The organism is Krasilnikoviella flava (assembly GCF_900167525.1).
Taxonomy (GTDB): Bacteria; Actinomycetota; Actinomycetes; order Actinomycetales; family Cellulomonadaceae; genus Isoptericola; species Isoptericola flavus.
This window is the reverse complement of record NZ_FUZQ01000001.1, coordinates 857,120-912,136: the sequence shown is the minus strand read 5'-3', so window position 1 is coordinate 912,136 and position 55,017 is coordinate 857,120. Positions and strand designations below refer to the sequence as shown.

The following is a 55,017-nucleotide window of genomic DNA, read 5'->3' as shown; positions in this document are numbered from 1 at the left end:
GGCCGCCGTGATCGTCGCGCTCAACGTCGCGCTGCTCTGGCTGACCTTCACCGGCTGACGTCCGCCGACCGACACGGTCCGCACCGTGCCGAGGTAGTTCAGCCCTCCGCGAGGTAGTTCCGGGCTCCGTGAGGTAGTTCAGAACTCCGCGAGGTAGTTCCGGGGCTAGCGGCCGAGCGCGGCCTCGAGCCGGTCGACGAGCGCGGCCTGGGCGCTGACGACGAGGCGCCGCGCGTCGTCTGGCCCGAACCATGCGACGCGGTCGATCTCGGGGACCTCGATCCGGCGACCGGACCGCGGCGGCCACTCGATCTCGACGGTGTTGCTACGGGCGGTGTCCAGGTCGGGCCACGGGGACGGCCACTCGCGGGCCCAGGCGAGGACGCGCTTGCCCGACTTCTGCCGCACCTCGCCCAGGTCGACGTCGGGGGACGACGGCGCGGGGAGCGGGAGCCCGAGCTCCTCCGCCGCCTCGCGCAGCGCGGCCGCGCGCGGCTCCTCGCCCGTCTCGAGCTCGCCCTTGAGGACGGTCCACGCGCCCTCGTCCTTGCGTGCCCAGAACGGGCCGCCCATGTGCCCGATCAGCACCTCGATGCCGCCGTCGGTCGTGGAGCGGTACAGCAGGAGGCCTGCGCTGGTCGTCGCCATGGCCACAGTGTGGCCCGGGCCCGGACTACCTCGCGAGGATTTCGAACTACCTCGCCGAGGTCTGAACTACCTCGCGGCAGGCCGTGCTACCTCGGCAACATCGTTGAGACGGAGTATCGCTTGACGTGAGACGCCGTCGCGAGTGACGATGGGGGCAGATCGGCGTCGTCAATCCACCAGCCTTGGCGACGCCGATCATCCTTCTCACCGGGCCCGCACGGACCCCCGCGCAGAGAGAGGTCGTCGATGACCCGCCCCACCCCCGTCATGCCCGGCGTGACCGCCCCCGACTACGACCTGTCGCAGCCGCTCGACCTCGACTACGTCGGCGCCTTCGCCGACGTCGCCCCTGACGAGCGTGCGCACCAGCTCGCCGTCCGCGCCTTCGTCCAGGCCGAGGTGCTGCCCGTCATCGACGGCTACTGGGAGCGCGCCGAGGTCCCGTTCGACCTCGTCAAGAAGCTCGCCGAGCAGGACTTCCTGCGCGACGGCGTCGACGTGCCCGGCCGGCCGAAGATCTCCTTCATGGCCGAGGGCCTGGCCAGCATGGAGATGTCGCGGGGAGACGGCTCGGTCGCCACGATCTGCGGTGTCCAGGGCGGTCTCGCGCTGCGCTCGATCGTCATGCACGGCTCGCCGGAGCAGGTCGAGCGGTACGCCGGGCCGATGGCGCGCGGGGAGATCCTCGGCGCGTTCGCGCTCACCGAGCCCACCCACGGCTCGGACTCGGTCTCGCTCGAGACCACCGCCCGCAAGGAGACGCGCGACGGCGTCGAGGGCTACGTCATCGACGGCGAGAAGAAGTGGATCGGCTTCGGCTCCTGCGGCGACATCACCGTCGTGTGGGCGCGCCTCGTCGGCGAGGACGGCGACAACCAGGTGCACGGCTTCGTCGTCCCGCAGGACGCTCCCGGCTACACCGGCACGACGATCGAGGGCAAGCTCTCGCTGCGCGCGATCTGGCAGGCGCACATCGCGCTCGACGACGTGTTCGTGCCCGCCGACGCGGCGCTGCCCGGCGCCACGTCGTTCAAGGCGACCGCCGCCGTGCTGTTCGCGACACGCCTCGCCGTGGCCTGGTCCGCCGTCGGGCACGCGGTCGCCTGCTACGAGGCGGCCGTCGCGTACGCGAAGCAGCGCATCCAGTTCGGCAAGCCGCTCGCCGCCAAGCAGATGGTCCAGGAGCGGCTGACGCACATGCTGTCGCTGGTCACGCAGATGCAGCTGCTCGTCGCCCAGACGACGCGTCTCGCCGACGCCGGGCAGCTCTCCGGCGAGCAGGCGTCGCTCGCCAAGTACACGACGACGCGGCAGGCCCGCGAGGTGGCGTCGATCGCCCGCGACATGCTCGGCGGCAACGGCATCCTGCTCGGCAACCGCGTGGCCCGGCACTTCGCCGACATCGAGGCCCTGCACACCTACGAGGGCACCGAGTCCATGCAGGCGCTCATCGTCGGTCGCGACATCACCGGGGTCTCCGCCTTCGCCTGACACCCGGCTCTCGACGGGGCCCGCGCGGTGCGCGGGCCCCGTCGTCGTGTCCGGGGTCAGCGGTCGAGATCGACCGTGACGACGTCGGGGAGCCGCAGCCCGCCCCAGGACGCGCCGGCGGGCGCGCCCGGGGCGACGCGACCGACAGCGACGAGCCACGCCGTCAGCAGCATGCCGTGCGTGGCGCCGACCAGGTCATGGCCCGCGGCGTGCACCTAGGGTCGAGGCGTGACCGACGACCTCGCCCGCGCGGGCGCCCGCTGGGACGACGACCCGAGCGCGGGGGAGTGGATCCTGCCCCTCCTGGGCGGGTTCGGGCCCACCGTCGACGCCATCGTCCCGTCGGTCTACGACGCGTACGCCGTGGTGCCGTTTCCGGCCGACCAGGACGAGCCCGATGAGCGTGACATCGACCCCGCCGGTGCGGCCGAGCGCCTCGAGGCGCTGCTGGACCTGCTGGCGCCACCCACCGGCGACCAGCCGGTCCACGTGGGCCTGTGGGAAGGGTGGGGTGTCCTGTACGACCACGGGGACGACCCAGGCACCGCCCCCGGGATGGGCGTGCACCTGGCGGTCGAGGACCGGCCCCGCTGGTGGCAGCGAGGGCGTCGGGCGCGCGCCGCGCGAACGGAGCTGCGGCAGGCTCTGGCGGACGCGCGTGCCGAGCTGGCAGACCGACGCGCGGAGCGCCCCGCGGCTGCTCCGCTCGACTATCCCCACCGCGCTCGCTACCTGTGGACGGGGCCGCTGCACGCAGCCACGGCCCTGGCTCGCCTGGACCTGCTGCCGTCCGTCGTCTGGCCGCACGACCGGTCGTGGTTCGTCGGCATCCCCGAGTACACGCGCGAGGTAGTGATCGGCGGCCCACCGGGCCTGGTGGGTGCCGTGCTGGCGGACCCGGGCCTCGACGCTCGACCGGCGGCGCCGACGACCGTGCTCGACATCGACGACTGAACCGGCGTCAGGCCGCGACCGTCGACTCCGCGCCCGCCTGCTCACGACGGTGGATGCGCCACCAGACGAAGAACCCGGTCAGGGTGAAGACGCCGTAGAACACGTACATCAGCGCCGTGGCGTAGTACCCCGCCGACCAGAGCAGCGGGACGCCGACGACGTCCACCGCGACCCAGACCAGCCAGAACTCGACCCAGCCCTTGGCCATGCCGTACGTGGCGATGAGGGAGCCCATGAAGATCCACGCGTCCGACCACACGGGCTCGTAGGAGCCGAGGGCACGGAACAGCGGGGTGAGGAGCAGGGTGCCGGCGACCATCACCACGACGATGCCGACGCGCTGCCGCCACGACGCCCAGTGGGGGTGCACCGCGGAGCCGCCCTCGGCGGGGATCCTGCCGTCGGCGCGCACCTCGAGGTCCGCGCGCTGCGTCCGGCGCCACTGCACCCAGCCGTAGATCGACACGATCAGGAACATCACCTGACGGCCGGCCTGGCCGAGCATGTCGGAGCGGCTGGTGTCCCCGAACCAGGAGCCCATGAAGACGGTGAACAGGACGAGGTTGCCGACGATGCCGACGGGCCACGCCCACACCCTGCGGCGCATGCCGCCCAGCGCGGAGGCGAGGCCGAACAGGTTGCCGACGATCTCGCGCCAGAGCAGCGACTGGTCGCCGATGGTCAGCGTGGCGTTGAAGAACGCGTTGATCGCGTCCATCGTTCACTCTCCCGGTCCGTGGTGCGGCGTCCGGGGGTGAGGGTCGGCGCTCGCCGAGCGCGGCCGCGGGGGCCGTCGTCGGCGACACGACGCCCGGCGGCACCCGCCCCTGAGGGCGCGTGCCGCACGTGCTTCCTCCCATCCGGACTTTGACCGTCGGCCCTGGAGTTCCACCAGATCAACCGACCTCCCGAGGGAGGCCGGGTCGCGGGCTGTCACCGCCGGCTCGGAATTTCACCGACCCCGGAGCACGTACGTGCGTGTCGTTCCACCGCCGGAGGTCCCGGCGGCGTCCTGCACAACTCAGGATGCCACAGGCGCATTCCCTGCCGCCGGAGTCGGGCGTCAGGACAGCGCGTCGCGGACGGCGCGGGCGACGTCGTCGGGCCCCGCGCCGGGCTCCAGCACCGTGACGACGACGCGCTTCCCGTCGCCGCCCGACGTGACGGTCCTGCTCCCGTCGCCGTCGTCGATCGTGAGGGCCGACGAGGACGCGGGCTCGTCGTCGGTGTGCGCGAACGGGGCGACGGCGGCGCGGCGGAGATCGGCGAACGCCTCCTCCAGCTCGGGCCGCAGGTCGAGGTGGGGGTTGCGCAGCCAGCGGCGCAGGATCGCGTTGTGCACCGCGACGACGGACGCCGCGAACGCGATCGACATCGTGGTCGTGGAGCGGTCCGGCGGCAGGGTGTCGCGCAGGTACGCGGTGAAGGCGCGCTCGTACCGGTGCGTCGTGACGAGCTCGCGGTCGCGCAGCGCCGGCACCTGCTGCAGCAGCTGGTGCCGGGCGATCGACGTCTCGCGCTGTCCCACGTGATGGTCGAAGACCAGCCGTGCGGCGCGGCACACCTCGAGGTACGGGTCGGTGGCCGGGTCCCACGCCCGCTCGGGCGCGCGGCCGGACTCCTCGCTGGCGCGCGCCTCGGGCCGCGTCTCGGCGAGCATCACCACGACCTCCTCGAGCAACAGCTCGTGGTCGGCGAAGACCACGTCATCCTTGGAGCGGAAGCGGCGGAAGAACGTGGCCCGGCTGACGCGTGCCGCGTCGGCGATCTCCTCGACGGTGGTCTGCTCGTAGCCCTGCCGGGAGAAGAGGTCGATCGCGGCGTCGACGGCCTGGGCGTGGGTGTGCGTCCGGACGGCAGTCATGCCTGGGAGATTACTCCGGCAACCCGTCCTCACCCGCCATCGTCCGCCCGCCCTCGGGTCCGAGGAGGAGGCGGTAGAAGCGGAAGAAGCCGAAGTCGTCCACGGGCAGCACCTCGACCCCGGTGAAGCCCGCCTCGAGGGCGTACCGGCGGAGGGTGGCGGGGCGCATCACCGTGCCCGTCGCGGCGGACGGCCACGACGACAGGCTGTCCGGCAGGCACACGAAGAGGCTGTAGCCGTACATGATCCGATCGACGTCGTCGGCCGGGGCCTGGAACTCGTCGGCCACGGCCTCGTCCATGACCACGACGACGCCGTCGGGTCGCATCGACTTCCGGATCGCCTCCAGCACGGCGACCGGTCGGGGCATGTCGTGCAGGCACTCGAACGCGAACGCCGCGTCGAAGGGCTCGGCCGTGCGCAGCTCCGCGGCGTCTGACAGGTGGAAGGTGACCCGTTCCTCGAGCCCGCGCTGAGCGGCGGCCACCCGCGCGGCCTCCACCGACGGCCGGTCGAGGTCGACGCCGTGCAGCTCCGCGGTGGGGAACGCCCGCGCGAGCGCGAGCGTGGACCAGCCGAACCCGCAGCCGATGTCGACCACCCGGGCGCCCGGACGGCTCAGCACCGCCCGCACGGGCTCGATGGCCGCGAGCACCGATGCGAGCCGGTGGTCGAACCACGGTCGGTTCACGTCGGCCTGAGCGTGTCGGGCGTCGTCGCCGAGCTGGTCCCACGACACCCCGCCGCCTGTCCGGTACGAGTGGAGCAGACGGGGGAGCTGTGGCCCGACAGCGCCGACGAACCGTGCCAGCGGCGCGAGGTAGCTGAGCGACTCCGGGTCGGCCAGGACCTCCGCGTGCGCCTCGGGCAGCTCGAACCTCCGGGCTGCGGATCGGGCCGCCGGGCTCCCGTCGGTCGACGGGTCGGGCTCGTGGGCCAGGAGGATCCCCGCCGCGGCCTGCTGCTCGAGCCACTCGCGCGCGTAGCGCTCCGCGGTGCCCGTGGCCGCGGCCAGCTCCGCGGCGGTCACGGGTCCGTACTCGTCCAGCGCGCGGTACCAGCCGAGCGCGTCCCCGACGTAGACCGCCAGCGTGTCGATCGCGCCGAGCGTCGCGCCCAGCAGCCGGTCGGCGAAGTCCTCCGCGGACGCCGGGGGAGGGCCGGTCTCCCCGGGTCCCGTGATCCTGGTGGTGGTACCGGTGGACCGGTTCACGTCACTCATACGCCGCCTCCGTCTGGGCCCGCGGCCCCGCGCGGGCACCCCGTGGGCGTCGGTCGGGAGCGGCGCCTCCCACGACGCTAGCCTCGGGACTCCGCCCGCGTCGATGCCCGGAGCGGGTGACTCCTCGGAGGGTCAGGTGCCCGGGTCAGCGGCGCCGGCGCCCGCGGCCGTCGTCCGGCTCGCCGCGGCGGCGCTCGTCGAACCCGGCGTCGGCGGGCCGTCTGTCGCGCTGCAGGTACCGGATCTCGCGCACCGCGACGCCGGCGGCGAGGAAGAACGGGATCCACGCCCACACCTTGCCGCGCAGCACGACCCCCAGCATCGCGAGCGCGACGACGCACGCCCCGAGGACCGTCCACACGCTCGCCCACCGCACCTTGCGCACGAGCCGAGGCTACCGGTGCCTCGTCGCGCCGAACACGTGCCCGCGGCATGGGTAGGGTGGCGGGCGTGACTTCCGGGACCACCACCGCGCCTGAGACCACGCCCGCCACCGCCTCCGCCGTCGTGCCCGAGGTCGACGTCTACGTCGACCCGCTGTGTCCGTTCGCCTGGATCACGTCGCGCTGGGCGCTCGAGGTCGCGCAGCACCGGGACGTCCGGCTCACGTTCCGCCTGATGAGCCTGTACCTGCTCAACTCCGGCCGGGACATCCCGGCGGACTACCGGGCGCGGATCGAGGCGTCGCGCGGCATCGGCCGCGTCGCCGCCGCGGTGCAGACCGAGCACGGCCCCGAGGCGTTCAGCGCCTTCTACACCGCCGCCGGCACGCGCATCCACCCCGGCGGCCGCCGTGACGACCTCGAGGCCGTCGCCGTCGAGGCGCTCGCGGAGGCCGGCCTGCCCGCCTCGCTGGCCGACGTCGCGACGTCCGACGCCTACGACGCCGCCCTCGCCGTCTCCCACGAGGAGGGCATGAAGCCCGTGGGCGAGGACGTCGGCACGCCGACGATCCACGTCGACGGCGTCGCGTTCTTCGGCCCGGTCCTCACGCGGATCCCGCGTGGCGAGGACGCGGTGCGGATCTTCGACGGCGCCGTCGCGCTCGCGTCGTTCCCGGACTTCTTCGAGCTCAAGCGGTCACGTACCAGCTCGCCCACCTTCGACTGACCGTCGTCGCCCCCTGCCGTCACCTCCCGCGCCCCGGCGCGGGCGCCCCACCCGAGAGGCGAACCCCATGACCCTGGACCTGCGCGTCTTCACCGAGCCCCAGCAGGGCGCGTCGTACGACGACCTGCTCGCCGTCGCGAAGGCGACCGAGGACCTCGGCTACAGCGCCTTCTTCCGCTCCGACCACTACCTGACGATGGGCGGCGACGGCCTGCCCGGCCCCACCGACGCCTGGACGACGCTGGCCGGCCTGGCCCGCGACACGTCCACGGTCCGCCTCGGCACCCTCGTCACCTCGGCCACGTTCCGCCACCCCGGCGTGCTCGCGATCCAGGTGGCGCAGGTGGACCAGATGTCCGGCGGCCGCGTCGAGATCGGCCTCGGTGCCGGCTGGTTCGCGCGCGAGCACGAGGCGTACGGCATCCCGTTCCCGGCCAAGCGATTCGGCCTGCTGGAGGAGCAGCTCGAGATCCTCACCGGCCTGTGGGGCACGCCCGTCGGCGGGTCGTACTCGTTCGACGGCGAGCACTACACGCTCACCGACTCGCCGGCGCTGCCCAAGCCTGCGCAGGCCAAGATCCCCGTCATCGTCGGCGGCGGCGGCCCGAAGCGCACCCCGGCGCTCGCCGCGCGATTCGGCGACGAGTACAACCAGGCGTTCCCCGAGCTGGACACGGTCGCGCCGCGCATCGGCGTGATCAACGAGGCGCTGGCAGAGGCGGGCCGCACCCCCGACTCGATCGTGCAGTCCGTCGCGCTGGTGCTCGCCGTCGGCAAGGACGAGGCAGAGTTCGCGCGCCGCGCCGCCGCGATCGGTCGGGAGCCCGCCGAGCTGCGCGAGCACGGCGTCGCCGGCACCGTGTCGGAGGCCGTCGACCTGCTCGGCTCCCTGCGCGACCGGGGCGTGCGGCGCGTGTACCTGCAGGTCCTCGACCTGCACGACCTCGACCACCTCGACCTGGTGGCGCGCGAGGTCGCGACGCAGCTCTGACGACCCGACCCGCCGAGGTAGTTCAGCTCTCCGCGAGGTAGTTCGCACGGCCGCGAGGTAGTTCGCACGGCCGCGAGGTAGTTCGCACGGCCGCGAGGTAGTTCGCGCCCCGCGACCCCAGGACTGATGGCGCTCTCTTCGAACTACCTCGCGAGGATCTGGACTACCTCACGGCCGTCCGAACTACCTCGCGAGGATCTGGACTACCTCACGGCCGTCCGAACTACCTCGCGAGGATCTGGACTACCTCGGCGCGACCTGGACTACCTCGGCGAGGTGGTCTCCCTGCCGTGACCACAACGTTGCAGACAGCCTGTTGACGGGTGAAGTGCTGACCTCTACGGTGAATCCATTCAACGCAGGGAAACGCTTTCCTCTGCCGGGTCGACGGTGTCGTCGTCCCGGAGGCTGACCGGGCCGACGACGTGTCCGGACATCGACGGAGATGGGACCTGGCCATGGCGCACGAGGGCACCGCACGGGCGGACGTCTCCGCCGCGGCACGTCCCGACGGCGGTGCCCGGCTCGAGCGCTGGTTCGGGTGGGTCGACACGCTGGCCTTCCTCGGCCTGGTCAACCTCTTGATCCTCGCGGGCACCCTCGCCGGGGGAGCGGTGCTCGGCGTCGCGCCCGCACTGGCCGCGGCGACCACCGTCAGCCGCGCCCGGCTGCGCGGCGACGCCCAGCGCACGGTGCAGGTGTTCGCCCGCACCTGGGCGTCCGGGTTCGGCCGCGCCAACCTCGTCGCGGCGCCCGGTCTGGGCGCGGCGGCCCTCACGGGCATCAGCCTCCTCGCGCTCGACGACGCCCCGACGGCGCTGCGTGTCGCGCTCGCCGTCGTCGCGGGCCTCGGCCTCGTGCACCTGTTGCTCGCGCTGACGATGGACGCCCACTACGACCTGTGCCGGCGCGACGTCCCGCGCCTGGCCTGGGCGTTCCTGCTGCGCTTCCCCGGCGCGCCCCTCCTGCTCGCGGCGACGACGGCGTTGGTCGGCGTCGTCACCGCGTTCGTGCCCGGACTCCTGCCCGTCGTCTCGATCGGCGCGTGGGCGTACCTGTGCACGGCCCTCTGTCTGTCCTTCTACGCCGCCAACGACCGCCACCTCGGCGACCACCCGGCGGCCACCGACCCCCTCGACGAGTGAACGACGACGTGCACTCCGACGAAAGGAAGACCATGCGCACACGACGGCTGGCCCCCTTGGCCCTGCTCGCGGTGGGGAGCCTCGCGCTCGCGGCCTGCGGCAGCGGCGGCTCCGGCGACGGCGACGGCGGCGGTGGCGGTGAGGCGCTCGACTCGCTGTCGATCATGGCGCCGTACTTCTCGACGACGCCGCCGGAGGACGACGACCCGGTGGGCGCCAAGCTCGAGGAGGTCGCGGGCCTGGGCCTGGACATGCAGTGGGTGCCGAACGCCGAGTACGGCGACCGCACCAACGTGGTGCTCGCCGGCGATGACATCCCCGACGTGATGGTGATCCAGCAGAAGAGCCAGGGCTTCGTGCAGACGGCGGAGGCGGGCGGCTTCTGGGACCTCACGGAGTACCTGGCCTCGGGTGACTACCCGAACCTCGTCACGGAGAACCCGGAGGTGCAGGAGGCGTCGAGCGTCAACGGCACCGTCTACGGCGTCTACCGCGCCCGCGACGTCGTGCGCACCTCCCTCACGATCCGCAAGGACTGGCTGAAGAACCTCGGCCTCGAGGAGCCCACGAACACCGACGAGCTGATGGCGCTCGCCAAGGCGTTCACGGAGGACGACCCCGACGGCAACGGCAAGGACGACACCTACGGGATGATCATCCCCGCCTGGGGCGCGTCGATCGGCACGGGGAGCCCCTACGACGCCATCGAGGCGTGGTTCGGCGCGGGGAACGTCTGGAAGGACGACGGCGGTCAGCTGATCCCGTCGTTCACGACGCCGGAGTGGAAGCAGGCCCTCGACTACGAGAAGCAGCTCATCGCGAACGGCTACGTCAACAAGGACTACGCCACGATGGACGGCTCCACGCAGTGGAACGAGCCGTTCCTCAACGGCAAGGGCGGCATCATCATCGACGTCCAGTCGCGGGCGACCCAGCTGGCGGGCCTGTTCAAGGACAAGGACCCCAAGACGTACGACCAGTACGTCGCGCTCCAGGGCAACATCGCCGGCCCGAACGGCGACTTCGCCCTCCCGACGCCGGGCTACAGCGGCTTCCTCGCCGTGCCGAAGGCGTCGGTGCAGACCGAGGACCAGCTGAAGCAGGTGCTGACCGCGCTCGACAAGCTGAGCTCCAAGGACGCGCAGATCCTGGAGAACAACGGCATCGAGGGCGACAACTTCACCGTCGACGGCGGCTTCGCCGACTTTGACGAGTCGAAGCAGGAGTACACGGACCTCGTCTCGGGCTCGTGGGCGCAGATCGGCACCAACGTCGCCGGCTACGAAGCGTACAAGCCCAAGCCGGACACGGAGTACGACGCCGAGCTCGAGCAGGAGCGCGTGGACCTGCAGGCGACGGACCTGGAGAAGGCCGTGTTCAACCCGGGCGCGGCTCTCGTCTCCGAGACGTACATGTCCAACGGCGTGCAGCTCGACCAGGTCATCGCCGACGCCCGTATCCAGTACATCAGCGGGCAGATCGACGAGGCGGGCCTCGACGCCGCGATCAAGCAGTGGGGAGCGAGCGGCGGCGACGCCGTGACGGCCGAGATGAACGAGCTCTACGGCCAGCTCGGCTGACGTCCTTCCGGCGTGGGGCCGGTCCTGACGGCCCTGTCCGCACGGGCCACCGGCCCGGCCCCGCGCCCCGTCCGAGATGGAGGCTGCGATGACCGCTGTCGTCGACGTCGAGCAGGCCGGCGCTCCCGCGCCGGCCGCCCCGCCCGCGCCCCGGCGCCCCCACCGAAGGTGGGCGCGAGTGGTGCGGTTCCGGTGGCTGCTGGTGATGCTGCTGCCGGGCATCGCGTACTTCGTGCTGTTCCGCATCTGGCCGATGTGGGGCGCACAGATCGCGTTCAAGAACTATGTGCCGTTCCTGGGTATCCAGGGCAGCGAGTGGGTGGGCTGGGAGCACTTCGCCGACTTCTTCTCCAACCCGGACTTCCCGCGCCTGCTGGGCAACACCCTGATCCTGGCCGCGCTGAGCCTGTTCGTCGCGTTCCCGCTGACGATCGTCCTGGCGCTGCTGCTCAACGAGGTCCGCCTGTCGGTGCTCAAGCGCACGGTGCAGACGCTGGTGTACATCCCGCACTTCCTGTCGTGGACCGTGGTGGTGTCGCTGACCGCGCTGCTGTTCGCGATCGGCACGGGTCCGCTGTCGTCCTTCCTGGACGGGCTGACCGGGACCGAGACGAACTACCTGGCCGACCCGGACTGGTTCAGGCCCCTGATCCTGCTGCAGACGGTCTGGAAGTCCACCGGGTGGGGCACGATCATCTTCCTGGCGGCGCTGGCCAGCGTGGACCAGGAGCAGTACGAGGCCGCCGTGATCGACGGAGCGGGCCGCTGGCAGCGCACCTGGCACATCACGCTGCCCGCGATCCGGCCCACGATCATCGTGATGCTGATCCTGCAGACCGGGGAGATCCTCAACACCGGGTTCGAGCAGATCTACCTGATGTCCAACGCGCTGAACCGCACCGTCGCGGACGTGTTCGACACGTACGTGTACTTCACCGGGATCCAGCAGGGCGCGTACTCGTACTCCACCGCGGTGGGCCTGTCGAAGGCGATCGTCGGGCTGGTGCTCATCTTCGGCACCAACTGGCTCGCCAAGCGCTTCAACCAGCAGGGGATCTTCTGATGGCCACGACCGAGACCGTTGTCCCGACGCCCGCGCTGCGGCGCGCCTCCAAGCCGTCCACGCAGCACCAGCGGTTCAACACGCGCGCCGGGCGGGCGTTCGATGTCGTGAACGTCGTGCTGCTCGTCGCGGTCGGGCTGCTCGCGCTGCTGCCGTTCCTCTACGTGCTGGCGGGGTCGTTCGCGACCGAGCTCGAGATCACCACGCGCCCGTTCTTCCTGTGGCCGCGGGAGTTCACGACCGACTCCTACGCGTCGATCCTGTCCTCCGAGGCGTTCGTGCGGGCGTTCGTCACGACGATCGTCGTCACCCTGGTCGGCACCCTGGTCCAGCTCGCCCTGACCGCGCTGATGGCCTATCCGTTGTCGAAGGTCGAGCTGCCCGGGCGGCGGACGATCATGACGGTCGTCGTGTTCACGATGGTGTTCTCCGCGGGCATGATCCCCACGTTCCTCGTGGTCAAGCAGCTCGGCCTGCTGGACTCGTACTGGGCGCTGATCCTGCCGATGGCGATCAACCCGTTCAGCCTGATCATCATCAAGAACTTCTTCCAGCAGCTGCCGCAGGAGCTGGAGGAGTCCGCGAAGATCGACGGCGCGCACGAGCTGCAGATCCTGCGCCACGTCGTGGTGCCGCTGTCCAAGCCGGTGCTGGCGACGTTCGCGCTGTTCTACGCCGTCGGCATCTGGAACGACTACATGTCCCCGCTGCTCTACCTCAACGACCAGGACATGTGGACGCTGCAGATGTTCCTGCGCCAGGTCACCGCGTCGGCCTCGATGTCCGCGCAGGACATGGGCACCGACCTGCCGCCGCCCGCGCAGGGCATCAAGTTCGCGGTGGTCATCGTGGCCACCATCCCCGTGCTGCTGGCCTACCCGTTCCTCCAGAAGCACTTCGCCAAGGGCATGCTGATCGGGAGCGTGAAGGGCTGACATGACCATCCACCTCGCGGGTGACTCGACGGTCGCCCCCACCGACTCCGGCGCCACGTCGGGGCACGCCGCGATCCCCCTCCTGGGCTGGGGCGACGAGCTCGCAGCCTGGACCGAGGAGGCCGTGCGCAACCACGCGATCGGCGGCGCCACCACCGCGTCGTTCCGCGCGGAGGGTCGCTGGGACGCGCTGCTCGCCGAGCTGCGCCCCGGCGACACGGTGGTGATCCAGTTCGGGCACAACGACCAGAAGGAGCCCGACGAGCTCGCCGCCGAGGGCGGGTACACCGAGCGGCTCGCGCGCTTCGTGGGCGAGGCGCGCACGAACGGGGCGCGTCCCGTGCTGGCCACGAGCGTCGAGCGGCGCCTGTTCGACGACGGCAGGCTGCGGTGGTCGCACGGCCCCTACCCGGCGGCGGTCCGGGCGCTGGGGCACGAGCTCGACGTGCCCGTCCTCGAGCTGACGGTCTTCACGCGCTGGCTGTACACGTGGCTCGGGGAGCCGGCGTCGGCCGCGCTGTTCCCCCACGGCGCGGCCGCGGAGGCCGGGCTGCCCGTGGACGGCGCGCTCGTCAAGGACAACACGCACTTCACGACGGCGGGCGCCCGCGCGGTCGCGCGGTACGTCGCGGAGGCGCTGGCGTCGCTCGACGGCGTCCACGACGCGCAGGCGCCGCTGGGGGCGTGGGTGATGCAGCCGTGACGGCGGCCCCCACCGTGACGGCCGTCTACCGCAACCCGCTGGCCTCGCCCGCGGCCCTCGACGGCTGGGTCGCCGAGGGCCCGGTCGGCATCGAGCACACGGACGACGGCGTCGTGCTGCGCAGCGCGGCCGACGAGGCCGCGCTCGTGGCCGACGGCCACGGCGACCACGCGCACTTCACGTTCTGGTGCCCCGAGGTCTTCGGTGCGGACGTGGAGATCGCGTGGGACTTCCGGCCGCTGGCCGGCGACGGCCTGGCGATGCTGTTCCTCGCCGCGACGGGCACCGACGGGCGGGACCTGTTCGACCCGTCGCTCGCGCCGCGCTCGGGCTACTACCCGCAGTACCACTCGGGCGACGTGTCGACGCTCCACGTGTCCTACCTGCGCCGCAAGTGGGCGACCGAGAAGCGCTTCCGCACCTGCAACCTGCGCAAGAGCCCCGGCTTCCGCCTCGTCGCTCAGGGCGCCGACCCGCTGCCCGGCCCCGACGACGCCGACGGCCACTACCGGGTGCGCGTCACCAAGCGCGGCGCGGACGTCGCCTTCGCGATCGACGACCTCACCCTGTTCACGTTCCACGACGACGCGCCGCTGGGCGCCGGCCGGATCGGGTTCCGGCAGATGGCCCCGCTCGTCGCCCACTACCGCAACCTCGAGGTGACCCCCCTGTCATGACGCACACCACGCCGGTCTCGCCGGTCGAGCTTGTCGAGACCACGCCCGCCCAACCCGCACCCGCCGCCGTCGACGTCCCGCTGCGCTGGCTCGACGACGTCGCTCCCGACCTCACGGTCGGCGGCGTCACCTGCGGCGTCCCGTTCCGCCCGGGGGCGGTGCGTGACGCCGCGTCGCTCGCCGTCGTCGACGCCTGGGGCCGCGCCGTCCCGGCACAGACCTGGCCGCTGGCGACCTGGCCCGACGGCAGCGTGAAGTGGTCCGGCGTCGCGCTGGGCGCGGCGACGCCGCCCAGCGCGTCGTACCGCGTGGTCGCCGCTCCGTCGGTTGAGCTCGTCGAAACCAAGGACGTGGTCTCGACAGGCTCGAACGACGGGGTCGTGACAGTCGTCGAGCGGGACGACGAGGTGGTCGTGGACACCGGGGCGTGCGTCGTCGTGGTGGGCCGGTCCGGGCCGGACGTCGTGAGGTCCGTCCGGGTGGGCGACGTCGAGGTGGCGCGCTCCGGCCGGCTGATGTCCAGCCGGCAGGACCGCCCGGAGCCCGATCACCGGTCGCGCCGCGAGTCGGTGGGCGTGGTGCGCGACGTCGTCGTCGAGCAGGCGGGCCCGGTGCGGGCGGTGGTCCGGGTATCGGGCCTGCACCGCGACGTCGACCGGGCCTACGAGGACGGCGCCACGGGCTGGCTGCCGTTCACGCTGCGCCTGGTGCTCGCCGCCGGGGCGCCCACGTTCCGGCTGGTGCACTCCTTCGTGTGGGACGGCGACCCCGAGCGGGACTTCCTGTCGTCGCTCGGCCTGCGCTTCGACGTCCCGCTGCGCGCCGCCCCCTTCGACCGGCACGTGCGCCTGGCCGGGGCGGACGGCGGGCTGGTGCGCGAGGCGGTGCAGGGCGTCACCGGGCTGCGTCGCGACCCGGGCGCCGAGGTGCGGGCCGCGCAGGTCGAGGGCCGGCCGACGCCCTCGCTCGACCGGTGGGACGCGAGCGTGTCGGGCCGGCTGCGGTGGGTGCCGACCTGGGAGGCCTGGTCGCTGCGCCAGCCGACCGCCCACGGCTTCACCGTGCACAAGCGCACCGCGCCCGACCGGCCGTGGATCGACGTCGCGCAGGGGACCAGGTCCGACGGCCTGGGCTACCTGGGCGACACGGGCGGCGGGCTCGCCGTGGGGCTCACCGGGTTCTGGCAGTCGCACCCCACGGGGATCGACGTCGAGCGCGCGTCGTCGGACGTCGGCTCCCTCACGATGTGGCTCTGGTCGCCGGAGGCCGCGCCGATGGACCTGCGCTTCTACCACGACGGCCTGGGACAGGACACGTACGACGACCAGCTCGACGCCCTCGAGATCACCTACGAGGACTACGAGCCGGGCTTCGGGGACGCGCACGGCATCGGCCGCACGCACGAGCTCACCGTGACCGCGTTCGCGGCGACGCCCGACGCCCCCGCGCTGGCCCGCCTCGCCGCGGGCACCGCCGTCCGGCCCCAGCTCGTGCCCACCCCGGAGGCGCTGCACGACGCGCGGGTGCTCGGCGACTGGGACCTCGTGGACCGCGGCACCCCCGAGCGGGCCGCGCTCGAGGACCGCCTCGCCACGATGCTCGACTTCTACGTGGGCCAGGTCGACCAGCGGTCCTGGTACGGCTTCTGGAACTTCGGCGACGTCATGCACGCCTACGACCCCGACCGGCACGTGTGGCGCTACGACGTGGGCGGCTACGCCTGGGACAACTCCGAGCTGTCGCCGGACCTGTGGCTGTGGACGTCGTTCCTGCGCACCGGACGGGCCGACGTCTTCCGTCTCGCCGAGCGGATGACGCGGCACACGGGCGACGTCGACGTCTATCACGCCGGCCCCTGGCAGGGGCTGGGCAGCCGGCACAACGTGCAGCACTGGGGGTGCAGCGCCAAGCAGGTGCGCATCTCGACGCCCGCGTACCGGCGGCCGCACTACTTCCTCACCGGCGACGAGCACACGCGCGACCTCATGCTCGAGCTGCGCGACTCCGACCGGAACTTCCTCGGGCTCGACCCGACGCGCAAGGTGCGGCCCGACGCCGCCACCTACGAGCCGCGCCGCGACGCCCTCGCCGTCGGGCTCGGCACCGACTGGAGCGCCCTGGCCGCCACCTGGCTCGCGGACTGGGAGACCACCGGGAACGAGCGCTCGCGCGACCGCCTGGTCGGCACGATGACGGACATCGGCGCGCTGCGGCACGGCTTCTTCACCGGCGAGGCGCTCTACGACCTGGACACCGGCCGGTTCGCCACCGACCGCGACCGGGTGACCGTCTCGCACCTGTCCGCCGTCTTCGGGCTGGTGGAGATCTGCTCGGAGCTCGTGTCCCTGGTCGATGCAGGCCTGGTCGACGCCCCAGGGTTCGCCGACGCCTGGTCGCAGTACTGCCGCCTGTACCTCGCCACGCCCGCCGAGCAGGAGGCCGAGCTCGGCGTCGCGCCGTCGGGCACGAACCTCGAGCAGGCGCACTCCCGCCTCGCCGCGTACGCGGCCCGGCGGCTCGGCGACGACGGCCTGGCTGACGTCGCGTGGCGCGCCTACTTCCGGGGCGGCGAGTTCATGGGGGAGGAGGCCTTCCACCCCGTGCCGGTGCTGCCGCCGGAGACGCTGGTGCCGATCGACGAGGCCCGCACGCTCTCGACCAACGACGCCGCCCAGTGCAGCCTCGCCACGATCCAGAACCTCGCGCTCGTGGGGCACCGTCTCCCGCCGAGGTAGTTCCCCCCGCGCCGAGGTAGTTCGATCTGCGCCGAGGTAGTTCGTGACGCGATGTCATGAACTACCTCGGCGCGATTCGAACTACCTCGGCGCCGGGCCAGTACGCTGTGCGGCGGCAATCTTCACCGGACGTTCACGGGCGAGCGGCAGCGGTGAGCACGGCGGCCCGTTCGCGGGCCCGACGGACGGAGCACCATGACCCTCGGCTGGACCACGCACGGCGACGGCAGGCACGTCGCCCCGGGCGACGTCGTCGCCCCCGACGAGCGGCTGAGCTGGCCGCGCACCATCGGCATCGGCATGCAGCACGTGGTGGCGATGTTCGGCTCCACGTTCATCGTGCCGCTGATCACGGGGTTCTCGCCCGCGACGACGCTGTTCTTCTCCGCGATCGGCACGGTGCTGTTCCTGCTGATCACGCGGAACCGGCTGCCCAGCTACCTGGGGTCCAGCTTCGCGTTCATCGCGCCCATCACGGCGGCGACGGCGTCCCACGGGGAGTCGGTGGCGGTGGGCGGCATCCTCGTCACGGGCCTCGTGCTCGCGGCGATCGGCGCGCTCGTGCACTTCGCCGGCGCCCGGTGGATCGACGTGGTGATGCCGCCCGTCGTGACCGGCACGATCGTGGCGCTCATCGGCCTCAACCTCGCGCCGGCGGCCTGGGGCACGTGCACCGAGTCCGTCGTCGACGGCGAGATCGTGCAGGCCTGCGACAGCGGGTTCCGCGCCGCGCCGCTCACGGCGACGATCACCCTGGTCGCGATCATCCTCGTGACGGTGCTGTTCAAGGGCATCCTCGGGCGCCTGTCGATCCTGGTCGGCGTGCTGATCGGCTATGTCGCCGCCATGATCCAGGGCGAGGTGAGCTTCGCCGAGGTCGCCAAGGCCGACTGGTTCGGCTTCCCGCACTTCGTCACGCCGTCGTTCGACCCGGCGGTGCTGGGCCTCTTCGTCCCGGTCGTGCTGGTGCTCGTCGCGGAGAACGTGGGCCACGTGAAGTCGGTGGCGGCGATGACCGGCAAGAACCTGGACGACGTCGCGGGCCGGGCGCTGTTCGCCGACGGCATCGCGACCACGTTCGCGGGCGTCGGCGGAGGCTCCGGCACCACGACGTACGCGGAGAACATCGGCGTCATGGCCGCCACCCGCGTGTACTCCACGGCGGCGTACTGGGTGGCCGCGGCGACGGCCCTGGTGCTGTCGATGTCGCCCAAGTTCGGCGAGCTCGTCGCGACCATCCCCGCGGGCGTGCTCGGCGGGGCGACGACGATGCTCTACGGCATGATCGGCATCCTCGGCGCGCGCATCTGGGTGCAGGGCAAGGTGGACTTCGGCAACCCCGTGAACCTCACGACGGCCGCCGTCCCGCTGATCATCGGCATCGCGAACTTCACGTTCTCCGCCGGCGACCTCACCTTCGAGGGCATCGCGCTCGGCACCGCGTCCGCGCTGGTGATCTACCACGGCATGCGGGCGATCGCGCGGTGGCGCGGCACCAGCCAGGAGCCGGCGTCCCCGGCGTCGGCGCCCGCGGCGGCCGAGTCCGCCGACTGACGCGGCGGCCCGGGTGGCTCAGCCCTTCTTCTGGGGCAGGGTCACCTGGGCGATCGGCGTGATCTCGTCGGCGGGCATGCAGCCCTCGGCGTCCTTCATCGGGGTCTCGGCGTCGAGCAGCACGCGGTCCGTGCTCAGCGGCGGGCTGTACTGCTCGCCGACGAGGAGGTCGACCTTGCTGCCCTTGCGGTCGTCGAGGACGAGGCGGACGTCGGGGTACTGGGCCGCGAGGGTGTAGGCGCGGGTGATGCCCTTGGCGCCGAACCGCACCTCGGACTGCCCGAGCTTCTCCACCCAGTTCCCGGTGTCGACGACGTCGAAGCCGCGCTCGGCGAGCACGTCCTCGTTGGCACTCGCGAGGGGCTCGCTGCCGTCGGCGGCGTTGTAGACCCGCACCTGGACGTCGGGGTACGGCACCGGCAGGGCGCCGTCGGGCTGGCCCTCGACCTGCGGCAGGCACGGCTCGGGCTGCGGCGCCTCGGCGACGGGCGTGTAGATGGGTCGGGAGAACGGCGAGCTGAACGCGCCCGTGTACATCGCGGCGGCCGCCAGACCGACGATCAGCAGGAACGCGATGATGAGCCCGAAGACGACGGCCTGCCGCTCGTGCTCGCGCTTGCGGCGCGTCTCGCGGACCGGGTCAGGGGCAGGTGATGTCACGCGAAGAAACTACCTGAGTTCGCGGGATCGTTCGCGGGCGCGCCATGGGTCACGACGCGCGTCACAGAGGCGTTCACCGCAGCACGAGGACCCGGGCGTGCAGCACCGGCCGCTGCTGGAGCGCGGCGCGCACGGCACGGTGCAGCCCGTCCTCCAGGTACAGCACGCTCTGGTACTCCACGACGTGGGCGAAGAGGTCGCCGAAGAACGTCGAGTCCTCGGCGAGCAGGTGGTCGAGGTCGAGCGTGCGCTTGGTGGTGACGAGCTCGTCGAGGCGCACCTGGCGCGGCGGCACGTCCACCCAGTCCTTGGCGGTGACGTGCCCGTGGTCGGGGTAGGGACGGCCGTCCCCCACGGCCTTGAAGATCATGGCTGCCATCGTAGGGGCGGGTCCGCGGCCGGCCGTCTCGTTGCCTCGCGATACGGACACGATGTCGTCACGATCCCGTCACCGACGGGTGGCGGAGGTCGTGCGGACCACCCGCTGCCCGCCCTGGGGCGAGCTACCGGCGCAGCTCGACCAGGTGGCGCGCCGAGTGGGCGACGAACGGGCCGTCCGCGCGGATGCGCTCGTCGAGCTCCCGCAGCTCGCCGCGGTACGCGTCGGACGTGAAGCCCGGCACCATCCACACGACCTTGCGCAGGAACCACACCACGGCGCCGACGTCGTGGAACTCGATCCGCAGGCGCTCCGCGCGCAGGTCGACCAGCTCGAGCCCGGCCTCCCGCGCGGCGGCCACCTCGTCCTCCGGGTCGCGGCCCCGCCGGCCCTCCTCGGGCTGGGGCCCGAGGAAGTACTCGACGAGCTCGAAGACGCTCGCGGGGCCCACGTGCTGCGCCAGGTAGGTGCCGCCCGGTCGCAGCACGCGCGCGATCTCCGCCCAGCGGGGGACGACGGGATGCCGGCTCGTGACGAGGTCGAACGCGGCGTCGGCGAAGGGCAGCGGGACGGCGGCGCCGTCGTCGTGCGCGACGACGGCGACCCCGCGCGGGTGCAGGCGGGCCGACGCGGCGGCCACGTTCGGCGGCCACCCCTCGGTGGCGACCAGCAGCGGGGGGAGCGACGGCGCGGCGGCGAGCACCTCGCCGCCGCCGGTCTGCAGGTCGAGCGCCGCGTCGACCGTGCCGAGCCGGTCGTGCAGCAGCCGCGAGTAGCGCCAGCTCGGGCGCTCCTCCGTGGCGCGGCCCTCGAGCCAGGAGAAGTCCCAGCCGGCCATCGGTGCGGCGTCGGCCTCGGCGACGAGCTCGTCGAACGTGCGGTGCATGCCGCCCATCCTGCCCACCCGCGACCGGCCGGTGCACGGGCATTTGCCGTGCCGTCGCCGAGGTCAGGCCCGGGCGGCCACCGATGCCGGCAGGTCGTCGGTCTCGGCCTGTCGGTCGTACCGCGTACGGGCCACCGCGATCTCGCGCTGGTGCTCCTCCGTCCAGGTGACGAGCGCCTTGATCGTGGAGTGCAGGCTGGCTCCCAGCGGGGTCAGGTCGTAGTCCACGCGGGGCGGCACGACGGGGTACACGGTGCGCCGCACGAGCCCGTCCCGCTCCAGGTGCCGCAGCGTCTGGGTGAGCATGCGCTGGCTGATGCCGTCGATCTCCCGCTTGAGCTCGGTGAACCGCAGGGTGCGGCGCTCGAGCAGCGCGATCACGAGCAGCGACCACTTGTCGGCGACCCGGTCGAGGATCTGCCGCACCTCGCAGTCCTCCCGCGAGTCCCAGTTCATGACGTCGAACTCGTCGTCGGTTCCCTCGCAGGAACCGGGTGCGGGAAAAGTGCCTTCTTCCATGCCTGGCGATGCTGCCGCAAGGTGGGGCCAGTTACAAGAGGGAACCGACAGGTCGAACGGGAACCGAACCCTCGAAGAGAACGGAGCCGCCCATGTCACGACCCGCCACGGCCGCCGCCGCGAGCCGCCCGGCGTCAGCCGCGGCCGCCCGCCCCCCGGGCCGACCCGCCCCCCGCGAGCTCGCGGTGCTGGTGGTCGTCAGCGGCGCGATCTTCCTCGAGGGGTCCGACATCGGCATGCTCAACGTGGCCCTGCCGGCGATCCGCGCGGACCTCGGCCTGTCCACGGCGGCCCTCAGCGGCATCGTCAGCGCGTACGTGCTCGGCTACGGCGGGTTCATGCTCCTCGGCGGGCGCGCGGCGGACCTGCTGGGCCGACGACGGATGTTCCTCGCGTGGCTCGCCGTCTTCCTCGTGTTCTCCGGGCTGGGCGGGTTCGCGGACGACGGCGGCGTGCTGCTGCTGGCCCGGTTCGTCACCGGCGTCGCGGCGGCGTTCCTCACCCCCGCCGGGCTGTCGATCCTCACGACCACCTTCCCCGAGGGGCCCCGCCGCGACCGGGCGGTGCTCGTCTACTCCGGGATCGCGGCGGGCGGGTTCTCGCTCGGGGTCGTGGCCGGCGGGCTGCTCGCGGCCGTCGGGTGGCGGTGGGTGTTCTTCGCCCCCGTCGTGCTCGCGGCCTTGCTGCTCGTCGCGGCCGTCCGGGTCCTTCCCCGCGACGCCGCGCGCACCGCGACCCGCTCCGGCTTCGACCTGACCGGCGCCGTGACGATCACGGCAGGCATGCTCCTGGTCGTCTACGGCGTCGTCCGCCTGGAGCACCCGCGCGACGGCGTCCTCACGACCGTCGGCGTCCTCGCGGGCGGCGCCGCGCTGCTCGCGGTCTTCGTCGCCGTCGAGCGCCGGTCGACGGCGCCGCTGGTGCGGCTCGGGATCCTGCGCTCGTCGGCCCTGGTCCGGGCGAACCTGGGCGCGGCGCTGCTGACGGCGGCGTTCTTCGGCTTCCAGTTCGTCGTGACGCTCTACCTGCAGGAGCTGCGCGGCTGGAGCAGCCTGGAGACCGGCCTCGCCCTCCTGGTGCTCGGGGCGGACGTCGTCCTGGCGCCCTTGCTCACCCCGGTGCTGGTGCGGCGGTTCGGCAACGTGCGGGTCGTGGCGGGAGGGTTCGTCATCGCCGCGGTGGCCTACGTGATCTTCCTGGGTGTCGGGGCCGACTGGCCGTACGCGGCCATGCTCCCGAGCTTCGCGCTGGTCGCGCTGGCCATCGGGCTCACCTACGGCCCGCTGGTCAGCGCGGCGACGGACGGCGTCCGCGCCGAGGAGCAAGGGCTGGCGGGAGGGCTCGTGAACACGTCGTTCCAGCTCGGGGCGGCGCTCGGCATCTCCGGCGTGACGGCGGTGCAGGTGGCCGCGCTCGGCTCGGCCACGTCGTCTGATGCGCTCCTGGAGTCCTACCGTGCCGCGCTCGTCGTGCCAGCGGCGGCCGCGGCGCTCGGCGTCGTCGTCGCCGTGGTGGGGGTCCGGGCGGCGAGGGCCCGGTGACGACGACCGCGGTCGAGGCGGAGGGTGCGTGAACGACGACGGGGCCCGCACCGTGTGGTGCGGGCCCCGTCGGTCGGCGGAGGATGGGGGATTCGAACCCCCGAGGGCGTGAACCCAACACGCTTTCCAAGCGTGCGCCATAGGCCGCTAGGCGAATCCTCCTGGCTGCCGACCTGCGTCCTGCGCAGGCAGCCCCAGAAGGATAGCCGACACCCCGGGGTGGCTCCGAATCCGGCAAGGGTGACGACGGTCTCGGTCGCTCCCGACCCGCGGCGGGCGCCGTCGCCGTCGCCGGTTTCGGGACCGGGCCGGGTCTCGGTTAGGCTGTCTGCAGACCCCTCGTGCGGCACCATCTCGCCGAACTCCCCCAGGGCCGGAAGGCAGCAAGGGTAAGTGAGCTCTGGTGGGTGTGCGAGGGGTCCTTCATGTCCCGGCCGCGACGCGGCCCGACCCGCCCTCGCAGCGCGGCGAGAGTGCCCCGGGTCACAGAATCCATGATGCGGACACATATTCGTCCGCTTCTTGAGATTTTCTCCGGATCGGCTTGGTGAACGGCCCGGTGGGTGGTCACGCTGATGTCATGTCCCGCATCGCTCCCGCAGCACCCTCGACCGCGCGCACCTGCCGTCGCGGCGAGATGTGCCGCCGCGCGACGACGACGGATCGCACGACCACATGCCGAATGTGCGAGCTCGACTGACGCCCCACCGGCATCGCGACTGACGACGTCCGCCGTCGTCGCCCCTCCCCGGCCCGCCGGGGACCCGCTCCTCGCCGCCTCGAGCTGATGGCCGTGGCCGCCGCACCCACCCCGCCTCCTCGGCGCCGCACCCGGCGCCCGCCCGGAAGGACCACCATGTCCCGGACCACCCGCACCCGTCTCGTCACCGTCACCGCGATCGCCGCGGCCGCCACGTTCACCCTGACCGCCTGCGGCGGCGGGTCCGGCAACGCCGAGGGCGACGGCACGCTCCGCATCGGCGTCGTCGGTGCCTCCGACGACAAGTGGGCCGTCTTCCAGGAGCAGGCCGAGGCCGAGGGCCTCACGATCGAGCTCGTCGACCTGCAGGACTACACGCAGGCCAACCCCTCCCTCTCGCAGGGCGAGCTGGACGCGAACCAGTTCCAGCACCTGCAGTTCCTCGCCGGCTACAACGTCGACGCCGACGACGACCTGACGCCGATCGGCGCCACCGCCGTCTACCCGCTGGGGCTGTACTCGGAGAAGCACGACTCCCTCGAGCAGATCCCCGCCGGCGGCGAGGTCGCCGTCCCGAACGACCCGACCAACCTGGCCCGCGCGCTCCTCGTGCTCCAGGACGCCGGCCTCATCGAGCTCAAGGACGGCGGCAGCGCCGTCTCCACCGAGGCCGACGTGCTGCCCAGCTCCAAGGTCACCGTGACCCCGGTCGCGGCGGAGCAGACGCCGATCCAGCTGAAGTCGGTGGACGCGTCCATCGTCAACAACGACTTCCTCGCCGACTCCGGGCTCGACCCCGACTCGGCCCTGTTCCAGGACGACCCCGACTCCAAGGCCGCCGAGCCGTACATCAACGTGTGGGTGGCGCGGGCCGAGGACTCCGACGACCCGGACCTGAAGAAGCTCGTCGAGATCTCGCACTCCGACGAGGTCGTGGCTGCCGAGAAGAAGCAGTCCGGCGGCACCGCCGTCATCAAGGACAACTCGCCCGAGGAGCTCCAGGAGATCCTCTCCGGGCTCGAGGACGACATCCGCTCGGCCTCCTGACCCCCGACGGCGGCCGGGGACCGCGGGCCAGCCCGCGCGCCCCGGCCGCCGTGCTGCGCAGGATGGACACGGGCACGGAGAGGACGGACAGGTGAGTGAGACCGTGAGCGAGAGCACGGCCGGGGCCACGGCAGGGACGCCCGCGATCGAGCTGCGCGGGGTGTCGAAGACGTTCGGCGACGGTGACCGCGCGGTGCGGGCCGTCGACGACGTGTCGCTCACGGTCCGCGCAGGCGAGATCTTCGGCGTCATCGGCTACTCCGGCGCGGGCAAGTCCACGCTGGTGCGCCTCGTCAACGCGCTGGAGACCGTCACCGCGGGGTCCGTGGTCGTCGAGGGCACCGACCTCACCGGGCTGCCGGAGCGCAAGATCCGCGGGATCCGCGCGCGCATCGGCATGATCTTCCAGCAGTTCAACCTGCTGAACTCGCGCACCGTCGCGGGCAACGTCGCCTACCCGCTGAAGGTGGCGCGCTGGCCCAAGGAGGAGCGCGCGGCCCGCGTCGCCGAGCTGCTCGACTTCGTCGGGCTCGCCGACAAGGCGAGGGCGTACCCGCGGCAGCTCTCCGGCGGGCAGAAGCAGCGCGTCGGCATCGCCCGCGCCCTCGCGACGTCGCCCACCATCCTGCTCGCCGACGAGGCGACGTCCGCCCTCGACCCCGAGACCACGCGCGACGTGCTGGCGCTGCTGCGCCGCGTCAACGCCGAGCTCGGCCTCACCATCGTCGTCATCACGCACGAGATGGACGTCGTGCGCTCGCTGTGCGACCGGGTGGCGGTCATGGAGCACGGCAAGGTCGTGGAGGTCGGCGACGTGTACGACGTCTTCTCCGCGCCGAGTGCCGACGCCGCCCAGCGCTTCGTCGGCACGTCCATGCACGACCGGCCCTCGCCCGACGCGCTCGCCCGGCTGCGCGAGCGCCACCCCGGCCGCCTCGTCACCGTCGGCGTGCGGGAGGGCGCGAGCTCCGGCACCGAGCTCTTCCGCCTGCTGCGCGAGCACGAGGTGGACGGCTCGGTCGTCTTCGGCGGCATCAGCGAGGTGGGGGAGCGGCCGTTCGGGTCGATCACGGTGGAGCTCGTCGCCCCCGACGAGCGCATCGCGGCCTTCCTCGCGGCGCTGCGCACCCGCGCCGACGTCGTCGACCTCGGCACCGCCGAGCGCCCGGTCGACGACCCGCGATCCCTGCTCACCGAGGGAGGCGACCGATGAACCGCGACTGGTCCACCCTGTGGCCGCTGCTGTGGGAGGCGTTCGGCCAGACCCTGCAGATGGTCACGATCGCCCTGCTCACCGGTGGCATCGCCGGCCTGGCGCTGGGGCTCGCGCTCTACGTCACCCGGCCGGGCAACCTGCTGGCGAACAAGGCGGTGTTCGGCGTCCTCAACGTGGTCGTCAACATCGTGCGCCCGATCCCGTTCATCATCTTCGTGACCCTGCTCGGGCCGGTGACGCTGCAGGTCGTCGGCACGACGCTCGGCACGGAGGCGTTCATCTTCCCGCTGTCGGTCATGACGGCGTTCGGCACCTCGCGCATCGTGGAGCAGAACCTCGTCGGGATCGACCCGGGCGTGGTGGAGGCGGCCCGCGCGATGGGGGCGTCGTCGTGGCGCATCATCACGACCGTCCTCGTGCCCGAGGCCCTCGCCCCGCTGATCCTCGGCTACACGTTCCTGTTCATCGCCGTGCTCGACATGTCCGCGATCGCCGGCCTCATCGGCGGCGGCGGGCTCGGTGACTTCGCCCTGCGGTACGGCTACCAGCGCTACAACTGGATGGTCGTGCTGGTCACCGTCGCCGTGATCATCGTGATCGTGCAGGTCGTGCAGTGGCTGGGGAACCTCCTGGCCCGCAGGGTGCTGCACCGCTGAGCCCTCGATGTCGGGGGCAGATGGCACCGTCACACGTCGGTGAGGCGCCGCCACTGGACGACGACGAGGGCCGCGCCGACCGGCGCGACGGCCGCGGTGATCGCCACCGCGGCCCCGCCGACATCGGCCGCGGCGTCCGGCCCGCCCGTGCCGGTCCACAGCGACGGGACGGCGTAGGGGAACCACGCGCCGGCGCCGACCAGCACCACGACCTGGGTCAGTCCGACGACGCCGATCAGTGCCCCGACGGTGGCGAGCGGGCTGCGGGTGGCCGTGGCGACGGCGGCGAACGGCAGCGCGAGGCCCGCGGCGAGCAGGCCTGCCGCGAGGGCGCGGCCCGCCGCGGCCCACGCGGCCGGGCCGAACGGTGCGTCGGTCGTCGCGGCGACGGCCGCCGACGCCCCGACCGTCACGGCTACGGCACCCGCGACGCACGCCGCGGCCCAGCCGAGCACGACGAGCCCGCGCGCGAACGCGAGCGTGCCGCGGGGCGTCGTGAGGCCGAAGTACGCGCCCGCGCGGCCGTCCGCGAGCGGCTGGCCGAACGTCGCGGCGACGGCGAAGCCGCCCGCCATGAGGACGGCGACGGAGAGGATCTGGCCCGCCGCGACGAGGTGCGTGGTCGCGGGGTCGCCCGCGGCGTAGTCGGCGAGCTTGGCGGCGCCGGCCCCGCCGACGGCGCCCGACCGGGCGAGCGTCGTCAACCCGATCGATGCGACCGGGACCAGCGCGATCAGCAGCGGCGTCGCCAGCCGCTGCACGGTCGAGCGGCGCCAGGCGATCGCCTCGACGCGCAGAGCGGTGCGCAGGACGGTCATGCGGACCTCCGGCTTCCCGCAGGGAGTGCCGCCGTGTCGGCGGCCAGGACGAGGTCGAAGAACCGGCGCTCGAGCTCCGCCTCGTCCGGAGTCAGCGACCCGACCACCCGGCCGCCGTGCACGGCCAGCACGCGGTCGGCGACGCGCGCCACCTCGTCGAGGTGATGGCTCGAGACCAGCACGGCCGCGCCGGCGGCCGCGCGCTCCCGCACGAGCTCGCGCACGAGGACGACGCCGCGCGGGTCGAGCGCGGACGTGGGCTCGTCGAGGACGAACGCTGCGGGGGAGTGCACGACCGCGCACGCGACCCCGAGCCGCTGGGCGTTGCCGAGGGACAGCGCGCGGGCGCGCGCGTGCGCCCAGGGGACGAGGTCGAGGCGCTCGGCGACGGCGGAGGCCGCGGCTCCCGCACCGGCATGCGCCACGCCGTGCAGCTCGGCCGCGACGCGCAGGTTCTCGGTCACCGTGAGCGCCGGGTCGACCAGGGCGGCCCCGACCACGTGCCCGAAGCGGAGGGCGGCGCCGGCCGGGAGCCGTGCCGGGTCGTGGCCCAGCACGCGCGCGGTGCCCGAGGTCGGGCGCAGGCGTCCGGTGAGCACGCGCAGTGCCGTCGTCTTGCCCGCGCCGTTGAGGCCGATCATCGCGACCACCTCGCCGGGCGCCACGGCCAGGGACATCCCGGACAGCGCCGGGCGGGCATCCGGTCGGTGGCCGCCGAAGGCGTGGTGGACGTCGTCGAGCAGCAGGGCGCTATCCACGGAGCACCTCCAGGGCGCGGGTGACGGTGTCGGCGAGCGACGTCGCTGCGTCGGTGCGCGCCAGGAGGGCGGCGGTGCAGGCGCCGAGGCAAGCGGCGGCAGCGACGGTCGCGTCGAAGCGCGCCACGCCGTCGGCGACCAGACGGTCCGCGATCGCGCGCTCGGTCGCGGCGGTCGCGGTGACGACGGCGGCGCGCAGCCGCGGGTTCGCGGCGACGAGGGCGACCCGGCGGTGGGCCGTGGTGTCCTCCGTGGGCGTGACGTCGGCCAGCGCGGCGAGCATTCCGCGCCGGACGCGCTCCAGGGGCGCGAGGTCGCGGGCCTGCGTGCCGACGGCGTCCGCGATCAGCGGGTCGTACGGGTCGCTGACGAGCACGGCGTCCTTGGTGGGGAAGTGGCGGAAGAACGTCATCTGCGTGATGCCGGCGGCGGCGGCCACCTGCGCGACCGTCGTCGCGTCGTAGCCGCGCGTCTCGAAGAGGTCGAGCGCCGCGTCGAGGATGCGGGCCCGGGTGCGGAGCGCGCGGGGCGAGGTGAGGGTGGCCACGCCGCCAGCGTAGACCGAATGTGAGTCACTCACTTTTCTGGAGGTGGCCGGGCTCTGGCAGATCGTCCTCTGGCACGGAATGATCCGTGCGTGCTCTTCGACGAGGAGAAGGACGGTGGCGCGCGCGCCGAGCGGCGCCCCAGCAGCGTGGCGGCTCGCGTCGCATGGGGAGCTCTGTGGACCGTGCTGGCCCTCGTCGCCCTGGTGGTCGTGGTGGTGGCGTGGTGGGCCCACGACGTGACCACGCCCGACGGCGGCGACGGGTACGCGGACGAGCTCGCCGAGCGCACGGCGATCGGGATCGCCGACGACGTCGAGGGGCACTACGCAGAGCCCCTCGACGCGGAGACCCTCGCGCAGTCAGCAGTGACGGACCCGCGGCTGGCCGGAGGGGACGACGCGGAGTACGAGTTCCAGGTGCTCGGCTGGCAGGGGTCTTCGGGCGATGCTGACGGAGCCCGGATCGACCTGGCCATCTCCGTCGACGTGGCTGCCTGGTCGAGCGGCGCGATCTTCGGCGACAGCCGCACGGCCGGTCGGACGACGTCGTGCTGGCACCTGGTCGTCCGTGCCTACGAGTACGACGACGCGGCGGACCTCGAGTGGTTCCGTTGTCCTGACGACGTCGTCGGGGCGACGCCCCACCCCACGGCGCCGCCTTCGCTGGGGCCCGACGCGGAGGCGACGGTGCTGGACGTCATGGACCGGCTGCCCGTCGCCGTCGATCCTGCGTCGGCGGAGTCCGCCCTGCGGTACGAGTTCCCGTCGTCCGTCGACGTGTCCGTCGTGTGGGACGGCCGGGAGCTGGTGGCGGCCGTGGGCGTGGCCGAGGCACGAGACTGCATCGTTGCCGTGCGCCGCGACCGCTCCACCTCGCGGTACACGGACTTCGACCGGATCCTGCTCGAACCGGGCGAGCTCGGCTGCGTGCCCAGCCTCTACACCAGCCCCGTCACGACGCACTGACGCGCGTCGTCCACCGCCTGAGCAGCGGCCTCGTCGGTGTCGGCCGCGGCGTCTAGGGTTGGCGGGGTGACCACCGCTCTGTACCGCCGCTACCGGCCCGAGACGTTCGCCGAGGTGATCGGCCAGGAGCACGTCACCGCACCGCTCATGCAGGCCCTGCGCAGCGGGCGCGTCAACCACGCCTACCTCTTCTCCGGTCCGCGCGGCTGCGGCAAGACGACGTCCGCCCGCATCCTCGCGCGGACGCTCAACTGCGCGCGCAACACGCCGGAGACCCCGATCGACACGCCCTGCGGGGAGTGCGACTCGTGCGTCGAGCTGGCCCGCGGCGGCCCCGGCTCGCTCGACGTCGTCGAGATCGACGCGGCCAGCCACAACGGCGTCGACGACGCGCGCGACCTGCGCGAGCGCGCCACGTTCGCGCCCGCCCGCGACCGGTACAAGATCTTCATCCTCGACGAGGCGCACATGGTGACGCCGCAGGGCTTCAACGCGCTGCTCAAGATCGTCGAGGAGCCGCCGCCGCACGTGAAGTTCGTCTTCGCGACGACAGAGCCGGACAAGGTGATCGGCACCATCCGGTCGCGCACCCACCACTACCCGTTCCGGCTCGTGCCGCCGGACGTGCTGGGCCCGTACCTCGAGCAGCTCACCGCGGCCGAGGGGATCGAGCTCGGCGGGGGCGTGGTGCCGCTGGTGACCCGCGCGGGCGGCGGGTCCGTGCGCGACAGCCTCTCCGTGCTCGACCAGCTCATCGCGGGCGCGACCGGCGGGGTCGTCGAGTACGACACCGCCGTCGGCCTGCTCGGCTTCACCCACGCCACCCTGCTCGACGACGTCGTCGACGCCCTCGCGGCGCGCGACGGGGCCTCGATCTTCCGCGTCGTGGACCAGGTGATCGCCACCGGTCACGAGCCGCGACGGTTCGTCGAGGACGTCCTGGAGCGCCTGCGCGACCTCATCGTCATCGCGGTCTCCGGCGACGCGGCGGAGGCCGTGCTGCGCGGCCTGCCCGCCGACCAGCTCGAGCGCATGCGCACCCAGGCGGGGCGCCTCGGTGTGTCGGAGCTGTCGCGGGCGGCCGACCTCGTCAACGCCGCGCTCACCGAGATGACCGGCGCCACCTCGCCCCGGCTGCACCTCGAGCTGCTCTGCGCGCGCCTGCTGCTCCCCGGCGCCGACGATGGCACGGAGGGCCTCGCCGCGCGCATCGACCGCCTCGAGCGCGGCGTCATCACCGGGGGTGGCGCGCCCGCGCAGGCCGCCGCACCCGTCGACGGCGCTCCCGTGCCGGCGAGCGCTCCTGTGTCATCGAGCGCTGCCGCACCGTCGGGCGGCCCGTCCGGCGGGTTGAGCGGCGCGGCCGTCGCCCGTGCAGCCCTGCAGGCGAGCCGGCGCCCGGCGTCCGAGCCTGTGGGGTCGACGGAGCCCGCGGTGTCCGAGCCTGTGGGGTCGACGGAGCCCGCAGTGTCCGAGCCCGCTCCCGCGCCTCCGGCTCCGGAGCCCGTGGCCGAGCCGACCGCTGCTGCCGACCCGACGGCGGGGCCCTCGGCGCCCGTGCCCGACGTCGAGACGGTCGTCAGCCAGCCCGCCCTGACTGTGCGCCCCGAGCCCGAGCCCGGGCCCGAGTCCTCGGAGCCCGAATCCGCCGAGCCCGAGCCCGAGCCCGAGCCTGCCGAGCCCGAGCCCGAGGACGACGGGCCGGTGGACGACTTCCCGGTCGACGGACCGGACGACGCGGAGCCGGCGGACCTCGGGCCCGCGGGCGCGTCGGACATCGACAGCACTCCGCTCGAGACGGCACCCGCGCCGCCCGCACCCGCGCCGGTGGCAGCGCCGGCGGCCGGCGGAGGTGCGGAAGCGACGGCGGAGATGGTTCGTCGCCGCTGGGACGAGGTGGTCGCGAACATCGGCAGCCCCGTGACGCGCGCGCTGGTCGGCCCGAACGCGCAGGTCGTCTCCCTCGAGGGCGGGCTGCTGCGCCTCGGCTTCGCCGCGGCCGGCATGGCCCGCACGTTCTCGCAGCCGCGGCACGTGGACGCCGTGAGCGAGTCGGTCTACCAGACCCTCGGCGTGCAGGTGCGGGTCGAAGCCACCCTCGACGAGGGGCGGTCCGGCGGCGGCACCTCCCCCTCCGGCAGCACCCCGCCCTCCGGTGGCGACCAGGGCGGCCCGCCGAGCCCGACGCCGTCGAACGGGGCCTCGCCCACCGCGCCGCAGACCACGACGCCCCTGGACAGGGCAGCGCCGTCGGCCCCGTCCGACGACCGCCCTGCCGGCGGCACCGGTGCCGGGCCCACCCCGCCGCCCGGGCCGGCGGCCGGCTCGTCCGCGCCGACCCCGGTCGCGACGGTCTCCGCCGCCACCGCGCCGCCCGCAGGCCCCCGGGCGTCGGCCGCCGTCTCCCGCCCGTCGGGCGGCGTCGCGCTCGCCGAGCGGCCGCCCGCCCCCGAGCGCTCCGCGGCGGAGGACGCCGACGCGGCCTGGCTCGCCGGAGCGTCTACCGCGGCGGCGCCGCCCGAGCCCGCCAGGCCCGACCCGGCGTCCGTCGGCGGGCCCACCCGTGCACCTGCCGGCCCGCAGGCCGACGTCCCGCCCCCGTGGGCGCAGGAGCCCGAGCCCGCCGCGCCACCCGGCGAGCCCGCGACGCCACCGAGCACACCGGGTCCCACTGCCGGCCCGAGCGTTCCGGTCGCGGGCGCCCCGGCCGGACCGGCCGTCCGCGAGACACCGCGCCAGGCGGCGGAGCGACGGGTGCGCGAGGCGGAGCAGACGAAGGACCGGTCGTCCTGGGCGTCGTCGGGCCCGGGCGCGGTCGACGACGAGCCGTCCGCCGACGACCCCGACATCACGTCGGCCGGGCTGGTCGGCGTGCAGCTGGTGGTCCAGGTGCTCGACGGCAAGGTCATCGAGGAGATCGCGGAGCAGCCCTGACATGACCCGCGACACCACGGCACGGACCGTGACCACGCTCCACATCGTCGCGGCCGTCATCGTGCGCGACGACGGCCGCGCGCTGCTCGTGCGCAAGCGCGGCACCACCGCGTTCATGCAGGTGGGCGGCAAGATCGAACCGGGGGAGGATCCGGTGGCCGCGCTCGTGCGCGAGTGCGCCGAGGAGATCGGGCTCGTCGTCGACCCGGCCGCCGTCCGCCCGCTCGGGCGCCGCAGCGCCGTCGCAGCCAACGAGCCGGACCACCACGTGGACGCGCACGTCTTCGAGGTCGCCCTGCCCGCCCGGTTCGACGTCGAGACGCGCGCCGAGCTCGAAGAACATGTCTGGGTCGACCCCGGCGCGCCGGTCGCGCCGCATCCGCTGGCACCGTTGTCCGCCGACCTCATGGCGGACGTCGCCGCCGGACGATGACGAACCTCCCGCCCCGGGGCGCGGTCCACCACGTCGAGCTGTGGGTGCCGGATCTCCAGCGTTCCGAGCGTTCGTGGGGCTGGCTGCTCGGCGAGCTCGGCTACCGGCCGCACCAGTCGTGGGACCACGGTCGGTCGTGGCTGCTCGGCGATGCCTACGTCGTGGTCGAGCAGAGCCCGGCCCTGAGCGCCGTCACCCACGATCGCCGTCGTCCCGGGCTCAATCACCTCGCCCTGCACGCCGGCACCCGCAAGCAGCTCGACACGCTCGTCGACGCCGCGCCTGCGCACGGCTGGGTGCTCCTCTTCACCGACCGGCACCCGTTCGCCGGCGGCCCGGAACACTATGCCGCCTACCTCGAGGACGCAGACGGCTTCGAGGCCGAGCTCGTCGCCGTCTGACGACCTGGCTCGAACTACCTCGGCGCGGCTCGAACTACCTCGGCGCGGCTTGAACTACCTCGGCGGCGAGGCGCGCAGGTCGTCGAGCCAGCCGGCGAGGTTGGCCACGCTGTCGGGCATGAACGGCAGCTCGTCGATCATCGCGAGCAGGCGCGCGGGCGAGACCCAGGCGCCCCAGGCGACCTCCTCGGGCTGCCAGGTCACGGGGCCGTCGTAGGTGCACTCGTAGAGGAACTCGCGCATGCGGGTGCGGGAGTCGGCGTAGTCGGCCGCCCCGAGGGGCACCAGGTCCACCCCGGTGACGCCGAGCTCCTCGGCCAGCTCCCGGCGCGCGGACTCGAGCGGGTCCTCGCCGGCGCGCAGCACGCCGCCCGCGCAGAAGTCGTAGCGGCCCGGGTACAGGTCCTTCGACTCCGTGCGGCGGTGCACGTAGACGTCTCCGGCGCCGTTGCGCACCACGACGGCGGTGGCCGCGTGCCGCAGGTTCTCCGCGCGCACCCGCGCCCGCGACGCCGTGCCGCAGGGCCGCCCCGCGTCGTCGTACAGCGCCACGACCTCGGACCCGGGCGTCTCGTCCATCAGAGCATCCTGCCGCAGCCGGGCCCGGCATGACGGATGTCACGGGAGTCCCGTGCACCCGTCACGAAAGCCGGTGAGAGGCGGCACTACCTGCGCCGATGTCCCGCGGCGAGGGTGGAGGCATGACTGCGGAACCCATCGTCCACGTCCGCGGGGCACGCCGCCGGTACGGCACGTTCGAAGCCGTGCGCGGCGTCGACCTCGACGTCCACCGCGGAGAGCTCGTCGCCCTGCTCGGCACCAACGGGGCGGGCAAGACGTCGTTCGTGGAGCTCGTCGAGGGGCTCGCGCCCGCCGACGGCGGCACGGTCCGGGTGCTCGGTCGTGACCCGTACCGCGAGCGGCGGCAGGTCGTCGGCTCCCTCGGGATCATGCTGCAGAGCGCCGGGTTCTCCGGCGACCTCACCGTCGCCGAGACGGCCCGCACCTGGGCGGGCACGCTGACCCGCGCGCGCCCGCCGGCCGACGTGCTCGGTGCCGTCGGGCTCGACCACCGCGCCGACGTGCGCGTGGCCAGCCTGTCGGGCGGGGAGAAGCGGCGCCTCGACCTCGCGCTCGCCACGATGGGCGACCCCGAGGTGCTCTTCCTCGACGAGCCCACGACCGGGCTCGACCCGGAGAGCCGGCGCGCCACCTGGGGGCTCGTGCAGGGGATGCTCGACGCCGGCACCACGGTGCTGCTCACCACCCATTACCTGGAGGAGGCGGAGCAGCTCGCCGACCGCATCGCGATCATGAAGGCGGGCAGGGTCGTGCGCTCGGGGTCGGTCGCGGACGTCGTCGCCACCGAGCCGGCCGTCGTCGAGCTCGTCGTGCGCAACGACGGCGGCCGCCAGGTGACGCCCACGGCCGCGGACCTGCCCGCCCTGGCCGGCGTGGTCGGCACCCCCGACGTCGACCGCACCGGCCGGGTGCGGTTGCGCACCACCCGGCTGCAGGACGACCTGTTCACCCTGCTGCAGTGGGCCGACGCCCGGCACCTGCGGCTCGACGACCTGGACGCCCGGTCGGCGTCGCTCGAGCAGGCGTTCCTCGCCCTCGACGCCGCCCCCGGCGACACCGACGACGGCACCCGCACCCGCGCCGAGGAGGCCGCAGCATGAGCACCGTCCCCACCTCCGCGACCCCGGTCGCCCGGCGTCGTCCGGCCCCCGCCGCGGGCGGGCGCGGCAGCGTGCGGCGCGTCTCGGCGCTGGCGCGCGCCGAGCTGCAGCTGCTCGTGCGCAACCGCACCGCCCTGTTCAACGCCCTTGCCCTGCCGCCGATGACGGTCGGGCTGTTCGCCACGATCGGCGGCATCGGCGACGAGGCCGCCGCCACGACGGGCGCCGTGCTGCTGAACCTGCTGACGTTCATGGCGCTCGCGTTCGTCGTCTACTACAACCTGACCGTCGCGTTCGTGGCGCGGCGCGAGGAGCTGGTGCTGAAGCGGTACCTCGTGGGGGAGTGCTCCCGGGCGGAGATCCTCACGGGCACCGCCGTCCCGGCGGTCGCGGTCGCGCTGGCGCAGACGGTGCTCGGCATCGTCGCGGTGTCGGTGTTCCTCGAACCGCCCGCCTTCGTCAACCCGCTGCTGATGGTGGTCGCGGTGCTCGGCGGTGCCCTCATGCTCACCGTGCTTGCGGGCGCCACGTCGGGGCTGTCCCGCACGGTCGAGTCGGCGCAGCTCACGACGTTGCCGCTGCTGATCGTCGCGATCCCGTTCGCCGGGCTGTTCGGCGGTCCGGGCGCGACGACGGGCGTGCTCGGCACGATCGGCACGTTCACGCCGTTGCGCCCGATCACGGACCTCATGCTGCTCGGCGCGGGCGGGCTCGACGGCGAGGGCCAGGTCCTGTCGTTCGCCGAGACGTTCGGCGCCGCCGTGGTGCCGGTGGCCGTGCTCGCGGCATGGACGGCGCTCGGCGTGCTCGCCTGCCGGCGCTGGATGCGGTGGGAGCCGCGTCGGTGACCCACCCGGACGCCCCCGCCCGTGCGGGCCGTGGCAGGCTGGCACCCGTGACGCCCGACCTGTCGCCCGCCACGGCCCGCATCGGGGGTGCGCGCGGGGTCGAGCTGTACACCCGCGTGAGCCTCTACCTCTTCGTGCTCTTCGAGCCGTTCTTCTACCTCTACGCGGTGGCGGCGCTCTCCCGGCTCGAGGTGGCTCCGTCCGGCGCTGGCGGGACGCTGCTCGTCGTCGCCGCGCTGGTGCACACGAGCCTCTGCCTGGCCACCGTGCACGCCGGGTTCGACGGCCCGCTGTGGTCCGGGTGGCGGCCCCGCCCCGTGGTGCTCGCCCTGCTGGTCGCGACGGCGGCCCTCGTGGTGGTGACGGTGGCGACGCTGCCGGTGTCCGCGGACGGAGGCATGCTCGACGACCCGCGCAGCGTGATGGTCGCCGTCGGCGGCGCGGCGACGTGCGGCGCCCTCGCCGTCGCCTCCCCGCCCTGGCGGGTCGCCGGGTGCGGGGTCGTCGTCGCCGTCACGGTCGCGACCCTGCGCGCGACCGCCGGCATCGAGCCGACCGCAGCCGCCGTGCTCGCCGGGCTCCTGGCCCTCGTGTTCACGCTCTTCTGGGCCGGGACCGTGCGGATGTCGATGTGGATGGTCGAGGTGGTCCGCCGGCTCGACGACGCCCGCGGGGTGGCCGCGCGCCTCGCCGTCGCCGAGGAGCGGCTGCGCATCGCCCGCGACATGCACGACGTCGTCGGGCGCGCTCTGTCGGCGGTGGCCGTGAAGTCCGAGCTCGCCGCGGCGCTGGCCCGCCGGGGCGACCTGCGCGGCGCCGACCAGATGGACGAGGTGCGCACCCTGGCGCAGGAGTCGTTGCGCGAGGTGCGCGGCGTGGTCGCGGGCTACCGCGCCGCCGACCTGGCCACCGAGCTCGACGGCGCCCGGTCGGTGCTGCGCGCCGCCGGCGTGACCGTGCGGGTCGTCGGCGACGTGCCGCACCTCGCCGCCCCGCAGGTCGAGGCACTGGCGTGGGTGGTGCGCGAGGGCGTCACCAACATCGTGCGCCACTCGGACGCCCGCGAGTGCCGGATCGACCTCACCGAGAGCGCGGGCGACGACGCCCGGGTCCTGGCGCTCACCGTGACCAACGACGGGGTCCGCGGCCGTACAGGTTCGCCGGGCGGGGGCGCGGGGCTGGTCGGTCTGCGCGAGCGGCTCGCCGCCGTCGGCGGGTCGCTCGACACGGCGACCCGTGGCGACCGTTTCGTCCTCACCGCCTGCGTGCCCGCCCCCGGGACCCACGACCTGACGAAGGAGGCCGCCGCATGATCCGTGTCGTGCTCGCCGATGACGAGACCCTGATCCGCGACGCCGTCGCCCAGCTCCTCGACCTCGAGGACGACCTGGAGGTCGTGGCGGTGGCGGGCACGGGCCCGGAGGCCGTCGCCGCGATCGAGCGGCACCGGCCCGACGTCGCGGTGCTCGACCTGCAGATGCCCGGCGCCGACGGCATCGAGGTCGCCGAGCGGGTGCGCTCCGCCGTCCCCGGGTGCGCGGTCGCGATCGTCACCAGCCACGGTCGCCCCGGCTACCTCAAGAAGGCGCTCGCCGTCGGGGTGCGGGCGTTCCTGCCCAAGTCGGCGTCCGCCGCGGTGCTGGCCGCCGCGGTGCGGCAGGTGGCCGCCGGCGGCCGGTACGTGGACCCGGAGCTCGCCGCCGACGCCATCTCCGCGGGCGACTCGCCGCTGACCGCCCGGGAGGCGGACGTGCTCGAGCTGGCGGCCGACGGCGCGCCCGTCGAGGAGATCGCCGAGCGCGCGGCGCTCGCGCCGGGCACCGTGCGCAACTACCTCTCGTCGGCGGTCGCGAAGCTGGGCGTCGCGAACCGGCACGAGGCGGCTCGCCTGGCGCGGGCGAACGGCTGGGTCTGATCGGTCCGCTACGGTGCAGTGTCGGAAATGGCACGAGAAGGTGGGACGACGTGGAGACCTGGGCACCGATCATCCTCGGTGGCGTGTTCCTGATCGCGGCCGCGGTCATGCTCACCGTCGCGAGCAGGCAGCGTGCGCGACGGCGCGAGGAGACGCAGCAGCGGCAGACGCGCGGCGAGGTGGTGACCGGCACGGTGGCCGGCAGCATCCGCAACCGCCGCTCGGAGAGCAACGCGTCCTTCACGTCGGTGTCGTTCCGCGACCGGGACGGGCAGGAGCGCAAGGCCCGCTCGAGCGTCAAGACGATCTTCCCGCCGCGCAAGGGCAGCCCGATGCAGGTCTGGTACGACCCCGCCGACGACACCGCGACGCCTGTCCTCGTCGGCGACTGGCGCGACGGGCTCACGTCCGGCGTGCTCCTCGGGGTCGGGATCCTCTTCGGGCTGGTCGGCCTGGGCGTCCTGATCGGCGGGCTCGCGGGCTGACCCGCCCGGGCGGCCCCGGCGGGTTCCGCCCGGCCCGGTGGGCCCCGGCTGTGGGCGGCGGGTCGTAGGCTGGACCCTCGTGTACGAGGGCGCAGTCCAGGACCTGATCGACGAGCTCGGCCGCCTCCCCGGCGTCGGGCCCAAGAGCGCGCAGCGCATCGCGTTCCACCTGCTCGCGGCGGACGCCGCCGACGTGCGCCGGCTCGCCGACGCGCTCACCGAGGTGAAGGCGCGCGTGCAGTTCTGCGAGACGTGCGGCAACGTCGCGGAATCCCCGACGTGCCGCATCTGCACCGACCCGCGCCGTTCCGACGACGTGATCTGCGTGGTCGAGGAGCCGAAGGACGTCGTCGCGATCGAGCGCACCCGCGAGTTCCGCGGCAAGTACCACGTGCTCGGCGGCGCCATCAACCCGATCGAGAACGTCGGCCCCGACGACCTGCGCATCAGCCAGCTCATGACGCGCCTGGCCGACCGCACGGTCACCGAGGTCATCCTCGCCACCGACCCGAACATCGAGGGCGAGGCCACGGCCACCTACCTGTCGCGGCTCATCGCCCCGATGGGCGTCACCGTGTCCCGCCTCGCGTCGGGGCTGCCCGTCGGGGGAGACTTGGAGTACGCGGACGAGGTGACCCTGGGACGCGCGTTCGAGGGCCGGCGGGTGGTCGGCGGCTGACCGGCCGCCGTCCGGCACGGTAGGAGGGAGCAGGTCGTGGGGGAGATCGAGGCTGGATCCGAGTTCCGGGACGTCGCCGAGCAGATGTCGGCGCAGGCACGCGTGTTCCTGTCGACGACGACGCAGGTCGCGTCCGGCGCGGCGCCGGGAGCCGAGCTCTCGCTGCTCATCCTCGCCACGTCGGACCTGCTGGCCGCCGGCGCGCGGCTCGCCGCGATCGTCGACGTCGTCCCCGCCGAGCGGTGGGAGCCCGACGCCGGCCCGGAGACGGACGTCGACCCGCTGCGCGACGCGCTCGCGAAGATGTTCGACGGTTTCGACGACTACGTCGAGGTGTCCGACCCGGCGCTGAGCGCCGACGTCGCGCCCGCCACCCTGTCCGGCGACCTGGCGTGCGTCGCCGAGGAGATCGCGAAGGGCCTGCAGCATTTCGACGACGGGCACGAGCTCGAGGGGCTGTGGTGGTGGCAGTTCAGCTACCTGTCCTCGTGGGGCGAGCGTGCGTCGTCGGCGCTGCGCGTGCTGCAGGGCGTGCTCGCGCACCTGCGCCTCGACGTCGAGGACGATGTCGCCGCCGAGGCGGAGTACGACGCGCTGCACTCCTGAGCGGTCACGCCCCGGCGCCCGCCGCCCGGGCGTAGTGCTCGCGCTGTGCCGGGTAGTACGACTCCCACTCCACCGTGTCCGCCGGACGCCCTGAGCGCACCGCGACGAGCCGGTCGAGGTAGTACTCCCAGCCGGGCCCGATCGAGGCGGCGTCGTCGTCCGGGCCGAGCAGGTGCCGGAACGTCAGGGTCGTCGCCCCGCCGGACTCCGCGAGCTCGACCGCCAAGTGCCAGACCCCGACCGCCGTCGCCGTCTCGACCGTGTACCCGTGCGGCGGCTCGCACCGCAGGATGGTGCAGTCTCCCGGCTCGGCGTCCGCGCTCTCCGCGGTCATGAAGAACTGGACCCGGCCCGTCGCCGGGTCGCCCTCCCACCGGCCGATCCACCGTTCGAGCGGGGCCGGCTCGGTGAGGCTCGCCCACACGTCCGGCGCGGCGGCACCGAACACCCGGGTGAGCACGAGCTCCGGCCCGCCCGCCCCGTGCTCGACCGTGCCGGTCGCCGCGACGCCGGGGCGGTCCTGGTCGGTCCTGCTTCCCAGGGTGGCACGGCACCGCCGGCGACGGGAGGTGGGGCGGGCAGGGGCCGCGGTCGGCATGACAAGATCTCCGGCGTGCCCGACCTCGACACCCTCACCATCGTGCTGCTCGTCCTCGCCGGGCTCACCGCCGGCTGGGTCGACGCCGTCGTGGGCGGCGGTGGGCTGATCCAGCTCCCCGCGCTGCTGCTGGTGCCGGGCATCTCGCCGGTGCAGGCGCTGGCCACCAACAAGCTGGGCTCGATCATGGGCACGTCGACCAGCGCGATCACCTACTACCGGCGGGTGGGCCCGGACCTCACGACGGCCGGCCCCATGGCGGTCGCGGCGCTGGTCGGGGCGTTCGGCGGCGCCGCGCTCGCGAGCCGCATCCCCGCCGAGCTGTTCAAACCGATCATCCTCGTGGTGCTCATCGGCGTGGCGACCTACACCGTCCTGAAGCCCAAGCTCGGCGCGCACGACAACCTGCGCTGGGAGGGCAACCGGCACCGCTGGACGGCCGCCGGCATCGGCCTCGTCATCGGCGCCTACGACGGCCTGCTCGGCCCGGGCACGGGCACGTTCCTCGTCATCGCGCTGGTGAGCGTGCTGGGCTACGCGTTCCTGCCGGCGTCGGCGCTGGCGAAGATCACGAACTTCGCCACCAACCTCGGCGCGCTGCTGTTCTTCGTGCCGCACGGCGCCGTGCTGTGGGGCCTGGGGCTCATGATCGGCGCGGCCAACCTCGTGGGCGCCTACATCGGTGCGCGGATGGCGGTCGCCAAGGGCAGCGCCTTCGTGCGGGTCATCTTCGTCGTCGTGGTGGGCGCCCTCATCGTCAAGCTCGGCTACGACGTCTGGCACGACTGGCGGTCCTGAGCCGCCGCCCGCGGCGAAGGCCGCCGGGGCGACGGCGGGGGGGGTCAGCGCGCGAGCAGGTCGCGCAGCGCGGCCAGGATCTCCTCGGGCGCGCTCTCGGCCATGAAGTGGCCGGCGGCGGTCGAGCGGTGGTCGAGGTCGGGGGCCCACGCGCGCCACAGGCCGGCGGCGTCGTAGCCGAGCATCGAGCCCCAGTCCTGCTGCACGACGGTCACCGGCATGGCCAGGCGTCGTCCCGCGTCGCGGTCGGCGCGGTCGTGCCCGACGTCGATCCCGGCCGACGCGCGATAGTCGGCGACGATCGATCGACGGCACCGCCTCCCCCGACCGGCGCACCGGAACGCACCCGGTCGCGCCTGCTGGCCGTGCTCGCCACGGAGCTGCGCGGCTCGCCGGGGAGCGCCGGGCCCGCGGCGGCCGACGAGTCGGTGGCGCTGGCGCGCCGCACGGGCGACCCGGCGACGCTCGCGCGCGCCCTCGGCGCGGCGACCCTGCACGCCTGCGGGCGCGCCGGGCTCGCGCCGATGCGGGACGCCGTCGGCGCCGAGCTCGTCGACGTGGCCGCGAGGGCCGGGCTGGCCACGGACGAGATCCTCGGCCACCTGGTGCGGGTGCAGGCCCGGTCGGCGCTCGGGGACACGGCCGGGGCGGCCGGGCACGCCGGGTCCGCACGGCGGCTCGCGGCCGACCACGAGCGCCCCCTGGTCGAGGTGCTCACGTCGTGGTCCGACACGGTGGGCGCCGCGGTCGAGGGGGCGCCCGACGCCGAGGTCGAGGCCGCCGTACGCGCGGCGACGGCCGGGCTGGAGGGCACCGGCATGGCCGGCCTCGAGACCGGGTTGGAGACACTGGCGCTGCTGTGCCTGCGGGTGGGTCGGGGGCGCGCGGACGCGGGCGCGGGGCTGGCGCCGGGCGACGCGGGGTCGTACGCCTCCTGGGCCGCCCCATGGACGCTGCTCGCCGCCGGTCGGGACGACGCCGCCGCCCGACGGGCGCTCGCCCGCGTGCCGGACCCGCCGCCGGGGCTGCTGATCGAGGCGCTGTGGGTGCTGGCGGGACGGGCCGCGGTCCACCTGGGCGACAGGCGGGTCGCGGAGCGGGCGCGCGCGGCGCTGGCTCCTGCCGCGGGCGAGCTCGCCGCGGGCAGCGGGCTCGTCGCCGCCGGCCCCGTCTCCGACCACCTGGAGGTGCTGGACGCGTTCCTCGCCCAGGGCCGGGGCGCCACGACCTGAGACGGCCCTCGTCCGAGCCGCGGACGCCGACTACCATCGACGGGCAAGCACCAGCCCCGGCGGACCGTTGAGAGAGACGGAGGCCGGCCAGCAGAAGGTTGTGACATGGCACTTGTCGTGCAGAAGTACGGCGGATCATCCGTCTCCGACGCCCACAGCATCAAGCGTGTGGCGAAGCGGATCGCAGCGGCCAAGCGAGCGGGGAACGACGTCGTCGTCGTGGTGAGCGCCATGGGCGACACCACGGACGAGCTCCTCGACCTGGCCGGGCAGATCACCCCGCTGCCCCCGCAGCGCGAGCTCGACATCCTCCTCACCTCCGGTGAGCGCATCTCGATGTCCCTGCTCGCGATGGCGATCACCAACCTCGGGGTCAAGGCGAAGTCCTTCACCGGTCAGCAGGCCGGCCTCATCACCGACGCGGTGCACGGCCGCGCGCGCCTCGTGGACGTGGTGCCGCACCGCATCCGCGAGACGGTGGAGAAGGGGCAGGTCGCGATCGTCGCAGGCTTCCAGGGCGTGAGCTCCAGCAACGACGTCACGACGCTCGGTCGTGGCGGCTCGGACACGACGGCGGTCGCGCTCGCGGCCGGCCTCGACGCCGACGTCTGCGAGATCTACACCGACGTCGACGGCGTGTTCACCGCCGACCCGCGCATCGTCCCGAGCGCCCGCAAGATCGACCGCGTCACCTACGAGGAGATGCTCGAGCTCGCCGCGTCGGGCGCGAAGGTCCTGGCCCTGCGCGCGGTGGAGTACGCGCGCCGCTACGACGTGCCCGTGCACGTGCGCAGCTCGTTCAGCAACACCACCGGCACCCTCGTCACCGGCACGCACGGCGACGCGATCGACCCGAACGCCCCCGCGGGCGACCAGGAGGAAGCAGAGATGGAAGCCCCGATCATCTCCGGCGTCGCGCACGACCGCAGCGAGGCCAAGATCACCGTCGTCGGCGTGCCGGACAAGCCCGGCACCGCCGCCCGCATCTTCGAGGTCGTGGCCGGCACCGGCGCGAACATCGACATGATCGTGCAGAACGTCTCGGCCGCGCACACCGGGCTCACGGACATCTCGTTCACGCTGCCGCACGCCGACAGCCCCAGCACCCTGGCCGCGCTCAACGCGCTGCAGGAGGAGCTCGGCTTCGCGTCGCTGCAGTACGACGACCAGATCGGGAAGCTGTCCCTGGTCGGCGCCGGCATGAAGTCGCACCCCGGCGTGTCCGCGCGGCTGTTCGGCGCGCTGCGGGACGCCGGCATCAACATCGAGATGATCTCCACCTCCGAGATCCGCATCTCGGTGGTCACCCGGGAGGACGCCCTGGACGACGCCGTGCGCGCCATCCACACCGCGTTCGACCTGGACTCCGCCGACGGCGAGGCCGTCGTCTACGCCGGCTCGGGGCGGTGACGCGCTGATGGCTCAGATCAACGACTCCGGCGTGAACGTCGCCGTCGTCGGCGCCACCGGCCAGGTCGGCGGCGTCCTACGGCGCCTGCTGGCGGAGCGCGCCTTCCCGGTGAAGGAGCTGCGGTTCTTCGCCTCCGCCCGCTCGGCGGGCAGCACGCTGCCGTTCGAGGGCGTGGACGTCGTCGTGGAGGACGTCGCGGCCACGGCCACCGATGACCTCGCGGACGTGGACGTCGCCATCTTCTCGGCCGGCGGCGGTACGTCACGCGAGCACGCCCCGCGGTTCGCCGAGGCGGGCGCCGTCGTCATCGACAACTCGTCCGCCTGGCGGCTCGACCCGGAGGTGCCGCTGGTCGTCTCCGAGGTGAACCCCGAGGCGATCGGCGACGCCGTCAAGGGCATCGTCGCGAACCCGAACTGCACCACGATGGCCGCGATGCCGGTGCTCAAGCCGCTGGCCGACGAGGCCGGGCTGGAACGCCTGCGCGTCGCGACCTACCAGGCGGTGTCCGGCTCCGGCGTCGGCGGGGTCAAGGAGCTCGCCGACCAGGCGCGCGCCGCCGTGGCCGGCGACCTCGAAGGGCTGGCGCACTCCGGTGCGGCGGTCGACTTCCCCCAGCCGGAGAAGTACGTCGCGCCGATCGCGTTCGACGTGCTGCCGCTGGCGGGCAACCTCGTGGACGACGGGTCGGGCGAGACCGACGAGGAGCAGAAGCTCCGCAACGAGTCGCGCAAGATCCTCGGCCTGCCCGACCTCGCCGTGGCCGGCACCTGCGTGCGCGTGCCGGTGTTCACCGGGCACTCGCTGGCCATCCACGCCGAGTTCGGCGCCGCGATCACCCCGGAGCGGGCGCGGGAGCTGCTGGCCTCCGCGCCGGGGGTCGAGCTCGCGGACGTCCCGACCCCGCTGCGCGCGGCCGGCGCGGACCCGTCCTTCGTGGGGCGGATCCGTACCGACCAGTCCGTGCCCGGCGGACGCGGGCTCGTGCTGTTCGTGTCGAACGACAACCTGCGCAAGGGCGCGGCGCTCAACGCCGTGCAGATCGCCGAGATCGTCGCCGCCGACCTGGCCGAGCTGGCCGCGCTCGACGACGTCGATGCGGCTGCCGCTGGTTGAGCCTGTCGAAACCCGCAACGCACGACGGACCACGGGGCACGGCGACGAGCGATCGTCGCCGTGCCCCGTGCTTTCCGGCCCGCGCTGTCCCGCCTGTGCTGTCCGGGCCGTGCCGGCGGAGGCGCCGCGGGGGAGCCGGCCTCAGGCGGCGCCGTCGAGGACCAGCCGGGTGGCGCCCTGCGGGTCCTCGAGCATGGCCACGTGCCCGACCCCGGCCAGGTACGCGACCCTGGCGCCGGGCACGGCCTCGTACCGGTGCGCCGACGCCGGGTCCCAGCGCGGGTCCGCGTCACCGAAGACCACCAGCAGCGGCGCGCCGACCGCGGTGAGACGCTCGGGCAGGCTCCGAGCCGCGAGGTAGTCCTCGTAGCCGGCCATGATCTGCCGGAAGTCGCGGTACCGCGTGCGGCGCACGTCGGCGAGGAAGTCGTCGGGCACGTCGACCGGTCGCGCGGCCACCGAGCGGATCCCGCGGCGCAGCATCCCCGGGGTGCGCAGCGGCCAGAGCAGCGGCCCGAACGGCCGCCCCACGAGGAAGCGGACGACCGCCGCCTCCGGAAGCTTCGCGTCCGGGGCAGGCCCGGTGCTCAGCAGGACCAGCGAGCCGACCAGGTCCGGACGACGCTCGGCGAGCGCCGTCGCGACGTACCCGCCGCTGGAGTGACCGACCACCCGCAGACGGGGCATGCCCAGCTCGTCGACGAGCCCCGCGACCCGGTCCGCCTGCGCGGGCACGTCGTACGCGGGCGCAGGCGCCGAGCGCCCGCACCCGGGCAGGTCGATCGCGACGACGCGGTGCACCGCGTCGAGGCCCGGCACCATCGGCGACCAGCTGGCCGCCGTCGCGCCCGAGCCGTGCACGAGCAGCAGCGGCAGAGCGTCGGGCGGCCCGTCGACGACGACGTGGATGCCGCGGACGATCGCGTCGCGGTGGGCCCCCGGCGCGGAATCCCTCACGCTCCCAGCATCCACGGTTCCGTTCCGCTCGCCGGGCGGTGCTCGGTCGCCCTCCCTCTCCAGGACAGGCGTCGGACCGGTCCGGGCGCGCCGTCGGCACTTCCCCCGGAGCGTGCCACGGGGCGGATCAGGCCGGCTCGGCCTCCGGCTCGCCGACGTCGTCCAGCACGGCGGCAAGGTCCGCCCCGGCCCGCAGCAGCGCCACCGACCGGGTCGCGATCTGGTCCAGCCGCGACTGCAGGGCGTGCTCGGCGTCCGGGCTCCGGCCCAGTCCCCGCCACGTCGCGACGACGCGGTGCAGCGCGGGGATGCCGTACCCCGCCGACCGGAGCACGGCGACCACGCGGGCCGTGGCGACGGTGCGCCTGTCGTAGACGCGGGCGCGGAGGGAGCCGACCCGTTCCGGGGCCAGGAGTCCCTCGGACTCCCAGTGGCGCAGGGTCGAGGTGCGCACCCCGAGGGCGTCGGCCAGCTCGGTGATCGTCAGCATGCCGCCGGCCGAGGGGGCGGTCGGCTCCGCCCGGATCGCGTCGAGCGCGTCGAGCGCCTGGAGGGTCTGGGCACGCTCGGCGGCGAGCCCTGCGTGGAGCTGGGTGACCGCGGCCGCGGCGTCCGCGACGGCTGCACCCTGGAGCGCGGTCATCGTCCGACGCGCGACGGCGGGCCCGACAGCGGCGGCGAGGCCCCGGTAGGCGCGGACGGCCCGGACATGGCGGGCGTCGTAGGTGCGGTACCCGTTCGGCGCGCGGACGGCGGGCGGGACGACGCCGAGCCGCTCGAGGTCACGCACCTGCTGCACGGAGTAGTCGGTCGCCCGCGCGACGTCCACGGTCCGCAGCGGACGGTCCATCCTCACACCCCACAGAAGCACTTGAAGGTCACGCTTGAACCATGAGCAACGACACGAGTATGGGTCAGATCATCGCGGCCGTGCGAGACCTCGAGGGGGTGCTCGTCCTCGAACCGCGCCCCGGTGACGGCACGCCGGAGATCGCGTGGGGCGACGCGTTCTTCTACTACGCGCCCGACGGGCAGGTGCCGACCACCGGGCAGCCGTACGGCACGGTCGTCACCAAGAACTACCCGGACGACGTCGGCTGCGACCTCGACCGGCCCGACCGGTGGCGGGTCAACGTTCACGTCGGCCGCGACCGGTTGTCCGAGCTCGTGCAGGGCCGGGCGCCGGAGGGCGCCGTCGTCCTCGACGCCTTCCTCCCGCACCCGCTGTACGGGGACCTGGGGTGGGTGTGCGTCGTGAACCCGGGAGCGAGCACGACCGGGGCGGTCCTGGACCTGCTGCGCGAGGCGCACGACGCGGCCCGGGGGCGTGCCGAGCGCCGGCGGTCGCTCGGGTGACGGACCTGAACTACCTCGCCGGGACCTGAACTACCTCGCCGGGATCTCAACTACCTCGCGGGGGTTGCGCGCGAGCGTGGGTCTATGGTTCATTAGTCGAGTAATGAACCCCAGAACTACTGAACCTGCGTGAGGAGGCCCGCGTGTTCGACGGTCCCGAACCGATCTACGTGCAGATCGCCCGCATGATCCGTGCGCAGGTGCTCGCCGGTGAGCTCGCCGAGGAGGAGCAGGTCATGTCCACCACCCAGTTCGCCACGACGTTCCGCATCAACCCCGCCACCGCCGCCAAGGCCTTCACCGGCCTGGTGGACGAGGGCGTCCTGTACAAGCGCCGCGGACTGGGCATGTTCGTCGCCCCCGGGGCGCGCGAGCGGCTGCTGGACGAGCACCGCAAGGCCTACTTCGACGAGGTGCTCGCCCCGGCGCTCGCACAGGCCGACCTGCTCGGCATCTCGACCGACGAGCTCGTCTCCTACGTCCTCGGCACCAACGGCCACCGGCCCACGACCACCACGGAGGAGTCATGACCCCCGCACCCTTCGGCGCCCGTCTCGACGACGTCGTCGTCCGGTTCGGAGCGCAGCGCCGCCTGACGGCGGAAGGCAGCACCATCAAGGACGAGGGCGGCACGGCGCTGGACGGCGTCACGCTCGACCTGCGCCCCGGCGTCATCACCGGCATCCTCGGCCGCAACGGCGCCGGGAAGTCCACGCTGCTCTCGCTCCTCGCGGCGTTCAACCGGCCCACGGAGGGCACCGTCCGTGTCGGCGCGGGCGACCTCCTGGAGGAGCCCTGGGAGAACCCGTGGGTCACCGCCAACGTGCAGTTCGTGCGCGAGAGCGGCGACCTCATGGACGACGAGCGCGTGTCCGAGACGTTCAAGTACTACGCGGACCTGCGCCCCTACTGGGACGCCGACCTCGCCGGCCGGCTGCTCGACACGTTCGAGATCCAGCCCCGCAAGAAGCCGACGCAGCTCTCGCGCGGCAAGCGGTCCGCCGTCGGCGCCACCATCGGCCTCGCGGCCCGCGCGCCGCTGACGATCCTCGACGAGGTCTACCTCGGCATGGACGCCCCCACCCGGTACGCGTTCTACGACGAGATCCTCGCCGACTACGCCGAGCACCCCCGCACCATCCTGCTGTCCAGCCACCTGGTGGAGGAGGTCGAGCGCCTCTTCGAGGACGTCGTCGTCCTGCACCGCGGCCGGGTGCTCCTGGCCGAGCCGGCCGAGGAGATGCAGTCCCGCGGGTTCAGCCTCACCGGCCCGGTCGCGGCCGTGGACGAGCTGGCCCGCGGCCGGCGCGAGCTGCACCGGCAGCGCCTCGGCGCCACCGTGCAGGTCACCCTCGAGGGCGCGCCCGACGACGGCGCGACGGCCGGGGCGCGCGCCGCCGGCGTCGAGATCGGGTCGCTGCCGCTGCAGGACCTGTTCGTCCGCCTCACCCAGGACGGCGGGTCCGGCGCGTCCTCCACCGCCGCGGAGGCGGGCACGAGCGCGAGGGAGGGCCGGCGATGAGCGCGTCCGTCGTGACCCGCGCCGACCGCGACGCGTTCGTGGCCCGGGCACGGTCCCGCGCCACCCGTCGGGTCGCGCGCTCCGTGGGCTCGGCGACGCTCGTCATCGGCGGGATCTTCTGGAGCATCTTCCTCGTGGTCACCGTGGCGGTGCCGCTGATCGTCCGCCAGGCCGGCGGCGTGATGGGCGGCGGCGTCATGACGGGCGCCGAGTACGCCGCGCCCTGGTTCGGGCTCTCGCTCGGCATGATCGCCCTCGCGTCGCTCGTGGTCCCACACGTCGCCGCGGGCGGCACCAGGAGGTCGCTGTTCGTCGGCGGGCTCGTCGCGGCGCTGGTCGCCGGCGTCGCGTACGGGGCGGTCTACGGGCTGCTGCTGCTCGTCGAGCGGGGCGTCTTCGGGGCGCTCGGCTGGGAGTGGGCCCAGCTCGGCAGCGGCCTGACCGGCGGGCCGTGGGCCGTCGTGAGCGCCGCCGCGGGGGCGATCGCGGTCGCCGTGTACATGCTCGTCGGGATGGCCGCCCAGGCCGCGTACCGCACCTTCGGGGTCTGGCAGGGCACCCTGCTGCTCCTGCCCGGCCTGGCGCTGCTCGTCCTCGTCGACCACGCCACGCGCAGCGGCGCGTTCGCCGACGCGTTCGGCGGCCTCGGCCTGGGCCCCGACGACCTGCCCGCCGCCCTCGGTCTCCTGCAGGCCCTGGTCGCGCTGGCCCTGGCGGCCGGCTGGCTGTGGTGGCAGCTGCGGATCCTTCGCCTGAGGCCGACCCGGTGAGCGCCGTGACCGCGACGACCTCCACCGGGCCGGAGGCGCCCGCCCGCGTCCGCCAGCGCGCCGCGACCCGGGCCGCCCGCCGGAGGTTCCTCCGCACGCTGCTGGTCGCCGGCGCCTGGTTCTGGGCGTGCTGGGCCCTGCTGGTGCTCAGCCTCCCGCTGATCGTCGAGCGCTGGGGCGGCGAGGCGGACGGCCTCACCTACGACGCCGCCGGAGGGCCGGTGCGCTGGGTGGCGTTCGCCGTCGGCGTCATCGTCACGGTGGGCACGCTCACCGTGCACGTCGCCGCCGGCGGCACCCGCCGGTCGTTCGTCGAGGGCGGGCTGCGGGCCGCCGCGATCACCGGGCCGGTGCTCGGCGCCCTGGCCGTGGCCCTCACGTTTGCCGAGCGTGCCGTCTACGCGGACCTCGACCGGTACTGGCAGGGGCCCGCCGCGCCCTTGGGCATCGACTCCCCGACGGGCGTCGTGGTCCAGGTGGTGGGGGAGGCGCTCGTCGTCGTGACCTACCTGCTCGTCGGGATCGCGGTCGTCGCCGGCTACCGGCGGGCGGGGGCGTGGCGCGGCTCCCTGCTCGTCGTCCCGCTGCTCGTCCCCTGCGCGCTGGCCGACCTCGCCACCCGCACCGGCCTGTTCGGCATCCCGCTGCGCGGCGGGTACGACGACGTCGCGCTCGGCGTCGTCGGGGCCGTCGGCGGCACGCTCGTCGCCGCGGCCCTGGCCGCGGTCGTCGCCTCCCGGATGCTCCGGCAGGTCCCGTGCCGCCCCTGAGCCCCACCGACCGCACGACCCCGCACCACCCACCTATCCGCACCAGCGAAGGAGGCCCGTGATGGCCGAACCCATCGTGGAGGTCAGAAACCTCCGCAAGACGTACGGACCGAAGGTCGCCGTCGACGACGTGTCGTTCGCGGTCGAGCGCGGCGAGATCTTCGGCATCCTCGGCCCCAACGGGGCCGGCAAGACCACGACCGTCGAGACGCTGGCCGGCCTGCGGCAGGCCGACGGCGGCACCGTGCGCGTGCGCGGCGTCGACACCCAGCGCGACCCGGCAGCCGTCCGCGACGTCCTGGGCGTGCAGCTCCAGGAGGCGGCGCTGCACGACAAGATCACCGTGAGCGAGGCGCTGAACCTGTTCGCCGGGTTCTACGCCGATCCCGCGGACCCGGACGAGCTCTTGGCGATGCTCGACCTCACACCGCACGCCGACCGCCGGTTCGCCAAGCTGTCCGGCGGGCAGAAGCAGCGCCTGTCGATCGCGCTCGCGCTGATCGGCAACCCGGAGATCGCCATCCTCGACGAGCTCACCACCGGCCTCGACCCGCAGGCCCGGCGCACCACCTGGGAGCTCGTGGAGCGCGTGCGGGCCACGGGCGTCACCATCCTGCTCGTCACGCACTTCATGGAGGAGGCCGAGCGCCTCTGCGACCGGCTCGTCATCATCGACGCCGGGAACGTCGTCGCCGAGGGCACGCCCCAGGAGCTGATCGACGGCCTCGAGGGCGGGCGCACCGTCGTCGTGCGGTTCGCCCCGCAGGACGTCGAGCGCGGGCGCCGTGAGCTCGCCGTCCTCGCCGACCGGGACGCCGAGGTCGAGGGCGTGGCTCCGGTCGACGGGTCCGACACGGAGATCGCCGTGACGGGCACGCGCCGGGTGCTGTTCTCCCTGGTCCCGGCGCTCGCCGCCGCCGACCTCGTGCCCGACGACGTCCGTACCGTCACCCGGTCGCTCGAGGACGTGTTCCTCGCCCACACGGGGCGCGCCTACCTCCCAGGGGCCGACGACGCCGGCGCGCCCACCGACACCACCCTGATCACCGAAGGAGCCCGGTCATGACCGCCGCCACCGTCACCACCGCCCCCACGCGGGTGCGACCGTCCGGCGCCGGGTGGCGCGGGTTCGGGCGCCTGCTGCGCACCGAGGCCACGGTCTGGTTGCGTGACTCGGCGTCCGTGTTCTTCGGGATCCTCTTCCCCACGGTGCTCCTCGTCGGCGTCGGGTTCGGCATCCCGGGGATGCGGGAGCCGATGACCGACGACGTCCCGCCGGACTCGATCTGGTACGGCGTGACGCCGATCGCGACGTATCTGCCCACCGTGCTCGCCATGGCGGTCGGCACGCTCGCGATCCTGTCGCTGCCGGTCACCTTCGCGACCTTCCGCGACAAGGGCGTGCTGCGTCGGCTGTCCACGACGCCGATGCGGCCGCAGGCGATCATCGTGGCGCACCTGGTCATCAACGTCGCCACCACGTTCGTCGGGGTGGCGCTGGCCCTCACGGTGGCGCAGCTGGCGTTCGGCATCGTGCGGCCCGAGCAGCTCGGCGTCGTCGTCGGCGCGTTCCTGCTGGGGATGCTCTCGCTGTTCTCGCTGGGCATGCTCCTGTCCGCGGTGGTGAACAAGCCCTCGACGGCGAACGCCGTCGCCTCCCTCGTCTACTTCCCGCTGCTGTTCCTCGCGGGGCTGTGGACGCCGGGCCCGATCATGCCGGACGTCGTGCGGCAGATCGGCCAGTTCACCCCGATGGGCGCCGCCGCGCAGGCGATGGACACCGGCTGGTTCGGCGAGGGGTTCCCGATGCTGCAGTTCGTCGTGATGGCGGCGTGGACGGTGGTGCTGCTGCCCCTGTCGGTGCGGCTGTTCCGCTGGGCGTGACCACCCCGGTGGTCGAGCCGCTACCCGGCGGTTGAGCCTGTCGAAACCCCGACGTCGGGGTTTCGACAGGCTCAACCGCCGGCGTGGGGGTTCGACGGGCTCAACCCCGGGCGCGCGGGGGTAGGGTCCCTGCCCATGCGCAGAGTTGCAGAGCTCGTGGGTCAGTGGTTCGCCGTGCTCGTCCTGCTCGGAGCGGTCGCCGGGCTCGTCGCGCCGGACACGTTCGCGCCGCTGGCGGCGCACGTCCCGCTGCTGCTGGGCATCATCATGTTCGGCATGGGGCTGACCCTGACGGGTCAGGACTTCGCGCTCGTCGCCAAGCGCCCCGGGGCCGTCGTCATCGGGGTCGTCGCCCAGTACACGATCATGCCCGCTCTGGCGTGGGCGATCGGGCACCTGTTCGGGCTCGAGGGCGAGGCGATGATCGGGATGATCCTCGTCGGCGCCGCGCCCGGCGGCACGGCGTCGAACGTCATCGTCTACCTCGCCAAGGGCGACACCGCCCTGTCCGTCGCGCTCACGACGGTCTCGACCCTCCTGGCGCCCTTGCTCACCCCCGCCCTCGTGCTGTGGCTGGCGGGCACCGACCTGGACGTCACCTACGGCTCCCTCGTGACCTCGATCGCCCAGGTGGTGCTGTTCCCCGTGATCGCCGGGCTCCTGGTGCGCACGTTCGCAGGGCGGCTCGTCGAGCGCTACATGCTGCCGTACCTGCCCCTGGTGTCCGTGCTCGGGATCGTCGTGGTCGTGGCCGGGATCGTCGGGGCGAACGCCGACGCCGTCCTGAGCACCGGCCTGCTGGTCGCCCTCGCCGTCATCGTGCACAACTGCGCCGGGCTGCTGCTCGGGTACGGCGCGGCCGCCGCCGTCCGGTTCGACGAGCCCGCACGCCGCGCGGTGAGCGTCGAGGTGGGGATGCAGAACTCCGGCCTGGCGGCCAGCCTCGCCACCACGTACTTCAGCCCGGCCGCCGCGCTGCCCGCCGCGCTGTTCTCGGTGTGGCACAACGTCTCGGGCTCGGTGCTCGCGTCGTACTGGGCTCGCCGCCCCGTCGTGGCGGACGACCGGCGGGCCGCCGAAGGCGCGTCTACCCTGCAGCCGTGAGGCCGTTCCTCTTCCTCGGTACCCGCGCGGAGGACGTCGCGGCCGACGGCGAGTACGACGCCGTGCTGCGCTACTCCGGGCTGGCCGCCACGTCCCTGCGGCGCGTGCGCCTCGAGCGCGAGCCGCTGCCGCGCGTCGACCCGGACGAGCTGTCCGGGGTGATCGTCGGCGGCGGGCCGTTCAACTCCAGCGACCCCGAGGACGAGAAGTCCGCCGTCCAGCACCGCGTGGAGCGGGAGATGGCGGCCCTGCTCGACGACCTGGTGGACCGCGACTTCCCGTTCCTCGGCGCCTGCTACGGCGTCGGCACGCTCGGCACCCACCAGGGCGGCGTGGTCGACCGCACGTACTCCGAGCCGGTCGGGCCGGCCGAGATCGAGCTGACCCCCGAGGGCCTCGCCGACCCGCTGCTGGCCGGGGTCCCGGCCCGGTTCACGGCGTACCTGGGCCACAAGGAGGCCGTGCGCGAGCTGCCGCCGTCGGCCACCCTGCTCGCCCGCTCCGCCGACGCGCCGGTGCAGATGTTCCGCGTGCGCCGGAACCTGTACGCCACGCAGTTCCACCCGGAGCTGGACCTGGCCGGCATCGAGCTGCGGGTCGAGGTGTACCGGACGTACGGGTACTTCCCGCCCGAGGAGGGCGACCGCATCGTCGCCCGGTCCCGCGAGCACCGGGTCACCGCGCCGATGCGCATCCTGCGGAACTTCGTGGACCGCTACACCCGCTGACCCCGGACGCCGGTCGAGCCTGTCGAAACCGGGTTTCGACAGGCTCGACCAGCGGTGGTTCCGACAGGCTCCCCGGCGGAGGGTGGTCAGCCCTTCGTGCGGGGCGTGGTGACGTCCACCGTCATCACGCCGTTCTTGCCGTTCACGGCCTTCACGGCGATCTTCGTGCCCGTGCCGCCGACGACGACCGACCCGCCCGGGTTGGACTCGTCGTAGTACGCGTACGGGTCCTTGTCGTTGAAGACGTTCTCCGCCTTCTCCTTCCACGTCCGCAGCGTCGTCATGCCCGCCGCCGTCTCCCGGTGCAGGGTGAACGCGTCGGACTTGCCGAGGCCGAACGTCGCGTCGAACGCCTGGATGCGGTTGCGGGCGAGCGTGCCGTCCGACCACCGCAGCGCCTGCGCGTTCGCGTCCACCGGCAGGGCCTGACCGCCGCCCGGGTGCCTGGACGTGTTGTTGTCGCCGTAGAAGCTGTTCGCGTACCAGACCAGCAGGCCGTCCTGGTACGGGTAGTGCTCCACGGTGTTCGGCTTCGTGGCGGTCCAGCCGAAGTTGTACGGCCCGGTCTTCAGGGTCGCGTCGTAGCCGGCGTACTGCCGGTTCTCGGCCACGTAGTAGTGCGAGAACTCGACCTCGTACGTGCCGTCCGCCCCGATGAGGCTGAAGCCGTCGTTGGTCCAGCCCTCGAAGCCGTCGGCGAAGTCCTCCGTGAGGACGTCACCCACGGCGACGTCGTCGACGACGAAGCCGGTCTCGTTGACGCCGCCGTCGCTCGCGTAGCGGAACCGGACCTGGGCCTCCTGGCCGGCGTGGTCGGTCAGGTCGGCCGTGAGGTCGACCCAGCCGTCGGAGGTCCCCGAGATGCCGCCCTTCGCGTCGGCGTCCGACAGGTTGGTCGGCAGCACCGCCCACGACGACCCGCCGTCCGTGGAGATCTCCGCGTACGCGTAGTCGTAGTCGAGCTCGATGTCGTACCAGGCCTTCGCGGTGAGCGACGCGCCGTCCGGCACTGTGAACGCCGGGGAGGTCAGGGTCGAGCTGAGGTTGTTGCCCGTGCCCGAGTACGCGAACTCGCCGTCCTGCGGGTCGATACCGAGGTCGACGTCCTTGACGCCGTCCGGCAGGTTGACCACCACGGCCTGCGGATTGGTGGTGGCGTGGAACGACGGGCCGAGCTTGACCGTGGCCCGCTCGCCCGGCTCGACGGTCTCGTAGTCGAGCCAGCCCAGGAACATCTTCTCCGTGGCGCCCATGTGGTTCGGCGTGGTGCCGATGGTCCCGTCGCCGTGACCCAGCCAGGAGCCGGAGCTCATGAGGTTCCAGAACCCGGTGCCGTTCTCTCCGCCCGCGGTGTCGTAGTAGTCGGGCAGGCCGAGGTCGTGGCCGAACTCGTGCGCGAAGACGCCGAGGCCGCCGTTCTCCG

General features: G+C 73.6%; 60 protein-coding genes, 1 tRNA gene, 1 other RNA gene and 1 riboswitch (2 of these 63 only partly in view). Of the genes, 42 read left to right on the top strand and 20 right to left on the bottom strand.

The window, feature by feature from the left end; translation table 11 throughout:
• Positions 1-58 carry the final stretch of an Nramp family divalent metal transporter gene (locus tag B5Y66_RS03960; protein WP_407656362.1) on the top strand. Its footprint begins 1,310 nt before the window's first position, so only the last 58 of its 1,368 coding nucleotides appear in the window; its start codon lies beyond the left edge, outside the window; it ends in the stop codon at positions 56-58.
• 107 nt (positions 59-165) lie between these two features.
• Here B5Y66_RS03960 and B5Y66_RS03955 read toward each other — a convergent pair whose 3' ends face one another.
• Positions 166-648 carry an NUDIX domain-containing protein gene (locus tag B5Y66_RS03955; protein ID WP_079571211.1) on the bottom strand — a complete coding sequence of 161 codons (483 nt, stop codon included), beginning with the start codon at positions 646-648 and terminating at the stop codon, positions 166-168.
• A 246-nt stretch (positions 649-894) separates the two neighbouring features.
• On the opposite strand from B5Y66_RS03955, the gene B5Y66_RS03950 reads away from it, so the two are divergent.
• Entirely contained in the window at positions 895-2,139 is a 1,245-nt protein-coding gene (locus B5Y66_RS03950; protein ID WP_079571207.1) for an acyl-CoA dehydrogenase family protein, read from the top strand.
• Positions 2,140-2,195: 56 nt separating this feature from the next.
• On the opposite strand, the gene B5Y66_RS22465 is transcribed toward B5Y66_RS03950, so the two are convergent.
• Entirely contained in the window at positions 2,196-2,354 is a 159-nt protein-coding gene (locus B5Y66_RS22465; protein WP_176168768.1) for a hypothetical protein, read from the bottom strand.
• Positions 2,355-2,367: 13 nt separating this feature from the next.
• On the opposite strand from B5Y66_RS22465, the gene B5Y66_RS03945 reads away from it, so the two are divergent.
• Complete coding sequence (locus B5Y66_RS03945) at positions 2,368-3,093, top strand: hypothetical protein (RefSeq protein WP_079571205.1); 726 nt, start codon at positions 2,368-2,370, stop codon at positions 3,091-3,093.
• A gap of 7 nt (positions 3,094-3,100) precedes the next feature.
• Here the strand turns inward: B5Y66_RS03945 and pnuC are convergent, their stop codons facing one another.
• From pnuC to B5Y66_RS03925, 4 genes are all read right to left on the bottom strand, one after another.
• Positions 3,101-3,811 carry a nicotinamide riboside transporter PnuC gene (pnuC, locus tag B5Y66_RS03940; protein WP_079571203.1) on the bottom strand — a complete coding sequence of 237 codons (711 nt, stop codon included), beginning with the start codon at positions 3,809-3,811 and terminating at the stop codon, positions 3,101-3,103.
• 124 nt (positions 3,812-3,935) lie between these two features.
• Positions 3,936-4,067, bottom strand: a riboswitch (FMN riboswitch).
• 89 nt (positions 4,068-4,156) lie between these two features.
• Positions 4,157-4,957, bottom strand: a complete 801-nt coding sequence (locus tag B5Y66_RS03935) for a TetR/AcrR family transcriptional regulator (RefSeq protein WP_079571200.1) — start codon at positions 4,955-4,957, stop codon at positions 4,157-4,159.
• A 10-nt stretch (positions 4,958-4,967) separates the two neighbouring features.
• Complete coding sequence (locus B5Y66_RS03930) at positions 4,968-6,179, bottom strand: class I SAM-dependent methyltransferase (RefSeq protein ID WP_079571198.1); 1,212 nt, start codon at positions 6,177-6,179, stop codon at positions 4,968-4,970.
• Positions 6,180-6,324: 145 nt separating this feature from the next.
• Complete coding sequence (locus tag B5Y66_RS03925) at positions 6,325-6,564, bottom strand: hypothetical protein (protein ID WP_079571196.1); 240 nt, start codon at positions 6,562-6,564, stop codon at positions 6,325-6,327.
• Positions 6,565-6,629: 65 nt separating this feature from the next.
• On the opposite strand from B5Y66_RS03925, the gene B5Y66_RS03920 reads away from it, so the two are divergent.
• The 10 genes from B5Y66_RS03920 (at position 6,630) to B5Y66_RS03875 (ending at position 18,672) form a co-directional block, all read left to right on the top strand.
• Positions 6,630-7,289 carry a mycothiol-dependent nitroreductase Rv2466c family protein gene (locus B5Y66_RS03920; protein ID WP_281251984.1) on the top strand — a complete coding sequence of 220 codons (660 nt, stop codon included), beginning with the start codon at positions 6,630-6,632 and terminating at the stop codon, positions 7,287-7,289.
• 73 nt (positions 7,290-7,362) lie between these two features.
• On the top strand, positions 7,363-8,280 hold the full coding sequence (locus B5Y66_RS03915; protein ID WP_217700729.1) for an LLM class F420-dependent oxidoreductase: 918 nt from the start codon (positions 7,363-7,365) through the stop codon (positions 8,278-8,280).
• A 458-nt stretch (positions 8,281-8,738) separates the two neighbouring features.
• Complete coding sequence (locus tag B5Y66_RS03910) at positions 8,739-9,425, top strand: YesL family protein (RefSeq protein WP_079571188.1); 687 nt, start codon at positions 8,739-8,741, stop codon at positions 9,423-9,425.
• 32 nt (positions 9,426-9,457) lie between these two features.
• Positions 9,458-11,005, top strand: a complete 1,548-nt coding sequence (locus tag B5Y66_RS03905; RefSeq protein WP_079571800.1) for an extracellular solute-binding protein — start codon at positions 9,458-9,460, stop codon at positions 11,003-11,005.
• A gap of 88 nt (positions 11,006-11,093) precedes the next feature.
• Positions 11,094-12,068 (top strand): ABC transporter permease, encoded by a 975-nt coding sequence (locus B5Y66_RS03900; protein ID WP_079571185.1) that lies wholly within the window; start codon positions 11,094-11,096, stop codon positions 12,066-12,068.
• On the top strand, positions 12,068-13,003 hold the full coding sequence (locus tag B5Y66_RS03895) for a carbohydrate ABC transporter permease (RefSeq protein WP_079571182.1): 936 nt from the start codon (positions 12,068-12,070) through the stop codon (positions 13,001-13,003). Before B5Y66_RS03900 ends, B5Y66_RS03895 begins: the two co-directional genes overlap by 1 nt.
• Before the next feature lies 1 nt (position 13,004).
• Complete coding sequence (locus tag B5Y66_RS03890) at positions 13,005-13,706, top strand: rhamnogalacturonan acetylesterase (protein WP_079571179.1); 702 nt, start codon at positions 13,005-13,007, stop codon at positions 13,704-13,706.
• Positions 13,703-14,383, top strand: a complete 681-nt coding sequence (locus B5Y66_RS03885) for a DUF1961 family protein (RefSeq protein ID WP_079571176.1) — start codon at positions 13,703-13,705, stop codon at positions 14,381-14,383. Before B5Y66_RS03890 ends, B5Y66_RS03885 begins: the two co-directional genes overlap by 4 nt.
• On the top strand, positions 14,380-17,118 hold the full coding sequence (locus B5Y66_RS03880; protein WP_079571173.1) for an exo-rhamnogalacturonan lyase family protein: 2,739 nt from the start codon (positions 14,380-14,382) through the stop codon (positions 17,116-17,118). The genes B5Y66_RS03885 and B5Y66_RS03880 overlap by 4 nt, the downstream gene beginning before the upstream one ends.
• A gap of 195 nt (positions 17,119-17,313) precedes the next feature.
• A complete protein-coding gene (locus tag B5Y66_RS03875; RefSeq protein WP_079571170.1) occupies positions 17,314-18,672 on the top strand; it encodes a uracil-xanthine permease family protein in 1,359 nt (452 codons plus the stop codon).
• Positions 18,673-18,690: 18 nt separating this feature from the next.
• Here the strand turns inward: B5Y66_RS03875 and B5Y66_RS03870 are convergent, their stop codons facing one another.
• From B5Y66_RS03870 to B5Y66_RS03855, 4 genes are all read right to left on the bottom strand, one after another.
• Complete coding sequence (locus B5Y66_RS03870; protein WP_079571167.1) at positions 18,691-19,332, bottom strand: LytR C-terminal domain-containing protein; 642 nt, start codon at positions 19,330-19,332, stop codon at positions 18,691-18,693.
• A 73-nt stretch (positions 19,333-19,405) separates the two neighbouring features.
• The gene (locus tag B5Y66_RS03865) at positions 19,406-19,702 is read right to left on the bottom strand and encodes a type II toxin-antitoxin system VapB family antitoxin (protein WP_079571164.1); all 297 of its coding nucleotides are present in this window, start codon (positions 19,700-19,702) and stop codon (positions 19,406-19,408) included.
• A 133-nt stretch (positions 19,703-19,835) separates the two neighbouring features.
• Entirely contained in the window at positions 19,836-20,597 is a 762-nt protein-coding gene (locus B5Y66_RS03860) for a class I SAM-dependent methyltransferase (protein ID WP_079571161.1), read from the bottom strand.
• A gap of 63 nt (positions 20,598-20,660) precedes the next feature.
• Positions 20,661-21,116 (bottom strand): winged helix-turn-helix transcriptional regulator, encoded by a 456-nt coding sequence (locus tag B5Y66_RS03855; protein WP_079571158.1) that lies wholly within the window; start codon positions 21,114-21,116, stop codon positions 20,661-20,663.
• A 92-nt stretch (positions 21,117-21,208) separates the two neighbouring features.
• On the opposite strand from B5Y66_RS03855, the gene B5Y66_RS03850 reads away from it, so the two are divergent.
• Positions 21,209-22,657 carry an MFS transporter gene (locus tag B5Y66_RS03850; RefSeq protein ID WP_079571156.1) on the top strand — a complete coding sequence of 483 codons (1,449 nt, stop codon included), beginning with the start codon at positions 21,209-21,211 and terminating at the stop codon, positions 22,655-22,657.
• 77 nt (positions 22,658-22,734) lie between these two features.
• On the opposite strand, the gene B5Y66_RS03845 is transcribed toward B5Y66_RS03850, so the two are convergent.
• A tRNA-Ser gene (locus B5Y66_RS03845) sits at positions 22,735-22,819 on the bottom strand.
• A gap of 168 nt (positions 22,820-22,987) precedes the next feature.
• Between B5Y66_RS03845 and ffs the strand changes: the two genes are divergently transcribed.
• The 4 genes from ffs (at position 22,988) to B5Y66_RS03825 (ending at position 26,276) form a co-directional block, all read left to right on the top strand.
• Positions 22,988-23,084, top strand: an RNA gene (gene ffs / locus B5Y66_RS03840) — signal recognition particle sRNA small type.
• Positions 23,085-23,513: 429 nt separating this feature from the next.
• The gene (locus B5Y66_RS03835; RefSeq protein ID WP_079571154.1) at positions 23,514-24,404 is read left to right on the top strand and encodes a MetQ/NlpA family ABC transporter substrate-binding protein; all 891 of its coding nucleotides are present in this window, start codon (positions 23,514-23,516) and stop codon (positions 24,402-24,404) included.
• A gap of 91 nt (positions 24,405-24,495) precedes the next feature.
• Positions 24,496-25,617: a methionine ABC transporter ATP-binding protein gene (locus B5Y66_RS03830; RefSeq protein WP_407656361.1), complete on the top strand. Its 1,122-nt coding sequence runs from the start codon at positions 24,496-24,498 to the stop codon at positions 25,615-25,617.
• Positions 25,614-26,276: a methionine ABC transporter permease gene (locus B5Y66_RS03825; RefSeq protein WP_079571151.1), complete on the top strand. Its 663-nt coding sequence runs from the start codon at positions 25,614-25,616 to the stop codon at positions 26,274-26,276. Before B5Y66_RS03830 ends, B5Y66_RS03825 begins: the two co-directional genes overlap by 4 nt.
• Positions 26,277-26,305: 29 nt before the next feature.
• Here the strand turns inward: B5Y66_RS03825 and B5Y66_RS03820 are convergent, their stop codons facing one another.
• Genes B5Y66_RS03820 through B5Y66_RS03810 form a run of 3 tightly spaced genes read right to left on the bottom strand, consistent with a single transcriptional unit; the run spans position 26,306 to position 28,399 of the window.
• The gene (locus B5Y66_RS03820) at positions 26,306-27,094 is read right to left on the bottom strand and encodes a hypothetical protein (protein WP_079571147.1); all 789 of its coding nucleotides are present in this window, start codon (positions 27,092-27,094) and stop codon (positions 26,306-26,308) included.
• Positions 27,091-27,852, bottom strand: coding sequence for an ABC transporter ATP-binding protein (locus B5Y66_RS03815; RefSeq protein ID WP_245806903.1), 762 nt, complete (start codon positions 27,850-27,852; stop codon positions 27,091-27,093). Before B5Y66_RS03815 ends, B5Y66_RS03820 begins: the two co-directional genes overlap by 4 nt.
• On the bottom strand, positions 27,845-28,399 hold the full coding sequence (locus tag B5Y66_RS03810) for a TetR/AcrR family transcriptional regulator (protein WP_079571145.1): 555 nt from the start codon (positions 28,397-28,399) through the stop codon (positions 27,845-27,847). The genes B5Y66_RS03815 and B5Y66_RS03810 overlap by 8 nt, the downstream gene beginning before the upstream one ends.
• Positions 28,400-28,489: 90 nt before the next feature.
• Here B5Y66_RS03810 and B5Y66_RS03805 point away from each other — a divergent pair, with 90 nt between their 5' ends.
• The 4 genes from B5Y66_RS03805 (at position 28,490) to B5Y66_RS03790 (ending at position 33,133) form a co-directional block, all read left to right on the top strand.
• Positions 28,490-29,365, top strand: coding sequence for a hypothetical protein (locus B5Y66_RS03805; protein WP_079571142.1), 876 nt, complete (start codon positions 28,490-28,492; stop codon positions 29,363-29,365).
• A gap of 66 nt (positions 29,366-29,431) precedes the next feature.
• On the top strand, positions 29,432-32,299 hold the full coding sequence (locus tag B5Y66_RS03800) for a DNA polymerase III subunit gamma and tau (protein WP_079571139.1): 2,868 nt from the start codon (positions 29,432-29,434) through the stop codon (positions 32,297-32,299).
• Position 32,300: 1 nt separating this feature from the next.
• On the top strand, positions 32,301-32,732 hold the full coding sequence (locus tag B5Y66_RS03795) for an NUDIX hydrolase (RefSeq protein ID WP_079571137.1): 432 nt from the start codon (positions 32,301-32,303) through the stop codon (positions 32,730-32,732).
• Positions 32,729-33,133: a VOC family protein gene (locus tag B5Y66_RS03790; RefSeq protein ID WP_079571134.1), complete on the top strand. Its 405-nt coding sequence runs from the start codon at positions 32,729-32,731 to the stop codon at positions 33,131-33,133. Before B5Y66_RS03795 ends, B5Y66_RS03790 begins: the two co-directional genes overlap by 4 nt.
• Before the next feature lie 54 nt (positions 33,134-33,187).
• On the opposite strand, the gene B5Y66_RS03785 is transcribed toward B5Y66_RS03790, so the two are convergent.
• On the bottom strand, positions 33,188-33,712 hold the full coding sequence (locus B5Y66_RS03785) for an NUDIX hydrolase (protein WP_079571131.1): 525 nt from the start codon (positions 33,710-33,712) through the stop codon (positions 33,188-33,190).
• A 122-nt stretch (positions 33,713-33,834) separates the two neighbouring features.
• Between B5Y66_RS03785 and B5Y66_RS03780 the strand changes: the two genes are divergently transcribed.
• The 7 genes from B5Y66_RS03780 to B5Y66_RS03750 all read left to right on the top strand — a co-directional run bounded on the left by B5Y66_RS03780 (position 33,835) and on the right by B5Y66_RS03750 (position 39,348).
• A complete protein-coding gene (locus tag B5Y66_RS03780) occupies positions 33,835-34,815 on the top strand; it encodes an ABC transporter ATP-binding protein (RefSeq protein ID WP_079571129.1) in 981 nt (326 codons plus the stop codon).
• A complete protein-coding gene (locus tag B5Y66_RS03775; RefSeq protein WP_079571125.1) occupies positions 34,812-35,663 on the top strand; it encodes an ABC transporter permease in 852 nt (283 codons plus the stop codon). The genes B5Y66_RS03780 and B5Y66_RS03775 overlap by 4 nt, the downstream gene beginning before the upstream one ends.
• Positions 35,664-35,710: 47 nt before the next feature.
• Entirely contained in the window at positions 35,711-36,976 is a 1,266-nt protein-coding gene (locus tag B5Y66_RS03770) for a sensor histidine kinase (RefSeq protein WP_176168767.1), read from the top strand.
• Positions 36,973-37,578, top strand: a complete 606-nt coding sequence (locus B5Y66_RS03765) for a response regulator transcription factor (protein WP_079571120.1) — start codon at positions 36,973-36,975, stop codon at positions 37,576-37,578. Before B5Y66_RS03770 ends, B5Y66_RS03765 begins: the two co-directional genes overlap by 4 nt.
• Positions 37,579-37,628: 50 nt before the next feature.
• Positions 37,629-38,063 (top strand): DUF3592 domain-containing protein, encoded by a 435-nt coding sequence (locus tag B5Y66_RS22460; protein ID WP_176168766.1) that lies wholly within the window; start codon positions 37,629-37,631, stop codon positions 38,061-38,063.
• A 79-nt stretch (positions 38,064-38,142) separates the two neighbouring features.
• Entirely contained in the window at positions 38,143-38,742 is a 600-nt protein-coding gene (gene recR / locus B5Y66_RS03755; RefSeq protein WP_079571118.1) for a recombination mediator RecR, read from the top strand.
• 36 nt (positions 38,743-38,778) lie between these two features.
• Entirely contained in the window at positions 38,779-39,348 is a 570-nt protein-coding gene (locus tag B5Y66_RS03750; RefSeq protein ID WP_079571115.1) for a DUF5063 domain-containing protein, read from the top strand.
• Between the two features lie 4 nt (positions 39,349-39,352).
• Here the strand turns inward: B5Y66_RS03750 and B5Y66_RS03745 are convergent, their stop codons facing one another.
• Complete coding sequence (locus B5Y66_RS03745) at positions 39,353-39,946, bottom strand: SRPBCC family protein (protein ID WP_079571113.1); 594 nt, start codon at positions 39,944-39,946, stop codon at positions 39,353-39,355.
• A gap of 15 nt (positions 39,947-39,961) precedes the next feature.
• Between B5Y66_RS03745 and B5Y66_RS03740 the strand changes: the two genes are divergently transcribed.
• Complete coding sequence (locus tag B5Y66_RS03740; protein ID WP_079571110.1) at positions 39,962-40,744, top strand: TSUP family transporter; 783 nt, start codon at positions 39,962-39,964, stop codon at positions 40,742-40,744.
• Between the two features lie 44 nt (positions 40,745-40,788).
• Here the strand turns inward: B5Y66_RS03740 and B5Y66_RS03735 are convergent, their stop codons facing one another.
• Positions 40,789-40,965: a hypothetical protein gene (locus B5Y66_RS03735; RefSeq protein ID WP_245806902.1), complete on the bottom strand. Its 177-nt coding sequence runs from the start codon at positions 40,963-40,965 to the stop codon at positions 40,789-40,791.
• Between the two features lie 144 nt (positions 40,966-41,109).
• Between B5Y66_RS03735 and B5Y66_RS03730 the strand changes: the two genes are divergently transcribed.
• The 3 genes from B5Y66_RS03730 to B5Y66_RS03720 all read left to right on the top strand — a co-directional run bounded on the left by B5Y66_RS03730 (position 41,110) and on the right by B5Y66_RS03720 (position 44,503).
• Positions 41,110-41,976, top strand: a complete 867-nt coding sequence (locus tag B5Y66_RS03730) for a hypothetical protein (RefSeq protein ID WP_176168737.1) — start codon at positions 41,110-41,112, stop codon at positions 41,974-41,976.
• 105 nt (positions 41,977-42,081) lie between these two features.
• On the top strand, positions 42,082-43,386 hold the full coding sequence (locus B5Y66_RS03725; protein WP_079571106.1) for an aspartate kinase: 1,305 nt from the start codon (positions 42,082-42,084) through the stop codon (positions 43,384-43,386).
• 7 nt (positions 43,387-43,393) lie between these two features.
• Complete coding sequence (locus B5Y66_RS03720; RefSeq protein ID WP_079571103.1) at positions 43,394-44,503, top strand: aspartate-semialdehyde dehydrogenase; 1,110 nt, start codon at positions 43,394-43,396, stop codon at positions 44,501-44,503.
• A gap of 141 nt (positions 44,504-44,644) precedes the next feature.
• Here B5Y66_RS03720 and B5Y66_RS03715 read toward each other — a convergent pair whose 3' ends face one another.
• Together B5Y66_RS03715 and B5Y66_RS03710 are read right to left on the bottom strand one after the other, a co-directional pair.
• Positions 44,645-45,460 carry an alpha/beta fold hydrolase gene (locus B5Y66_RS03715; protein ID WP_217700709.1) on the bottom strand — a complete coding sequence of 272 codons (816 nt, stop codon included), beginning with the start codon at positions 45,458-45,460 and terminating at the stop codon, positions 44,645-44,647.
• A gap of 127 nt (positions 45,461-45,587) precedes the next feature.
• A complete protein-coding gene (locus tag B5Y66_RS03710; RefSeq protein WP_176168765.1) occupies positions 45,588-46,310 on the bottom strand; it encodes a MerR family transcriptional regulator in 723 nt (240 codons plus the stop codon).
• A 41-nt stretch (positions 46,311-46,351) separates the two neighbouring features.
• On the opposite strand from B5Y66_RS03710, the gene B5Y66_RS03705 reads away from it, so the two are divergent.
• From B5Y66_RS03705 to B5Y66_RS03665, 9 genes are all read left to right on the top strand, one after another.
• The gene (locus B5Y66_RS03705) at positions 46,352-46,816 is read left to right on the top strand and encodes a DUF6194 family protein (protein WP_245806901.1); all 465 of its coding nucleotides are present in this window, start codon (positions 46,352-46,354) and stop codon (positions 46,814-46,816) included.
• Positions 46,817-46,959: 143 nt separating this feature from the next.
• The gene (locus B5Y66_RS03700) at positions 46,960-47,346 is read left to right on the top strand and encodes a GntR family transcriptional regulator (RefSeq protein WP_079571092.1); all 387 of its coding nucleotides are present in this window, start codon (positions 46,960-46,962) and stop codon (positions 47,344-47,346) included.
• A complete protein-coding gene (locus B5Y66_RS03695) occupies positions 47,343-48,338 on the top strand; it encodes an ATP-binding cassette domain-containing protein (protein WP_079571089.1) in 996 nt (331 codons plus the stop codon). The genes B5Y66_RS03700 and B5Y66_RS03695 overlap by 4 nt, the downstream gene beginning before the upstream one ends.
• Positions 48,335-49,108, top strand: a complete 774-nt coding sequence (locus B5Y66_RS03690) for a hypothetical protein (protein WP_079571085.1) — start codon at positions 48,335-48,337, stop codon at positions 49,106-49,108. The genes B5Y66_RS03695 and B5Y66_RS03690 overlap by 4 nt, the downstream gene beginning before the upstream one ends.
• Positions 49,105-49,878, top strand: coding sequence for a hypothetical protein (locus tag B5Y66_RS03685; protein WP_079571082.1), 774 nt, complete (start codon positions 49,105-49,107; stop codon positions 49,876-49,878). The genes B5Y66_RS03690 and B5Y66_RS03685 overlap by 4 nt, the downstream gene beginning before the upstream one ends.
• Before the next feature lie 61 nt (positions 49,879-49,939).
• Positions 49,940-50,944: an ABC transporter ATP-binding protein gene (locus B5Y66_RS03680; protein ID WP_079571079.1), complete on the top strand. Its 1,005-nt coding sequence runs from the start codon at positions 49,940-49,942 to the stop codon at positions 50,942-50,944.
• On the top strand, positions 50,941-51,762 hold the full coding sequence (locus B5Y66_RS03675; RefSeq protein WP_079571077.1) for an ABC transporter permease: 822 nt from the start codon (positions 50,941-50,943) through the stop codon (positions 51,760-51,762). Before B5Y66_RS03680 ends, B5Y66_RS03675 begins: the two co-directional genes overlap by 4 nt.
• Positions 51,763-51,897: 135 nt before the next feature.
• Positions 51,898-52,866: a bile acid:sodium symporter family protein gene (locus tag B5Y66_RS03670; RefSeq protein WP_079571074.1), complete on the top strand. Its 969-nt coding sequence runs from the start codon at positions 51,898-51,900 to the stop codon at positions 52,864-52,866.
• Positions 52,863-53,594 (top strand): glutamine amidotransferase, encoded by a 732-nt coding sequence (locus B5Y66_RS03665; protein ID WP_079571072.1) that lies wholly within the window; start codon positions 52,863-52,865, stop codon positions 53,592-53,594. Before B5Y66_RS03670 ends, B5Y66_RS03665 begins: the two co-directional genes overlap by 4 nt.
• A gap of 86 nt (positions 53,595-53,680) precedes the next feature.
• On the opposite strand, the gene B5Y66_RS03660 is transcribed toward B5Y66_RS03665, so the two are convergent.
• A protein-coding gene (locus tag B5Y66_RS03660; protein ID WP_245806900.1) for an immune inhibitor A domain-containing protein crosses the window boundary here: on the bottom strand, positions 53,681-55,017 show its 3' portion. It continues 970 nt past the right edge of the window; the window shows 1,337 of its 2,307 coding nt (coding positions 971-2,307); the start codon falls outside the window, past its right edge; the stop codon is at positions 53,681-53,683.

Coding starts and splice junctions, on each gene's coding strand:
- B5Y66_RS03675 (WP_079571077.1), top strand. CDS start 50,941: ATGACCGCCGCCACCGTCACCACCGCCCCCACGCGGGTGCGACCGTCC.
- B5Y66_RS03725 (WP_079571106.1), top strand. CDS start 42,082: ATGGCACTTGTCGTGCAGAAGTACGGCGGATCATCCGTCTCCGACGCC.
- B5Y66_RS03775 (WP_079571125.1), top strand. CDS start 34,812: ATGAGCACCGTCCCCACCTCCGCGACCCCGGTCGCCCGGCGTCGTCCG.
- B5Y66_RS03785 (WP_079571131.1), bottom strand. CDS start 33,712: ATGGACGAGACGCCCGGGTCCGAGGTCGTGGCGCTGTACGACGACGCG.
- B5Y66_RS03795 (WP_079571137.1), top strand. CDS start 32,301: ATGACCCGCGACACCACGGCACGGACCGTGACCACGCTCCACATCGTC.
- B5Y66_RS03910 (WP_079571188.1), top strand. CDS start 8,739: ATGGCGCACGAGGGCACCGCACGGGCGGACGTCTCCGCCGCGGCACGT.
- B5Y66_RS03890 (WP_079571179.1), top strand. CDS start 13,005: ATGACCATCCACCTCGCGGGTGACTCGACGGTCGCCCCCACCGACTCC.
- B5Y66_RS03720 (WP_079571103.1), top strand. CDS start 43,394: ATGGCTCAGATCAACGACTCCGGCGTGAACGTCGCCGTCGTCGGCGCC.
- B5Y66_RS03930 (WP_079571198.1), bottom strand. CDS start 6,179: ATGAGTGACGTGAACCGGTCCACCGGTACCACCACCAGGATCACGGGA.
- B5Y66_RS03950 (WP_079571207.1), top strand. CDS start 895: ATGACCCGCCCCACCCCCGTCATGCCCGGCGTGACCGCCCCCGACTAC.
- B5Y66_RS03880 (WP_079571173.1), top strand. CDS start 14,380: ATGACGCACACCACGCCGGTCTCGCCGGTCGAGCTTGTCGAGACCACG.
- B5Y66_RS03735 (WP_245806902.1), bottom strand. CDS start 40,965: ATGCCGGTGACCGTCGTGCAGCAGGACTGGGGCTCGATGCTCGGCTAC.
- B5Y66_RS03850 (WP_079571156.1), top strand. CDS start 21,209: ATGTCACGACCCGCCACGGCCGCCGCCGCGAGCCGCCCGGCGTCAGCC.
- B5Y66_RS03695 (WP_079571089.1), top strand. CDS start 47,343: ATGACCCCCGCACCCTTCGGCGCCCGTCTCGACGACGTCGTCGTCCGG.
- B5Y66_RS03825 (WP_079571151.1), top strand. CDS start 25,614: ATGAACCGCGACTGGTCCACCCTGTGGCCGCTGCTGTGGGAGGCGTTC.
- B5Y66_RS03955 (WP_079571211.1), bottom strand. CDS start 648: ATGGCGACGACCAGCGCAGGCCTCCTGCTGTACCGCTCCACGACCGAC.
- B5Y66_RS03820 (WP_079571147.1), bottom strand. CDS start 27,094: ATGACCGTCCTGCGCACCGCTCTGCGCGTCGAGGCGATCGCCTGGCGC.
- B5Y66_RS03680 (WP_079571079.1), top strand. CDS start 49,940: ATGGCCGAACCCATCGTGGAGGTCAGAAACCTCCGCAAGACGTACGGA.
- B5Y66_RS03745 (WP_079571113.1), bottom strand. CDS start 39,946: ATGCCGACCGCGGCCCCTGCCCGCCCCACCTCCCGTCGCCGGCGGTGC.
- B5Y66_RS03895 (WP_079571182.1), top strand. CDS start 12,068: ATGGCCACGACCGAGACCGTTGTCCCGACGCCCGCGCTGCGGCGCGCC.
- B5Y66_RS03855 (WP_079571158.1), bottom strand. CDS start 21,116: ATGGAAGAAGGCACTTTTCCCGCACCCGGTTCCTGCGAGGGAACCGAC.
- B5Y66_RS03835 (WP_079571154.1), top strand. CDS start 23,514: ATGTCCCGGACCACCCGCACCCGTCTCGTCACCGTCACCGCGATCGCC.
- B5Y66_RS03935 (WP_079571200.1), bottom strand. CDS start 4,957: ATGACTGCCGTCCGGACGCACACCCACGCCCAGGCCGTCGACGCCGCG.
- B5Y66_RS03690 (WP_079571085.1), top strand. CDS start 48,335: ATGAGCGCGTCCGTCGTGACCCGCGCCGACCGCGACGCGTTCGTGGCC.
- B5Y66_RS03780 (WP_079571129.1), top strand. CDS start 33,835: ATGACTGCGGAACCCATCGTCCACGTCCGCGGGGCACGCCGCCGGTAC.
- B5Y66_RS03710 (WP_176168765.1), bottom strand. CDS start 46,310: ATGGACCGTCCGCTGCGGACCGTGGACGTCGCGCGGGCGACCGACTAC.
- B5Y66_RS03765 (WP_079571120.1), top strand. CDS start 36,973: ATGATCCGTGTCGTGCTCGCCGATGACGAGACCCTGATCCGCGACGCC.
- B5Y66_RS03790 (WP_079571134.1), top strand. CDS start 32,729: ATGACGAACCTCCCGCCCCGGGGCGCGGTCCACCACGTCGAGCTGTGG.
- B5Y66_RS03705 (WP_245806901.1), top strand. CDS start 46,352: ATGAGCAACGACACGAGTATGGGTCAGATCATCGCGGCCGTGCGAGAC.
- B5Y66_RS03865 (WP_079571164.1), bottom strand. CDS start 19,702: ATGATCTTCAAGGCCGTGGGGGACGGCCGTCCCTACCCCGACCACGGG.
- B5Y66_RS03860 (WP_079571161.1), bottom strand. CDS start 20,597: ATGCACCGCACGTTCGACGAGCTCGTCGCCGAGGCCGACGCCGCACCG.
- pnuC (WP_079571203.1), bottom strand. CDS start 3,811: ATGGACGCGATCAACGCGTTCTTCAACGCCACGCTGACCATCGGCGAC.
- B5Y66_RS03670 (WP_079571074.1), top strand. CDS start 51,898: ATGCGCAGAGTTGCAGAGCTCGTGGGTCAGTGGTTCGCCGTGCTCGTC.
- B5Y66_RS03875 (WP_079571170.1), top strand. CDS start 17,314: ATGACCCTCGGCTGGACCACGCACGGCGACGGCAGGCACGTCGCCCCG.
- B5Y66_RS03900 (WP_079571185.1), top strand. CDS start 11,094: ATGACCGCTGTCGTCGACGTCGAGCAGGCCGGCGCTCCCGCGCCGGCC.
- B5Y66_RS03905 (WP_079571800.1), top strand. CDS start 9,458: ATGCGCACACGACGGCTGGCCCCCTTGGCCCTGCTCGCGGTGGGGAGC.